Below are 57329 nucleotides of genomic sequence, written 5' to 3'. Positions count from 1 at the left end.
TTGGTTTATAAAGACAACAATGCATTTACTTTTTGATATGGAACTGGCCAACCTTCTGAGAGCATAAGACATCAAACGAGCCTGCAATCCCACCTGAGTCTCCCCAATTTTCCCGTCTATTTCCGCTTGAGGCGTAAGCGCCGCGACAGAATCTATGACGATAATATCGACCGCGCCACTTCTGACCAAGGAATCCAAGATATATAATGCCTGCTCGCCACTGTCGGGTTGAGAGATAAACAGGCTCTTGGCATCAACACCCACGGAAATAGCCAGAGATGGATCTAAGGCATGCTCTGCGTCGATGAATGCAGCTACCCCACCCATCTTTTGCGCTTCAGCCAGAGGATGAAGAGCAAGTGTAGTCTTGCCAGATCCTTCGGGTCCAAAAATTTCGATGATTCTCCCTCGAGGCAACCCTCCTATGCCTAAAGCAACATCTAGGGGCAATATGCCCGTTGGGATAACTTCAACCGGCGAAACGCCACCATCGCCTAACCGCATTATAGCTCCATCCCCAAATTTACTCTTTATATCGGAAATGGCCTGTTGGAGTATATCTTCCCTAGTTTTGGGATTTTCTTTTTTTGCCATATTCTATGCGGCACCTCCTAGATGATAACGAGCTAGAGGGGTATAAATGGCCCCCTCAGGTGTTAGGTCACTTTTCATAAAAGTGAGCACTTTTACATGCCATAAAAGCTTTGGAAACTCCACCAAAGGCAGATGCTCCACAATGGAGGGAGTAATATCAGATGGCCTTTTAATCCTCGCCAGTGTCAAATGCGGAGAAAACGGTTTATCATCCCTATGGACTTCTCTGAAAGAAGAGCATACATCTTCCACTATCGATTGTAGTCCTAATAGGGAAGTCAAATCGCCAGACACTCCTAACCACAAAACTCTTGGTCGTTTTAACGTTGGGAAACCCCCTATGCCGGAAAGCTCTAGAATAAAGGGTTCAATATTGGACTGTTTTATACTTTCCTGTAACCGCTGAATCATAATTTCAACGGTAGCTTTTGGTAGATTTCCGCAAAATTTGAGCGTTAAATGGAGTGCTTCTTCCCTTGCCCATTTTAAATTTGGAGCAAGAGCGCTAAGTTTTTTTATCAATTTCCAAATCTCATCTTTCAAAGGCTCGTCTAATTCAATACACACAAAACACCTAATTCGATCCTTCACTTCTTCTTTTGCCATCAAGCTTCTTTAATTCCCTCCAAACCGCCTCTAGGGCAATATTATTACTCCAAAGACGAATCATTTCCCTATCTCCCTGAAGATGCCTTGTCCACGTCCTGTGATTTTGCAAACATGTCACAGCAAAACAAACAGTACCAACAGGTTTATGCAAGCTTCCGCCAGAGGGTCCGGCTATGCCAGTGATGGACGCTGAACAATCAGTCTCGAAAAGATTAGCAGCACCGCGAGCCATTGCAAGAGCGCATTCCTCACTAACAGCTCCAATTTTTTCTATCACTTCCTTCGGAACCCCCAATACTGTCTCTTTGGCTTGATTGCTGTAACAAACAGCACTGCCAACGAAGACCGAAGAGGCTCCTGGAACCTTTGTAATCGATTCTCCTACCATACCTCCTGTACAAGACTCGGCAAAGGCTATGTTAATATCTAATTTCGATGCTAGATTAATTATAGCTTCTTCCAAGTTATCTACCCCTTCAGGAAGGACATCGTTTTCTAAAATTCCTCTTATTTCTATTTTCAAAGATGAAACCAACCTTTCGGGACCTCTGATTGCCACAGTAACCACATTTGGCTCCGGCAAAAAGATAATGTTGGCGGGATATCTTTGAACGATGTCAGCTATACGGTCCTTCAGCTGTACCTCAGGCCAACCAATAACCTTGCACAGGGCAAAATGCAACAAGGCTTCTTTCTCCAAAGAATCCAGTAAATGTTTTGCCATGGCCTTAAATTCTTCAGGGACACCCGGAAGAGCAAAAATCTCAGTTTCTTTTACGGTAATGGCAAAACCAAGGGCAGAACCTAAGGGGTTGTTAATCGGCCGTGCACCTTTTGGCATGGAAGCTTGTTTTTCGCGAGATCGCTCAAGATTCTCCCTGGATTCCAACGGATACCTCGCAATTATCTGGTCGTACGCTTCGTCATCCCTCACAAGCGGTAAATTCAAAAACTTGGCTAAGGATTCCCTCGTTCTATCATCATGTGTGGGTCCCAACCCACCGGAAATTACGATGAGTGCGACCTTTCCTGCCCAACGATTAAGGAGATCGACCAAAACCTCCTCATCATCCCCTATTACCTCCAAAGCCACTACATCATAACCATGAAGCACCAATTCTCTAGACAGCCAATAGGCATTGGCCTCCTTTTGAAGCCCTAAAATCAACTCATCGCCAACAGCAATTAATACCGCGCTTTTTTCGATCATCATTTTACCTCGCAAGAATAGTCACGAAACCACCCTCAAAATAAAGCCACTTTACAGCACATAAAATAAGGTTGGCTATTATGCCTCCTACAACATCATCTGCCATTATCCCCCAACCACCTGGGGCCTTTTCGGTCCAAGAAATTGGGAAAGGCTTAAATATATCAAGTATCCTGAACAAAAAAAGCCCAGCAATGATATGACCAGTCGAATGCCCATATAACGCAAACCAAGTTCCCACCACTTCATCGATGACTACCTCTTTAGGGTCTTTCTCCCCTTTCTTCTTAGAATATCGGTCTGAGACGAAGACCCCAATTAACATAATCATAATTATCATCCACAAAGCGGGCCTAAAGAAGATAAGAAGGCTAGCAGCAATACAAGACGCCAAAGTGCCCGGCATCGATGAGATTCGACCAATCCCCCATAAGACAGCTGCTTCTTCAATCAGATTGCCCTTCATCGAATATGACCTCAGCTTCCATATCATGTTCAGAAGCGGATATGACCTTTACCTCTGCAAAAGATCCCGGAGCCAAATTGTCCGCATTCCTTATTACAATCAAGCCATCGACCTCAGGAGCCTCCCTAAAAGATCTTCCTAAAGCATAACCACCGTAACTGTCAGTTTCTTCTATTAGCACCTTAAGCGATCGATTTAGAAAACGTTCTTGACGCCGCAATGAAACAAAAGCTTGCAATTCCATTAGCGTATCGTATCTATTTCGCTTGACTTTCTCCGGGACTTGCCTCTTTAAGTTGGCAGCTTCAGTGCCATCCTCGGGCGAGTACAAAAACGCGCCAACCCTATCGATCTCCATCTCATCAAGAAAGTGAAGAACTTTTTGAAATTTAATGTCGTCCTCTCCGGGAAACCCGACCATTATCGTAGTTCTCAAGGCAAAGTCCGGATCAATTTCCCTCGCATATGAAAATATCCTCTTCAAATCCGGTTCGGTAACTTTTCGATTCATGGATGAAAGAATTTCATCGTCAACATGTTGAATGGGAATATCCAGATACCTCAAAACTTTTTTACAAGAAGCTATGTGATCCATAGTCTTTTCGTCTATGTGAACTGGATGAAGATATAAAAGCCTAACCCATGTATCCGGTGGGAGTTCTTTATCGAGGGTTTTCAGTAATTCAGTTAAATGAGGTTTACCGTCGCCCTCTATGCCATAGGCTGCGATATCCTGCCCTACGAGGCAAAGCTCTTTCGCACCTTGAGAGACTAAAAGTTGAGCTTCTTCAATAATTTCCCCAATTGGCCTACTTCTTAAAGGACCGCGAATTTTGGGTATCGTACAGTAGCTGCATCGATTGTTACACCCTTCCACAATCTTAAGATAACGACTCCACTTAACGGTCTCCGGAATGAAACCACGCGCACGCGAATCAAAGCATATCTCATTTTTCCCCAGATAAGTTAAAACTTTCTCCCATTCTTCAGCTCTTGCCCATATATCAACTGTAGGAAATTCCTTTTTTAGATCATCCCCGTAGCGATTTAAAAGGCATCCCAAAATCCCGATCTTTTTGACCTTCCTGGAGTTCTTTAATTCTTCAAGTTGCAAGGCAACATCTATGCTTTCCCTGACTGCTGGTTCTATAAAAGCACAAGTATTAACTAACGCTATATCCGCTAAATCTGGCGTATCGACAATCTCAAATCCTTCTGAAACCATCATTCCGGCAAGGTTTTCACTGTCAACTTGATTTTTAGCGCATCCCAAACTGAGAATAAATACTTTCTCACCCATTAATCAACCTTCACAACCTTCCCATCAGCCTGATAAAGGAGCGTGATAACCGAAGCACGCTTGTCAGGTATCTCCGGAACTTTTCCCATCCATTTTATATCCACAGTGGAGAAATTTCCAAAGCGAACCCTCAACGGCTCGTTTTTTGTTTCAAAGATCTTGCTCTCGTTTCTCCTAAGGGTTCCTTCGTATATCTTTTCGTCACCTCTTAAAACTCGAATCCAGCAGTTTCCCCTCGCAGCCGTAATTTCTAGAGTTTTAGGCAGCTCTTCTGTGGGCTTTTGTTTTTCTTTCGCTTCTTGTAGCAAAGGCGTTGATGGCAAAGTTGCTTTTTCCTTCAATTCATCCGTAAGGGTTATTTTTCCTTGAACTCCCTCAGTTTCATTGAGGACTGTTAAAATATCTTCGGGAGTTTTAATCGTTTCTTTCGCAATTTCCTCAGAGGGCGCAATCTGACTTTGCTGTTTAATAACGTTGATTATGTGCTCCCTTCGAACATATAAAAGACCGCCACTTGTTACCAAAAGCACGATCAAGACAGCATACACCCACCATCGGGAGGTGGTTTTAAACCCTTTTGGCGGTGGCGTGTAGGTGCCCAATACTTGTGAAATCTCCACCTGCTCATCAAGAGCAACAAGAGAATCATATTGAGGCCAAAGCCTTTCTAGCTTCAAATAATTCAGATATTCCTTGATAAAACATCGAGCAAAGGCTTTCCCCGGAAGCTCGTCTATAGAGCCGCTTTCGATGGCCATAAGATGTCTTCGGGGTATTTTTGTATCTTTAACTACGTCTTCTAACGATATCCCCTTCTCCTCTCGCGTACGGCGTAAAATCTCTCCAAGTTCTGCGAGATTTTTGTCTTGAAAACCGTTTTCATTCATCAGTTATCGGAACACCTCCATTATCTTGTTCCGCATAGCTTTCAATGCTTGAGCAGGATCTTCATGGCCAAACACAGCGTTTCCAGCGACAACCACATCACAGCCATGACGTACAACGTCTTGTATATTGTCAAGCCCTAACCCTCCATCCATTTCTATCAGAAAATTAAGGTTATTTACAGTTCTCTCCCGGTAAAGCCATTCAACTTTTTCAAGAACTTGTGGGATGAATTCTTGGCCACCAAACCCGGGATTTACGGACATTACCAAAATCATGTCAACTAAAAAAAGCAGAGGTGCGACCCATTCTACAGGTGTGCCTGGATTAATGGCAAGGCCACACTTTGCCCCTCCATCTCGTATACATTGTAAAACTCTATGTGCATGAGGCGTAGATTCAATCTGTATGGTCAAATAGTCAACTTTTAACGGAAGAAATAAATCTATGAAATTTTCTGGGGGCTCGACCATTAAGTGGACATCGATGGGAGACGTAATGTCATGCCTGCTTTTAAGAGCAGAAACCAAAGATGGTCCATAAGCTAGGTTCGGAACAAAATGTCCATCCATGACATCGATATGCAGCCAATCATATTCACCCTTAATCTTTTCGATATCCCTAGCTATGTTTAGCGGATCGGCTGACAAAAGAGATGGCGCTAAGATCACCTTTCTCAAAAGTACCTCTCCTCCCAAACAAACTCTCCTCCCAAATAAATAGTGACGACTAGTTCTTCAGTGTAGGGCACATCGAGCTTTATGTATTCGCCACCCTTTACCTCTTTGTTCAAAACCGTTCTCTCACCACGCTTATCCGTGGCTTTAATTTCAAGGCTCAGCGGTCGTGATAAAGGGGGAACGGGATAACGTATCTTAGCTTGTTTGGCTTCTTTTTGCTCACTCACATCTTTTTCCTGTAAGGGCAATTCAGTTGTTTTGGCAGGCTCCGTTTTCACGGCGCCTTTTTCTTGACTAGATTGCAATGACTCAGACGAAACAGCAGGTTTAGATGGCACTATAACCTTGTCCTGAGGTACTACGGCTCCAGGCACTCGAGCCATCTCCTGAGTTTGCGGTTTTTGTGGCGCCTTGCCGCTAGATACAACTAGCGTCACCTGGCTCCCCCTGGTAACTTGTGTTCCTTCTTTCGGCCTGGTTGCCATTACAATACCTTGCTGTGTAGAAATAGTATCTACATATTCAATGTTCTTAGCGAATATACCAATATCGCTTAATGCCTTTTTAGCTTCATCTACGTTCATTCCCGTAACGTTAGGCAATGGAAAAACATTATGTTCGCCAACATTCGGACCAAGGCTAACTAAAACATTGACCCTGGTCTTCAAGGGTGCTCTCGAAGGTGCTGCTGGACTTTGCGCTATTACTACACCAGGAGGTATATTCTTGTCATAAATACGAAGGACATCTCCGGCAACAAAACCAGCTTCTTCTATTTTATGTAAAGCGCTCTCATATTGCATTCCCCTTATGTCCGGAAGAGGAAATCGCTCGCCGCTGCTACTCGCTTTTAATATAGCAACTCTGCCACGCTTAATCTTTGTCCCGGCCTCGGGCAATTGCTCCAACACAACACCCGGCTCTTTGTAAGAGCCGACTTCTTCAACTCGAGGCAATAATCCCAACTGCTGCAAGCGCTCCATGGCCACGATAACGCTCTCGCCCACCAAATCAGGCATCATCGTGGAGCCGCCACCGAAAAAGACAAAATACAATATTGTCAAACCACTACATACCAACACGAGTAAAACAACTAACAATGAGAGGCTAACCCAGCGCCTCATCTCTTTCCCCCCTCAGCGTTTCATCAAAACACATAAGAAGAATCCATCCACCCAGGGACTGCTTGGCCATGTATAATAGCCAAATGGCCTTCCTCTCTGTAATGGAAAATCTCCTCCATCGATCTCGATTTCAATGATGTCAGGCGTAGAACACAACACTTTTCCCACGGTTGCTTCGTTTTCTTCTCTAAACATGCTACATGTACTGTAAACCACAATTCCTTCTGCTGCAACAAGATCTACAGCACGTCTAAGTAAATCCCTTTGAAGGCGAGAATACGACCTCAACTTGCTTGCCGAAAGCTTCCACTTGCCCTCAGGATGTCTGCTCCATGTACCACTCCCGGAACAGGGTGCATCCAACAATACCACATCTGGCGCTTCATCTGGAACTAATTCGAGGGAATTTCCGGCTTTCCATACAGAACGCTCGAGCACGCCCAATCTTTCAAGTTCCCTCTGCCCTGTATATACTTTCTTTTTTGAAATATCCCACGCTTCTATTATCGTATTTTGTGTTTTCTCCAGGATATGGCCGGTTTTTATGCCACGACCTGCGCACATGTCCAATACTCTTCTCTTTCCCGCAGATAAGGAAACAACCTTTTCGGAAACAAAGATGGAAGACTCTGTCTGAGGGGTCCATGAGCCTTCACTATACCCGATGATTGAAGGCGGATGCCCAAAAGAAAGGCTTCTTAGCACATAAGAAAAGTACGGGGATTTCCAGTTTTTTATACCTCTTTTCGAGAGTTGAGAACTCATTTCATCGATAGATGCCTTTGGCGACAACCTAAAAGACAGGTAGGGCTTGATGATCTGGGCAATGAGAAGCTTTTTGGTTAATTCCATCCCCCAACTTTCAGCCCACCGACGTGCTATCCAATGTGGCAAACCCCATAGCAAGGCTTGATCGAACAAGTTTGGGCTATCTTTTAGCTTCTCAATTCTAAGCTTGCCTTCGGATGCGATCCTTCTAAGTACAGCGTTGACGAGCGCCGCATCTGTAGGCCTTTTTTTCTTCGCAACTTCCACGAAAGCATTGACCAGCGCCTGCGGAAAGAAGTGCTTAATCTCGAGCAAACCCGCACAACCCAATATCAAAATGTCCTTGGTTATAGGAACGAGGGACTCAAGGGGCCTGTGTAGGAAAGATTTAACTATGTCCACCCAGAGGCTGTAACGACGCATACCGCTATACACCAGAGTGGAAGCCAACTGTCGTTCTCCTTCGACTAAATCTTCGCCAAAACGTCTTAAAGCTTGCGAAAGAAAGATGCCACGCCGCGTTTCGCCCCATATGGCTATCGCAGCTTCAACGCCCCTCACGGGTTTATCACCTCAATATTAAGCCCCTCCTCGGGCTGCCTGGTTAATATGAACAGCTCTGCCGGCATCATAAATTTCATTCCCAGAAAACTAACAGGTTTCGATCTAATTTCGACCCCCTCTATAGTCATGCCCCTTACATCCTGGCTCGTCGTAACGTAATACTGCACAATCTTGCTGAAAAAGGCTCCGAAAACGTGGGCACACAGTATGGCAAGCAAAATAGAGACTAGGCTTAAATGTTTGGTAATTATCAAGAGACCCACAAATACAATTGCAGCTAAAGTATTTGTAACAACTATTGTCGTCCCGCACCTTGGGTGAACGGCCAATTTCCTTTCCCCGCGGCTCATCCTGTATAGCCCTTCACGAGCAGCCGCTAATGCTAGATAAGGATCTAATGTTCCTTTCAGTGTGAACCCATCTTCATAGGCCATTCCAGCTATATTTGACGGCCCATAACGTTCCTCAATCACGTTGACGGTGGCATGCTCTAAAGCGTGATTACGTCTTACCTTTTTGTTGAATAAAACCCGTAAAAGTTGCCCTGGGCCTAGAATTAACCACATAAATGATTGAGCAGCGAATCCAAGGGGAATAAAAACAAACAAAAATATGAGTAAAAAAACCAAAAATAGCCCTAAGGCCCAAGGTGCAAAGAGCAACAAGAGCAAAAAAAATATGATAACAGGCATCGCTAGATCCTCCACGCTGGATAATATAGGGGGTGGGCTTACCACCCCCTATATTATCACAATTTCATTTAAGAAAAGGTTAAAAATATCGTCATTTCCTATTTGCCATGTTCCTAAAGATTAACAAACGGAAAAGCTGGGCTACTGCCATCACTGTTGCGGCCACATAAGTTAATGCTGCTGCATTTAAGACAGCCTTCGCGCCTCCGATCTCATCTTGAGCCAGTAAACCTGCATTTGTTAGATTACGTAACGCTCTAGCACTTGCATCAAATTCAACAGGTAAAGTCACAAGATGAAAGATGATTACGGCAACGAAAAACAAAATTCCTACATCCATTAAAACAGGTGCTCTGAAGAGTAGACCGATGAAAAAAAGAGGGAAAGCCAGTCCCGTTCCTAAGTTAGCCACAGGAACGATGGCGTTACGCATTTTCAATGGTTTGTAAGCATGAGCATCCTGTATGGCATGGCCCACCTCATGAGCTGCTATGCCAATAGCTGCAATGCTGGGACTCGCGTATACGCTTTCAGATAGACGTAGGGCCTTGGTTCTCGGATCGTAATGATCCGTAAGCGAACCGGAAATTCTCTCTATCGGAACGTTAGACAATCCAAAGCGATCTAATAAAACACGAGCGGCTTCATAAGCCCTTACTCCTTTTCGCGAGTATACCCTTGAAAATTGATTGAACGTTCCCTGCACTTTGATTTGGGCCCATACAGCCAAAAGTAGTGCAGGAATCAAAATCACAAAAGTCGGGTCAAAAAACATCGGAAAATACACTGATTTTCACCTCCCCACCTATACGCTCTCAAGTTATATTATATGTCAAGATCACACATTAAGTTAGCCTCGTTCAATTGTATACATTCTTGTATTCAATTCCTCTAGACCATCTCTACACAAGGCAGTATGGTTCATTGTCTATAAAACCTCGCCATGGTCTCCACCACGTATTCTTGTTCTTCAGGAATCAATTCAGGGTACATCGGCAAAGCCAAGCAGTCTTGGCTTAACTTCTCAGCTTCTGGGAAATCACCCTTTTTATAACCGAGCGAATCAAATGCCGGCTGTAAGTGCAAAGGTAAGGGATAGTATATTCTCGTTCCCACTCCACGCTCATTAAGATGCTCTATCAATGCATCCCGTTTCTTGCAACGGATCACGTACTGGTTAAATACGTGATAACCTCCCTCCATTTCGCGAGGATATTTCACGAATTCTGTTATCTCGTGAGTCTCAAAGAGCAAGTGGTAACGTTCTGCGATGATCCTCCGTTTTTTGTTCCACTCATCTACGTGGCGCAACTTGCACCGCAGTATCGCAGCCTGAATGGCGTCCAACCGACTATTCATGCCTAATTCTTCGTGTATGTAATCATTCAAAGAACCATGCGACCTTAACTTTCTGATTCGCTTTGCCAGCGCATCAATATCGGTGGTCATAAGGCCTCCATCTCCATATCCACCCAGATTCTTCGTAGGATAGAAAGAAAAACACCCAAAAGTGCCTATAGTACCGCTACGTTTTATTTCACCATTCGCCTTGCGCCATGAACCGAAAGATTGTGCACAATCTTCTATTAAATGAACACCCTTATCACTCAAAAGGGGCTCAAGTTTCTCGATGGGAGCCATTTGGCCGAACAGATGGACGACGATCACGGCTTTCGTGCGCGATGTAATGCGTTCTTCGATCTTATTAATATCGATATTATAAGTTAAAGGGTCGATATCAACAAAAACAGGCCTTGCCCTTAACCTTACGATAGAACTGGCCGTGGCAAAAAAGGTGTATGGTGTGGTGATGACTTCATCTCCGTCTCTGACATCCAAAGCTAAAAGCGAAAGTAGGAGAGCATCCGTTCCAGAACCGCAACCGATAGCATATGCAACCTTTAAATAAGAAGCGATCTCATTTTCAAACTTTTCGACTTCATCACCCAGTATAAATTTCTGCGAATCTAACACCCTATCAAGAGCCTCTTTTATCTCGCTTTTTACTGATTCATAATTTCTTTTTAAGTCGAAGGCCGGAACATGCATCATAAAAACATTATCCCCTTCCTACCTAAATAAATTAAACGGTCTTTTCCCCACATGACAATAGGGAATTTAGCGTATTTATCATATGCTCTTCCATTGCCCTCTCGGCACGAGCTATATCCTTTTCTTTTATTGAGTCAAATATCTTCTTGTGTTCCACCAGGCTCATTCGCGCAACCTCATTTATGGAAGACTTGCAAAATACTGTGTAGATGCTAACGCGTGCTATGCAGTTTTTAATAAAATCCTCCAAGACGCGGTTACCGCTCAATTGCGCAATGATCCTATGAAAGTCCTCATTTACCTCGAGATACTCCTCGAAGTCTTCCCTTTGAAGTGCTCTTTCCTCTCGCTTGATAGCGTCTTCAAGTTCATCAAGATCGGTAGCATCGATATTTTCAATAGCCAACTTCACGGCTATGCTTTCCAAAGCGCCTCGCACCGCGAAGGCATCCTCGACGTCCTTTCGAGTGGGCGATACCAACCTTGCTCCAATGTTTGGAGCAATTTCAAGCAACCCTTGGCTTGCCAATCGACGCAACGCTTCCCGTACAGGCGTTCTGCTTACTCCCAGGCTAACCGCTACGTCTACCTCTGCAAGGCGTTCGCCCGGTTTAATCTGTCTCGTCAATATCCTGTGAAGCAACTCATCATAAACATAATCTGCCGAAGTCGTGTAAAGCTTTTCTTCTCTTTCCATTTGAAACTCCTCCTAAATCACATTAAGTTTAACTAAAACACGTTGCTGTAAAGTAAGTAAAAAGCACGCGCTTACCTCCAGCTCTTTAATGTATAATAAAATTTGAGCTTTTGGCCTTATGTATTGTATCAGACAATCGAAATGTACACAACCGTGTAGTCTTAATGAAGGAGGAAATAGTTCGTGCATATAGTAATACTAATTTTGTCTGTACTAGCGACGATATTCATTGCTTATGCTGTTGCCGGAATCAGTAGTTTTTTCTTTGGTTCTGGAAGATTGGATTTCGTTGTTTTTGGCTTACTTGGGGGCATTATTTCAGGCGTAAGCGCTTTGATTTTATGGCAAAAGTTCTTCCTTCCACAGCCTACGAAGAAGGAAAAGGACAGCTGAAATATCACAAGACCTTAAGGAGCTAACCGAAAGCCTGACGGCTTCCAAATCTTCCTCCTCGACAGAAAAGATACGACCCGGCACCACTGAGATTCCCCCAGCTTTTGCCCTAAGAGTCGCCTCGCTACCTTTGAGGCCAGGCAAATTAAGCCACAAATAGATACCTCCCGAAGGCATCTCAAAACTAGCCTCAGGAAAGGTTTTCCTCAGCCCTTCACACAATAACTTCATGCGCAAAGAGATCTGATTTCGCAAAAATTCAAGCGCTTCATAGAGTCCGCCTTCATTGATAAAGGCGAGCACAAAATATTGAACCAAAGAGGACACCGAACCATAGAAAACTTTTTTCACATCCAAACAAGGTCTCATCAGATTTTCTGGCAAAAGCAAATAACTAATTCTAAATCCCGGGAAAAGCGCCTGGCTAAAAGATCCCAAATAGGCAACATTTTCTGCTCCTTCCATTGCCTTGAGAGCAGGCACGCTTTCCTTTCCGTACCTAAGTTCTCCGTAAGTATCGTCTTCTATGATTATGAGAGATTTTCTTTTTGCCTGCGTTAATATGGAGTTTCTTTCTACAAGAGAAAGAGTGCGCCCCGTGGGGTTGTGAAAGCTTGGGATCAAATAAACGGCATCACCTATAGAAGCTCTTTCCAAAGAGGATGCAGGATCTTCCAGACAGATGGGACATGCCCTCAAGCCATTTCTCGATGCCAACTCAAGTATTGCCGGGTAGGTAAGTTTCTCCACAAAAATTCTTCTTACACCCTTGTCTTTAAGTACAGCAATTAAGATAGAAAGCGCCTCCAGGCCTCCTGCAGTGACGAGCACTTCACTGGAACGCGCTGGAATTCCCCGTAAAGCGGCATGCTTAACAAGGGCTTCTCTAAGTTCGGGCAATCCAGCGAGAGGTGCCGGTAATAGCAAGTATTCGCCCGCAGTTAAAAAGAACTCCCTCAAGGGTTTATATACAAATTGTATGGGCATTAAGCTCTTGTCCGGAAGACCGGAAGATAAATCCCATATTATCCTGTCAGCTTGAGAGCAATTCTGCCTAATGGATTTAGCATTTCTGCAATGGACATAACAGCCGCTTTTTCCTATCAGCTTGACATAACCATCCTTTTCCAAAATGGCCATTGCCGCATTAATGGTCGTCCTGCTTACACCCAAATCGGACGCTAGCTTCCGGGTTCCGGGCAGTTTATAGCCCTCGGGTAGGGCGCCAATTTCTATCATGCGCCGCAAATGCAACGCAATTTGTTGATAAAGCGGGACTTTCGAATCACGATCGAGCGGCATTTCTAACATGTCAAAACAAACCCCCAATTACTATCAGACTAACTAAAGGCAAGCAAATAAGTTCAAGCAGTTTGCGCTCCAAGACCTTGACAATCGCGGCATAATAGTAAGAATAGATTAATGACGATTCCAAGATTGTTTATAACACGAATGAGTGTGATATCCTATGCATAAATTAGAACAAAAATATGATGCCCTAATTTTTGATATGGATGGTGTCCTTATAGATTCTACTCGTTCCTATCCGATGGTAATAAGAATTGCCATTCAATGGAGTTGGCGCCATTTATTGGGTAATATTATCGACTGCACTGCATTTTCATACGATCACTTTTACATTAGCAAAACACATCCGGCCTTCAACGATGATTATGACATAGCATGGGCATTGATATCCATAGCCGCTTCCAAGGGCGTTAAATCTTTAAAAGAAGCCTTTCCCACGCCAGATCAATGGATGACCATTCTGCAAAACTTTCATGGTGACGATGCAGTATCGTGGATATATGCCAATTTCTCTGGTGCAATTCCAAGGCCCATTGTAAGGCAATTGTGCGAAGAGATTTATTTCGGCAAAGACGAGTATCTTTCAATAAATGGAAAAGCTCCTGCACACTACAAGTGCAGAGGCATGTGGAAGCAAGAAAAGCTCATAATCGATACACATTGGAAAAATTTTTCTTTACCAGTTTGCATTTTCACCGGAAGATCGTGGAACGAGTGTTTGCTGGGGTTGAAATTGCTCGGATGGGATGATCTCCCAAGAGATAGGATATTTACCCTTGATGATGGCGCGCCTAAACCTTCACCTGAGGGTTTAAATGTTTTATCCACTCGGGTTGGCGCACAAAACCCGATATTTTTTGGAGACACCCATAGCGACATGGAAGCTGCAAAAAGACTTGGTAAGGGAAAGTTTATCTACGTGGGCAAGCCTGCAGAAAATCTTGACACAAATTTCAGGGATACGAAAATGGCTCTGCGCGAACTAGGATTTATCGTTTAATAATCGGTATCGGCATCAAAATAAGGCTTTAACTTTACCCATTCGGGTGAAGTCTTTACCTCTTCAGGCGTCACAACAGCTGTGCCCATCTTTTGGACAACAATCCCGGCAGTTAAGGTGGCGAATTCACAGGCGACGTGCCATGGTAATCCCAAGCCGCGAGCCACTGCAATGGAGGCTACCACCGTATCTCCCGCTCCCGAAACATCATAAACTTCTCTTGTACGAGCGGGAAAATCCCTCGCCTCATCCTTGGCAACAAGTGTCATGCCCTCGGCTCCTAACGTAATAATTACCGCCTCCATAGAAAGAGATTCCCTTAGTATTCGAGCACCTTCTCGAGGAGTGAATTTTTCATCAAATGCGCGTCCTAAAAGTAGCTGGGCCTCGGCTTTGTTGGGCGTCATCACGGTGGCACCTTGATAACGCTCTTTATGTTGGGGCTTGGGATCGACGATGACGGGAATCCCTTTTTCGGTAGCCCATTTGATGCACCTTTGAGCAACCCTCTCGCTAACCATGCCTTTTGCGTAATCGGATAAAACGAGCGCATTTATATCTAGCGTAGGTAAAACGCTCAACAGTTCTCTTGAAATGTCACAAAAGCTGTCATCGATGTAGTTGTCCCAATCTACTCTAACTATTTGCTGAGATCGTGCTAATATTCGCGTCTTTCGTATCGTGGGTAAATTTAACTCCAGGGGGGGACATATGGTTACATTTAATTCATTCAAAAGAGCTTCCAGTATATGCCAATAAAGATCTTGCCCTCTCGGCGTTACCAGTACAGCGTCATATCCCAAAGCAGCAATATTAGCGGCAACGTTTGCAGCCCCCCCAGGCCGGTAGTCTTCTTTGACAACCTCTACGATCGGCACCGGGGCTTCAGGCGACAATCTGCTAGCACGGCCTATTATGTAATGATCGATCATCACATCTCCAATGATGGCTACTGTACATTGCTTTGCGTTCACGGGTTATGCCACCTCTACCCTTCTCGCAAAACAGACCTTTTAGCCTTGCCTAATGCTGTTTTAGGCAAATCAGTCACGAATTCAATAACTTTCGGTATTTTATGCGAAGATAACATCTTTCTACAATGAGACCAAATATCCCTCCTTGAAGGCAATTTATCGAAATAAGGCACTATGAAAGCCTTGACGATCTGCCCCGTCATGCTTTGTGTTATGCCCACAACGGCCACTTCTTTCACCGCTGGGTGTTTTAAAAGCACCTCCTCAACTTCCTCTGGAAATACCTTAAAGCCACCAACCATGATAACGTCGCTCTCGCGGGAATGCAGCTTTATATAACCATCTGGGTCAATTGAAACCACATCCCCGGTGTTAAACCAGCCATCTTTAAAAAATGTACTGGTCAAAGACTCATCCCCAAAATAAGCCTGAGCTACGGAAACGCCACGGATCCAAAGTACTCCTTCTTGCCCTCGTGGCAATTCTTCACCATCAAAATTGCACACCTTTATCTCTACAATCGGCAATGCTGGCCCTACGGTACCAAGTTTCCTCGTTGAGTAAGACTTGTTAACAGCAACTACTGGAGAGGCTTCGGTCAAGCCGTAACCTTCCAGAACTCCGACTCCAATATATCTTTCGAGGACTTCATCCAAAGCGACAGAAAATTTGTCTCCACCCGAAATTGCGGCTTTAATGCGCCTGGGCAAGCTCGCACCTTGAGATAATGCCGATGCAAAGAACTGATACATCATGGGAACTCCAACTAGCACGTTTGTCTCCGAACTCCTGATTGCCTCCAAAGCATTTTTAACGGGCATAAAACTCGACAACATGCACTGAGATAAATTTAGCAACAATGGCAACAAGCCACAAATGGAAAACCCCAGCACGTGGGAGTCGGGCAACGCATTGAGCAATATGTCGCCTTCTTCTATGGGCTCGACCTGTTCAATGCAAGTCAGAGTATTGGCATATAAACTTCCATGACTTAAGGGAACAGCCTTAGGCTTGCCTCCAGTCCCTGAAGTATAAAAGATGACAGCCGTATCTTCCTTTCCAGGGTATACATCTAAAACTTCAAGGGATGCCTTATATGGAGCATCGTAAGGAGCAATTGCCCAAGGAATACCTGCTAGCTCGAGATTGCTTGTCATGTCAGCGCGCCCATTGGAAAGTATTACCAAGGAAGCTTGAACATGCTTCAATGCACTCGTTATAACATTAGCAGGCTCTCGGACATTATAAGGGACAGCAGTACCTCCAAGACGCCACGCTGCTAATACGTGAGCCCAAAAGGAGGGACTATTTGGCATTACTAACCCCAAATGCATTTTTGATTCAAATCCACTATTTTTAAGCTTTTCCGTTGTGGCTTCTACTAGCTCCCAAAAAGCACCTCTAGACCACCACACGCCGTTAAACCAAATAGCGCGATCCCAAGGAAATCTGCGACATATCGATTCTATCTCCCTATCAAGTCTATTCAATCCAACCTTCCTCCATAAAATCCATGTTAGACAAACGAAGAGCAAGATAAGCTTTCCAGCTAGCAGCAGAGGGGAGTAAGTCTTCGGGTACATCATACTTAGGATGGTGTAACCAATATTTACCTCCCGTTCCAAAGAGCATAAAACAGGAGGGAATCATCTGGGTATAAAAGGCGAAATCTTCACCTGACATTAAGGGTTTTTGTAAAATTTCCACGTTTTCTTTGCCCATGTATTCATAGGCTAAGTTCAAAACCACATCCACAAGTTTTTCATCGTTGAAAACTTGTGGATAGTTTCGTTGATATTTAATTATACCTAAACCGCGAAAGGTCTGCGCCAGGAGTGGAACGATTTCCTCTAACCTGCTTTGAAGAAAGTCTCGCACATCGGGGCTAAGAGCTCGCAAGGAACCCCACATATCTATTTGCTCAGGGATGACGTTGTAAGCCTCGCCGGCTTCTAATTGGCCAAAGGATATAACGGCACTTTCCAAGGGATCTATCTCCCTTGACACCAGCATCTGAACGGCAAAAATTAGGTGAGCTACGATCGTCCACGGATCCACGGCAAGGTGAGGCGCCGCTACATGACCACCTACTCCTTGAACAGAGACGTGAAATCTATCGGAAAGGGCAGTCATGAACCCGGGTCGTAACAATAATTTTCCATAACCATATTTAGGCCAAAAATTTAACCCTAAGGCACAGCTAATATTGTAAGTCCGCAAGAGCCCGGCCTCGATTAATCGTTTGGCCCCACCAAGACCCTCCTCGGCCGGCTGAAAGACAAAGACGATAGATCTGCCGAGCATGTCCCTTCGATTCGATAACAACTTCGCCACACCAAGCATAACTGACATGTGGGCATCATGGCCACAGCCATGCATTACACCCGGGATACACGACGCGAATGGAAGATCTGTTTCTTCCTGAAGAGGTAATGCATCCATAGGAGATCGAAGCATTATCGCATTTGTGTCATTTTTCCCTTTAAGCTTTCCCACTACAGCGGTAGTATCCCCAAAACCTTGAGTAATCTCTATGCCTGGAATTCCTTGTAGAATTTGAATTATCCTCGAAGATGTAACCCTTTCTTCAAATGCTAATTCGGGAAAAACATGAAAACCCCTTCTCCATTCAACCAATTGATTGGAGATTCGGGCAGCTTCATCTTGTATGCTTTGCTTTTCCTTTACCCATTGTTTCATTTTCTCTTGCATCTTAATCCTCGCTAGGCTATTAATTCAATAGTTCGGCAATTGCTTCAGGATTGCTCCAAAACTCCAGCTTCAACGAAGAAGCAACAGCATTGCCCACTCGCCATCCATCTTCTACCGATGTTTGTGAGCCTACTTTTTTTGCGATCCACGTTGAAGTGCAGTCAAAACCCTTGTGTTCAAGCAAGACCCAAGAAGGCCAATACCCCCTAAATGCTTTTTCAGAACTCTCAGGATAAATGTTTTCAACTTGGACTTTGTGACAGGTACTCGAGCACTCCCTATAATGTCCTTCATAGGGGAAAAAGGACAAACCTTTTATTGTGCTTTCATTTGGCAAGTGAAAAACCTTACCGAATATTGGAGACGTGCCCCCTTCAACAAACAGCTTGCCTTTAAAACGAGATGCAGCAAGTACTTCCATCAATGAAACGTTATCAATCAAATCAACCATAAACATGTAGCCTATGCCATGAGGTACATATATAAAATTAAAGTCATTATAAGCTATTTTGTCCTTAAAATCGAGCGGAATTACATTAAATCTATGGGCTTCAAAGAACTTTTCGTTGTTATCGCCGCCTAATACTAACGCTGGATGATGAATTACTCCAATTCTGCGGGATTGATTATAAACGCCATGTTCCAAAACTTTAACACCAAAAGGGGGAGCGCTTCGAGCATGAGCCACAATCACCTCCCACTCCACTTGCCTTTCCATTGCAATTAACCGCGCAGCCGATGTTTTGATGGGCAATAAACATTGTGAGCTAGATGACCGATCAATGAGCGAAATTAATTTGGGTTTTTCCTTTAAAATAAAGCTAGGGATATAACCTAAAGTAGTCCAGGGAAGATCTCTTCCAATCGAAATCTCAAGCAATTGGTACTCTCTGGGGTTAGGAACAGACGTGAAAGCAATCGCGGCTACGAGTTCATGAATCGGGTTGGGCAGATCACGAGAAAATTTTATGATCCTTCTCACCGTAAAAGCAGATGAGCCCTTTGAAGTAAATATGGGAATGATGGGACATTGTAGCTGTTCTCCTACAATCAAAATGTCGGAGTTAACAACGATATCCTCGCCCTTGGCTTCGCCAAGGGAAGCAAACAAAACATTTAAACGATTCTCATAAGAAGTCGCTGTAAACAGTTCTGCTAAATGCGTAGGGTTTTTGACCAAAAACGGGTCTAATACCGTTACAGGCTCTCCAAGTAGCAAGTACAGAAGGGCTACAAGATACTCATCGATGCCCACAACAAAGGGTTTTATCCTGTAGCCCCTTCGCTGCAAAGCAGAGGCCATTATTGCGCTCGGCGGAATTAACGCTTCACTTCTTTCATCGGCAAAAATTATCCTCGGTATGGAAACGCTTTTGTTTTCGCTCATGCTTAAAGTTTACCATACCCACCGAAAGTAGCGAACCTAACCTTAGTAATTTCACTTAATTTAATTACCGCGACATTTGGATTCGGAAGAAGCAACAGATTTAACGATTAACCTTGACCCCCAAATTGAACGCATAACATCTATATCGATCCTATCGTCCAGAAAGGTCATTCCCTTAGGGACCCACAAAACAGCATCCCCATCCGCAATCTGAACGTAATCTTCTATGCTCTGTGGCTTCCCGCCCTCGACGAGGGCCGCATAATATGACGCTCAGCCTCTTCCGATCCTTTGCACTACAATGTGCCCCTCGTTTCCCAGTTCTGAGAACTTTTTACGTGCTGCTTCTGTTAAAGAAATGCTCAACTTTTTTTCTGTCATTTCCATGTAGTTCACCTCCACCCATTTCACTTCAATGTCGATCGTATTATAACATACCCTCCATGGTATGTTAAGGACTAAGTTCAAAGAATTTTACAATTTCTTTCATATCGATCGGCATGGGCGCTGTGAATTTTTTTCCAAACAAATAGCCTAGATAACGATCTTTACTCGTGAATTCAAGGACGTAAGCGTGCAACATTGGCCTTGGTGCTTCCTTTTTTCTGCCACCATATTTCACGTCTCCTATAATCGGATGCCCGATATGCGATAAATGTGCTCTCAATTGATGGAACCTTCCAGTGATCAATTCTAGCTCTACCAAAGAAGCGTCACTACTCACACGTAAAGCTCTATATCGAGTAATCGATCTCTTCCCTTTTGTGTATTTAGTCCTTGCTTTAAAAGAATGTTTATCTTTATTTAGCGAGACATCAACTATTCCTTCGCCTTCCAAAGGACCTTTCACCACGGCCAAATATCTTTTTATAATCTTTCTGTCTCTAAACAATCCCGTCAATGCTCGCAGAGACTGTATATTTAAGGCAAGCAACATAACCCCTGACACATTCCTATCCAGACGGTGCACTGGTGTAGGAATAAAATCTTTGTCCGTTTTATTTGCTAAGCTCATCGCTCTATTTACTACTGAATCGTCCCCACCTGACGCAGGTTGGCTTAGAAGGCCGGGAGGTTTGTTTACCACTAAAATGTTTTCGTCCATAAATAGTACCTCTAGGAACTTGTCGCTCGGTTTCATAGAAGGTTCTTTTGGCTTTGGGTCCTCAAAGGGAACGGAAATTTGGTCTTTCTCACATAAACGATAGGAGGGGGAAGCCTTCTTCCCGTTTACGGTAACTTCACCAGTCCTAATAGCACGCATGATGGCACTCAAAGGAACTTGTGTGTATTTTTTTCTTAAAAACCTATCAAGCCTAACGCCATCAAAATCTTTATCCACTACCCACATGTTTCCCATGGTCTTCCCCTTCCATAACGGCAACAATCACAACATTATTGGCACAACTAGCACACATCGCGATTAACTTTGGGACATCCCATCTGAAGCAGTCTAGCCTGTGCCAACTTCCTTTTGCAGCTGGTTATAGACGTGTTTTATGCCCCATATTTTGATAACCTCAATCCATGGGCCAGCATCAAGCCCATCAAGTGATAGGCGGGCATTACTCCAAGCGAACCCGTAGCACAATCTCTCTCGCCAAAGGTGGAACAACTACCCGGTCGAGTAAAGGGACTAAAAAGCAACGCAGGCACTGGGTGCCAAGAATGGCTTTTTAGCTGACAAGGCGTGCTGTGATCGCTCGTAATTACCAACACGTCAGGATTAAGCTCCAGTACCTTGGGCATTAAGGAATCGACCTTTTCAATGACTTCCTTTTTGGCGTCATAATTGCCATCCTCGCCGTAACTATCAGTATACTTTACGTGAACGTAAAAGAAATCGTACTCATCCCATTTTGAGGAAAGCGCCTCAAAAAGCCCTTCAAGACCTGGCTCTACATCGACTACGTCCATGCCCACCAATCGAGCTATTCCTTTATACATAGGATAATTTGCAATGGCGACAGGTTTAATTTTATACAGCTTCGACAATAAAGGCATGTGCGGCGCTTGGGAGAATCCCCTCAATAAACAACCGTTAGCCTGCTTTTCATTTACCAATAAATCCCTGACCCTTTTAATGAATTCATTGACAATGTTGGCCGTTAAATTTCCCCTCGAGGAAGTAGCAACCGCCCACTTCATCGGCAAGCCGTTCTTTTGAGGATCGGCATCTTCGACCTCTTCTGATAAACCGTCCCCAGAAAATACAACGACAAACCTGTGCTCTTCTCCTGGATATAATCTCACCTGAACTCCTCTTATTTCCTTAATGTTCTCTGAAAGAAAGGATATCAGTTCTTTGTTTTTTTCTGTCGAAATTCGACCTGCCCTTCTGTCTAATACCACATCATCAGGGCTTAAAGTTGCAAAATTACCCCTTACACATACATCCTGTGACTCCACTTGAGCTCCTACGCCTAAAGCCTCGAGTATTCCTCGTCCAATGCGAAAGTCTAAAGGGTCATAACCAAACAAAGCCAAATGCCCCGGGCCACTGCCTGGGGTAATGCCAGGATCAACCATTTGCAATAAGCCTGTTTCGCTCTTGGTTGCCAACTTATCGAAATTTGGCGTCAAGGCCGCCTCAAGCTCGGTTTTACCATCTTCTCCTGGCAACCCCCCCAATCCATCTATCACCAGTAAAACCATTTTCGTCTGGTTTTCCACCACCAGCTCACTTAATAGGTCCATTCGCTTCATCAACTAGTAAACACCCCCTGCAATTCTTCTAATATTATTTTATTATTTATGTTATTTTACACCATCTTGGACCCGATTGAACGCTTTGGACGATCACTAGATTGCATGCTATAATATTAGTGACTTTTTAGGCAAGAGCGATAAAAAATAGGAGGCGAAAAGGGATGAGCGCTTGGGATAAGTTGTATAGCGAAAGGGTAAGCAGTTTAAGGCCTTCTCCGATAAGAGAAATGTTGCATGTTATCAGGCAACCAGGCATGATCTCCTTTGCCGGGGGTAATCCCGATCCTGAATCATTTCCTGTGGATTTGTTCTATGAATCTGCCAGCATACTCAAAGAGCAAGGAAAAGATGTGCTTCAATATGGAACCACGGAGGGCTACACACCTCTCAAAGATTTCCTTTGCTCTTGGATTGCTCCCAGGATGGGCAGATCGATCTCGCAAGACGAGCTCCTGATAACTACAGGTTCTACGCAAGTGGTGGATTTGCTCTGCTGGACCCTAATTGACGAAGGAGATTTGGTGATAACTGAGGAACCAACCTTTGTTGGAACGACCTTGACGATGCACAATCATGGCGCTCAATTCCTGACCATACCATGCGATGCTGATGGCATGTTGGTGGATCAGCTCCCTGAAAAGATAGAAAATGCACTATCTCAGGGCAAACGCATCAAGTTTATATACACGATCCCAAACTTCCACAATCCCTTGGGATGTACCATGTCTTTAGAAAGGCGAAAGAAACTAGTCGAAATTGCATCCAAATATGGAATCGCCATTTTAGAAGATGACCCCTATGCTTACATCCGCTTTGAGGGAGAAGATTTGCCAACGCTTTTTTCCTTAGACCAGTCAGGCCTGGTCGTACACGCTTGCACTTTTTCGAAGATTTTGGCGCCTGGGACACGTGTGGCCTGGACGGTGGGCAACAAGGAACTTATTAGAAAGATGGCCATTTTTAAGCAAGGCACGGATCTGTGTTCGAGCGTCGTCGCCCAGGCTCTAGTTTATGAGTATTGTAGAAAAGGCCATTTGGACAACTACTTACCCCATATCGTGGGTCATTATCACAAAAAGAGAGACAATATGGAGGAATGCCTTAAAAAACACCTCCCGCTCGATGAAGTTTCATGGGTAAAACCAAGTGGTGGCTTTTTCTACTGGCTTGAGATGAAAACAATAAAAACATCGGATTTATATGAAAAGGCCTTGGAGAAAAAGGTTGCCTTCGTGCCCGGCGAACCATTCTACCCAAACCAAAATGGCGGAGAACGTTCCTTGCGAATGTGCTTCACCTTCGCATCCCCCGAAGATATGGACGAAGGAATCAAGCGCTTGGGAGAGGCTATGAAAGAACTTCTAAAATCTTGAGGGCGCCTCAAAATGCGGGGTATAATGATACAAAACACCAAAATGAAAAGGGCGTAGTGATTGGCGTTAGAAAGATATTTTTTGAACTATAACGATACAATTGCTTCCATATCTACTGCTTGGGGAGAGGCCGGAATAGCGATAGTACGGCTTTCCGGCCCCCAGGCGTTAGATTTTGCGGAAAAAGTATTTAAAGGAATTAAACCGCTGAAGGAAACACCCCCAAGGTACATGAGGAACGGTTTCTTGGTGAACGAAAACGGTGACCACCTAGACGAAGTGCTGGGGGTTTGGTTTCGTGCGCCCAAAAGCTACACCGGCGAAGATGTGGTAGAAATACATTGCCACGGAGGACTTCTTGTGGCGTCAAAATGCCTGGAGCTCTTGATCGACCAGGGGGCCCGCCTTGCCGAACCCGGGGAATTCACTCAAAGGGCTTTTCTAAACGGCAGGATAGATTTAACTCAAGCTGAGGCAGTGTTAGGCATAATCAGGGCCAAAAGTGACGAAGCACTTCGTGCCGCCGCGAGAACCCTTCGCGGCGAACTGTCAATTAAGATTGCTGAGATATACGATTTATTACTTAACTCTATCGGCCAATCTCGAGGCGAATTTGGACTTTCCCGAAGAGGATATACCTTTTTTACCATCCTGATGAGGTATTAAAAAGGCTAAATCAAATCTCAACAAATCTCAGAAGATTAATATCTCGCTGCAAGGTCGGTAAAGTTTTGAGGGACGGAATCAAAGTCGCCATCGTGGGACGACCAAATGTGGGGAAATCGTCCATATTTAATGCCTTACTCGAAGAAGCACGAGCTATAGTAACGCCCATACCAGGAACGACGAGAGATGTCATCGAGGGGATGATAGTTTATAAAGGGATACCGATAATTTTTATGGATACGGCAGGCTTAAGGGCCACTAATGACGTCGTGGAGACGATAGGAGTCAGCATGGCCCAAAAGGCCTTTAGAGAAGCTGACTTAAGATTATGGATCATCGATGGTAGTGAAGCGCTTACTCAAGATGATATTAACTTGGCAGAGGAATTAAAAACCCATCCCCACATAATAGCAATCAATAAAGCCGATATTCCTCAGATCGTCTCTCCTGACGATTTAAGGGCGATCGCACCGGACAGCGAGATAACGGTGCTCTCAGCATTCGATAAGCTTGCTATAGAAAAGCTGAAAGAACGCATAGTAAATAAATTAATCAAGCATTCAGCCATAAATGAAGGGTTTAATGCAACTGCAAGACAAATAGAAATGCTGAAAAACGTTCTGTCCTGCGTGGACAATGCAATTGCGTCTCTCAATATGGGCGAACCTGAGGAACTAGTGGCCTCTAATTTATACGAAGCTAGATACTATCTCGATAGATTGCTTGGGCGAAACTTTGACGAAGACCTCATCCATGCGATTTTTAGTCAATTTTGCGTTGGGAAATAAATAGACACCACCCAAACGCAGTATCTGGTGATACGAGCTCGATGGTTAAATTTACCCAACTAGCTAAACGCCGCGAAAGTGCCGATGAAAACAGCTTGAGGGAATATGGTGGTAAACAATTTATGGTAAGGCTGGACTGCTAGCAGCAATGAAGCTCACCAACGCCCGAGATACGATGAAACTGTTCCACAACGGATGGAATCAAGGAAAAACAAAAACAAGCCAGAGACAGTCAAATCAGCGGTAGTGCCGGGATTTCTTGCATGTTTTTCATCGCGAAGGTAGCAATCGAGATCTTTAATAGCCTCGCGACCTGATAGGGTAAAGATGCTACCCCTCTTTATTGCCTCAAAGGCTTTTTTGGAAACCTCAAATGCCTCACCGAAACCCAACTTGCGCGCTATCAAGGTATCTGGTATTTCTGCCAAAATTACTAAATATGTATGCAAAATAGCATCACGCAGAGTAGTCCCTCTGCCTAATGTATCTTTGAGTGAAGGCAACGAAACTTCAAATGTGATCGCAAAGTTTGTCACGTATTCCTTTGCGATTGAATCACGTTCTTGCGCCAAATACATGGCATCGAGCAATGTGATCCCCTGAGGATCTTCTCTAACATCATATCGATCTACATGACCAATCCCCCCAGCATTAGACAATCTTATGGCCCTGAAAACCGCGACGGCATCGTCTTCTGATAGTTCATCGAGGACATCTTTTAACGAATCTTTGATCGCACGGAGTCCCGGATCCGCTTTCGCATTTGACCGACGCCTTAGCTAAGGGTGCCAAAAGCAATAAGATGCCCAAGTTGACATTCGTAGAGGAAAGTTTCGATCTGCTTTCTACGCCCTTTAAAACAATATCTCCCACGGAAAGATCCTTGACACGTTGAAAGACCGGCCCTATCGACACTGCTCCCGCAAAAAAATCGAAGGGATTTGCATCCCCAAAAGATTGGTTTATATGCACGTTACCCGGTTTTTCCGAGCATACTTCAACAATACTCGCCAACTGCGCAGCCCAAGTTATTTCATCAACAGAATATTTCATGTTACATATCACCTAGCAAAAAATCCACAATAATAGAAGCTATATTAAGGCATGTAGCCTGCTGTAAACCCCTCCACCCCGGAATGCCATTTACCTCCAAAAGATAAAGCTGACCATCCTTAGCGGGTAATATATCAACACCGGCGTAGATGGCCCCCACTGCATTGGCAGCTTTAACGCTTAAATCGATTATATTCTGGTCTGGAATTAACGGCTTAACTTGGGCACCCAAAGCAACGTTACATCTCCAATCAGATGCGTGTCTTTCCATAGCTGCGACAACATGGCCCTTTATGACAAAGGCCCTGATATCCATGCCGCTGTGAGGTATAAATTTTTGCAGATAATAAACGTACCTACATTGGTTCAAAGCCATGAATACCCTATGCGCTGTTTCCGAATCGGTCACCCTTGTCATGCCTCGGCCCTCAGAACCAAAAAGCGGTTTAACCACTACATCTCCCCCCAAAACCTCGAAGGCCTTCATCGCGTCGTCATAACGCTCTGCAACATGAGTCTCGGGAACCAGCAATCCGGCTTTTGAAAACAAAGCAGTCGTGTACATTTTATTAACTGTCCTCTCCAATGCCTTGGGAGAATTTATCACTCTAATTCCCTTTATCTCCTCTAACACATGAAGCATGTCCACTCGGTATATTACTTGCTCTAAAGAGCCTCCCGGCAACGAACGAACTACAACCATGTCCGCAACGCCCAAATCTATGTCTCCTGAACATACAACCTCGTCTTCTTTTATCTGAACCTCTATATCCCTTGTACGAACGACGTCAACAACGACGCCCCGATCCTCAAATGCTCGCTTTAAAGATTCCACATGCCAAGCGTTCATGCTTCCTAAAATGGCAACCCTCATCAAAACCATTCTCGCTTCAAAAGATCGATATTTTTTTTCCCCACACTACGGTAATTTCCGTTTATCACATTATTAATAGTTACGCAGGCAGGGCTGAACAGTAGAGGGTCAACTTGATAAAAGTCAAAATTATACTTTCTAAAAAGATCTAAAAAAGGCGATCCGTAGTCACGAGATGAATCGGAGGGCAATTTTTCGATAAAGGCATCAATTTCTGATTTTTCGTCACGCAAGGTATACCAAACCCTGCTTCCATATAAAACCGCATCATTGGTCCTGCCCATTGCTATCATGGGGTCATTGGGCAAAGGGGGAATTGGACAAACGCCAAATCCATGTTGAACTTTTAAAACATCGTAACCCAGCTCGAACATTTTATGAATCCCGGTCTCAACAACCCTTGAAACGACCTGTATAGATCCTACCAATGAATGGGTAGGCGCCACCAAAACATATAATCTTTGGGGATCAACACTACATCTGCTTGCAACGTAATCTAAAAGAGATTCAGGAGGGTAAGACGAAGACTCAAGGGCTAGGACCGCCACAGAGGACGCCTCGTCATGACCGAGCTTTTTATATAACGCTTCGCCCCTATAAAGCGATCTTGCTGGGCCTGATCCTAGAGCAAAATAACCTTCACTTTTGAGAGCCCATCCCGCATACTGGGATCCTAGACAAGCGATAGCCGGGCTTGAAACTTTTACTATAACGCTGGGGATTAATAATTCAGGATCATGATCAAAAGTGATGCTGCCCAATCCACCCATACAGGCTTCCGCGAAAAGACGCCCGGCCTCGTAAGAACCGACTGAATTAACCCCGGCATCGATCAGTGTGGCCCCATTGCCCATCTTAACAACAGAGATCTCTAGCTCCCGAGCTTTGCTGATCATTTCTTCTACGCATTTAAAAGCGCCTTCATTAAGACTTTTCAAGGATCAACATCTCTCCTTTCCCAAGGGAAGACAAATCACCTATATATCTTCGAAACGATCCTTCGTAGATTTCATCGGTAACTGGGAAACCAAAGTTCCTCAGGTAATTAAAATAAAGGCGTAAGTACGTTGGTTTATAGGTGCAAGCGTATAAAAAGGTGGGGGGTATTTTTTCTACGCCTTCAAGGGCAATGATGCTGCCCCGTTTCATGCCACCCCCGGCATTACTGCCAAGATTCCCGAAAACGACAATAGTACCGGCTATCATGTTAACACCCGCAAAATCTCCTGCGTCTCCCAAAACGGCTATAACGCCCCTTCTCATCCCTTCCCCTGTTCTTGCGCCAACTGAGCCAAAAACAGCAATTGTTCCGCCTCTCATTCCTTTTGTATTGCCCGGAAGAGGAGATCCGAGCATGGCCTGCACATTCCCGTTGACGACAACCGTGCCGCCGCGCATCTCGCAACAACATCGCGCTCCTATATCACCGTCGACGTATATCGTACCCCCGCTCATGCGCTCACCCAGATGCATGCCGGCGGAACCTCTAACAACGATAATTCCTGAAGACATTAGCTCACCTATGCGCTTCACGTGATTCAAATCGCCTTCAAATATCAGAGCTTCATCTCCATCACATTTCACCTCGAAGACATCACCGAGGTCAACCTTTTCTTTGCCGACGTTTATCTTCATGGAGCTTATTTCATGGGCTTTGCGACCTAAAACAAGTTCTGGCAACACCCCATCAACTTCAATTGGAATCGCCCCGCATTTTTTTAAAGCCAAGGTTACTCCTTTTATTTTGACTACCGAAAATTTTCTCGCCAAAACGCAAAGGGCACAACTTTGCATTTGCTTCATCCTCGCCCCCATTTTCAATCCTATTTAAGGTTTTTTATCACATGTTTTTTAAGATCTCGTGCAAAAAAAACTTGTATTGCCCTAGTGTCCCGCCATAGTTGCCCGCTGTCACTGAGATAACGTCACAAGAACATATGGACAAAAGTCCAACGCCCATGGCATCTCTTACAGCTTTTTCATCAAGACCGTCTATAACTATCTCGTATACCGCATTAACCCCTTCAGGTAGGGAAGTGATGACTTGTCTTCTCAGGGTTGGGCAAAATGGGGTATTAGTTGAAGCTGTAAGAAATGGATAAGTAGATCCAACTTTACTGCCGCTTCGCACAATCCCGCCGGGGAATGGCAATATAATGCCCTCGATTTTTTTCATGGCTTTGACGGCCTTTTGTGCAGCTTCAAGGCAGGAGGTGACATCTTTCGCTAGTATCAATAAGTTGCCTCCGCCGATCCCCTTTTTAACTCCGAACTTTTCCTGCACAAGGAACTCTCCGTCCATTACAGGGATCCTCCAAAACCTTTTGCCGTCCAACATTTTGCTCGCTTGGTAGGAATCGCCAAAATATCTCAGCTTGCCTCCCACATTTATTTCTTTTTCTCCCTCTAAGCCGTTATAACAAGCTGTAGTCGGGCAAGTCATTATTGCTTGTCCTACCCTTGCAATAAGCTGAGATTCTAAGGCAGATAATGAAACGCCAAATATCAATACGCTCACGCCTGGGCGGCCGTCGGGAGTTCGAGCAGGATCTAATTCCGACTCTATGCCGGCCTCACAACCACATCCTATGACAGAAGTAGCAAACCCCGTGGCTGATGTCGCCGCAATCATAGCTAATTCAAAAGTATCTGCTGTTATGACCAAGCGACTTCCCAACATGGAAAAAGCTTCTGCATAAGTATCGTCAATTTCAACGCCGTTAAAAATCATCGAACCGATCTCCTCTTACTTCAACTCTCGCCCCCTCATGAGCACAGGAGGAAACGAAAATCATAGATTCATCCCTTAAAACTTTCTGTAGCTTCAGAGATAGTTCATGCGCCGCTTCATAACCCTCGACTACTCCGTAAACAGTTGGACCCCATGAGCTCTGTCCTACGCCAAATGCGCCTTCACTTTCCATAAATGACGCAATCTCTTCAGATAGGGGAGAAATAAAATTCCCTCCCTGTATAGAGGAGAAACATTCGCCCATGAGCCTTTGCACTTCCGAAACAGCACTTCCGAAATTTCTAACATCTTCTTCAAGTATGGATGGCAGCATCGACATTAAAACTATTCTGCATATCTTTGAAGATACCTCTTCTCGCACTTTCAACTGTTTGAATTTTTTATCCTCCTCATTGCCGCTTGTTCCCCTCAATGACATAGGAACAACTACTACAAAAAACCAATCAATCGGAAGCATTGTGTGAAACAATAATGGAGGAAAACCTCGTATTCCCTCTTTGCGATGTCCTCCATCTAAGACAAATCCGCCTCGCTCGAAACTAACCGTGCCAACACTTGACCTTTTGCTCCTTCCCATGATGTTCGCCAGATCCTCAATCGAGGTGTCTATATCGAAAAGAGTGGATAAAGCCTTGCCTACCGCCAGGGCTAAACGAGTACCCGATCCCAAACCCACATGAGGGGGTATAGATGACGATATCCTCACTGAAGCGCCTTCTTTCAAGTCGAAATGACCCATAAATCTTCTAGCAAATTCCAAAGCCCTCGCGCTGTCTGGTCCCACTGCCTCAAGGGCGTCGTTAGATGTGGCCACCAATGTTGTCCTGGGCTCCTCTATGCCGACGCCTATGCCGCCAAAAATCCTCCCCAAGCTACCATTCAGATCCAAGAAGCCAAAGTGCAACCTGGCGCCAACATCAACCTCAATTACCTTCAACTAAATACCCCCTTAAGATATTCCTCTATTATGCAAATGGCTTTTCTTTCACCTTCTCCGCCTGTTTTTTCGGTCAGCACCTTTGCCTCTGAAATAAGTTTTTCAAAAAAACCCTCTGTGTAAAACTGATATCGCGTCGCCGCTATCAGAAGTTCCATTATTAAACCCCTTGCTCTATTATACCCTCTAAAGGGCCGTCCCATTCCACGGTAAACTAGCGAACAAATAAAGTTGGATGCCTCTTCGCCGCTCTTTTCTTCTATAGCTTCTAGCTCCATCCAGGCACATATATCGACGTATACGAAACCTTTTATGTGGCGAGCTGCTATACAATCAAACGACGGATCGCCAAGCGCGCTCATGCAAAAGGGCAATATATCGTCGACGATATTAGCAACAGCATAGGGATGTTTTAGTAGAAATTTATATGTATGGCTCGTTTTAAAAGGTCGTAAAACGTAAAAACTTCCTTCTTCCCTTAAACCCATGGGAGCCCAATGTGGCGATCCATCGGGCCGTAAAGTGGAGAGGATGACCTCATAAATCATCTTCCGACATATAACCCCAACTAAGGGGGCGTTCCTGAACGTATTTTTTCCCCAATTTAGCGGCCAAAAAAGCCCTTTCCAACTCTCTGCCCAGGTAAAAGGCATGGCTTGGATCATCTACATTCAAACTCTGGTATAATGTCTCCATATCGCTGCTTTTAAGAAAAACAGAATTATTAAATAAATACACCGTGTCACCTATTACGAAGATACGAAAATTTTTATCTTGCACCTGACTGTACATATGGACGATTTCATCTTCATGATAAGGTTCAAAGGGCATATCTTTCGCCGTCACTAAACCCGCATTAAAACCCTTTGGCAAAACTCCCAGCTCCTTTGCGCTGCCCATGAGTCTCCCTGCTAGCATGGACTCTTTAACAGCGCCCTTTGCCCAACCAATTACCTCTGTGGTCAACACGTAGCGGACGTTCAATTCTACGCAGATTCCCAAAAGCAATGCATTTATGCCCGTGGAATCCGCTTCCGTCAGCTCGGTCAAATTTCCTATTCCCATGAACATGTCATCATTGGGGAAAAGATTTCTATATTCTACAAAGCGATGTACAGACTGAGAAAAACCGAAGGGAAGAGGATCCATCACAGGATCGACAATATATTTCTTATTTATTTCCTTTAATTTCTTCACATTTTTTATCAATGAATTTATGCTTTTATCCTCGAAATCAGGTATCACAACTACCGGACAGGATAATTGTGAGGCGACTTCGATATTGGCATCGTTCACGCTCAGATAAAGATCTAAGCCTACTTCATCCGCCTCCAAAGCCGTTTGCACGTCAAAGCTGTCCAAGCTAACCCTAAACCCTCTTTTCTTTAACGTCGAAACAATTTCCTTTATATTTGGAATCGGACCTTTAACCGGTCCTCCAAGATCAATTATCGATGCTCCTTGATCACTGTATTCATAGGCTTTAAGTAACACTTCATCTAGAGATAATTTGTGAACGTCAACTATTTCAGCTACTATTTGCACGGGAGACTCTATCGTTTTCTGATGTGTGAAAAACCCGAAATAATTGGGGAGATCCCTCAAATCTTTGGGCCCCTTCATAACCTGAACGCCAAGGCTTTCGGCCAATGTGTTTACATCGCCCTGACACAAGCCTGGCAACAGGACCAGATCCGCTCCTCTTGCATCACACAGCTGGGATCTAACCCACGAGACATTCATCAAGGCTGCCACAGAAATCGGCAAAACTACCACTTCATATTCAAAAGGGGGATTAATCCTTCTTAAAATATTATTCAGGGCTTCACAGGCTAGTTTTCCAGTTACAAATAAGGTTTTAGACAACTTTTCAACTCCTCGATGCTGGTTGTAACCGTCACACCTGGAAAGGCTTTTAGAATCCTAACGTTTTGCAGATCGATTGGCCTTGGATATACTTCTATTGTTCTCCCTGAGGGGATCACTGACTCAATCTTAGGTGCAATATCACTTGGTAACACTAATATGGGAATCTGGGATTTTCCGGCTTGTGCAAACAAGTTGGTAGGAAGAGAGTCTGCTATTCCCAAAGCGCACTTAGCAATAGTATTTGACGTGGCTGGTGCAATCACGAGAACCTCATATCTGCGTGCCGCAAAAGCGCCGCATGACGGTGAGCTTGCTTTCTCGTCATTTACGATATAAATATTCCCTTTTGCCAAATAATCGTTTAACCTATACATCTTTGTTACTTCCAAACCTGCTTTCGAGAAAAAAAGAACTGCCTGACCCTTGAGCTCTCCCACAATCTCAAAGCATTCCTTTAAAAAATGCCCCGCGCCCGTGATAACCCAAGCTATTTTCATAAGTTCAACCACTCCTCAAGAGTAACATTTGACTGAGGTGCTTCGCCTTTATTAAGCAGTTCTGCTCTTAAATCTCCCAACAAGCCGCTTCGCTCCGCAAAGGCATTGTGTTGATGAATGCTCTCAAAGCTTTCCTCCCTTGCAAGAACAAAAGTTTCATCCGGAAGATCCGGATATATTTCAACCAAATTAAAAAGCATATGTCGGACTACATCTTCTGCAAACCTTGCATTCTGATGTGCTTTATTGACCACAAAAAATTCGTCGGGTCTTTTTAGCAACTCGTAGGTCTCCGAACTCATGGAAGCTTCGACTATGTGGACCAAATGTTCGGCGCGTACGGGCATGTTGGACCCCACGAGCAAAGTTCCCCTTGCTCGCTGATTATGCGTGGCCATGGGGATTAAACTTACAATATTCATGGCCTCCTCTTTGCTATATCCAGCTTCTTCGAGCAACATCCTGGAATGTGCTGCCATCATATCCTGTGCACAGGGACAGGTAGTCATGCCTTCTGCTTCAACGCCAATAATCCGACGAGAGGTTGTGCCATTAGTAGATGCTATGCCTATAAAAGTAAATAATTCTTCCGTTTTTTTTGCCGATATGGGAGTCACCCTTTCCATGGGATATCGAGCCTTTATATGCACTTCTGCCTTTTTTGCCCTTTGAGATTGCACAACTTGAAGCGCTAGCCTCTCCGCCAGGCTTTCGATATCGGGAGTCGGTTCGAGGGAAATCTCCTCTAGCATCCCCTCCAATACATCGGCAAATCTTGACATATGTACGCCGGCTTTAGAAGGATCAAGATAGGCAAAAAAATCTAAGTTGGCATAAAAAAGCGCTGCTTTATCCTCAGAACCCAAGCGGATAACCCTGTTGAGGTTCGTAATACCTACCTTGGATAATCCTATATTTATCGAGGGCTGTCCCCCTTGTATATCCCTTTCAAGATTGAATTTAAGGCTCCTATTCACTTTCTTCACAGTTGAAGCATCTATCTTCTTGGCCAATGCCTCAATACTTTCATTAAGCACCGGATGCACGAAATCGTGCGCTATTTCCGCGAGAGGTATTAATGTGAAGGCCCTCTCGTGCATTCTTGGGTGAGGAATCCAAAGATCGCTCTCTCTGATGATCAAATCGTCATACAACAAAAGGTCAATATCTATTGGCCTGGGGGCATATTTTTCAGAGATGGTTCGCCCCATCCTCCTTTCCACCCACTTTAAAAACTGTAAAAGTTCTTTGGGACCATCGTTTGTCTCTATTTGACAAGCCATATTTAAATATTCAGGTTGATCTGATCCTTCCAGGGGTTCTGTCTCATAAAAGGAGGAGATCTTTACAATATTGGCCCTTACTTGAATATATTGAAGCGCTTGCAAAATATTGCTCTGTCTGTCACCTAAATTGGCCCCCAAAAGAATGAAAGCAACGTGTCCCTGCTCCTTCACCCGCAGATCACCTCTTTCGTGTTTTTCAGGTAATCTTCCTGAACGGGGTAATTGTCAAAGGAAATTGTATAATATTTTTCAAATTCTTCTCTTATTTTATCCCTGATGGACTCGCCGTGGGACGGCGCAACTCTAAAAACGATGCCTGGAGCCTCGTTTAACACAACCCCGTCCTTAACCACGACTTCTCCGCCTTTAATGACCCAGGAGGGGAAGTCCAAGGCACGACGGCAATGCTTGAAACGACATATGCATTGTCTTTTACCAAAGTTTTCAGGGGCATATACAGAAACATCCGCGTCCGCACCAATGCCCAGATGCCCCTTATTGGTCAAGCCCAAAATTTTTGCCTGCGCAGCCCTCGTTATTATCGCTATCTCATACAAACTGTATTCTCTGCCAAGATCCTTTAAAACTGATCCTCTAAAGGCCCTGGGTGGCAATAAACTAATAAAATAATTTCTATAATCCCTATCCATCAGCAACCTGATAATTTGAGGATAACAGAAAAAAGGTCCGGCATTAGGGTGATCGGTTGTCAGCGCTATACTCCAAGGGTCTTTCACGAGAAGAAATAACTCCATTCCCGTTATCCATTGTATCGCCGACGATAGGGAAGTAATCTTGTATTTAAGCGGCACTATTCCACCGCCAGTTTCACACTCCACATCCTCGTTGCACCACTTGTGTCCCGTCATCTTTTGTATCCTATACTCGAGCGGACCATCCGAAGTCATGGTAGTTGCATTGCCAAAGACGATCTGACCCACATCAAGAGTCACGTTGGGATGCTCGTTTATGAGATTCGCAATGTAACTTCCACCACTGCACATTCGTCCCTTCTTGTCTTTCCCGTAGCTTAAAAATTGCAGATGACACAGATGTAGCCTTCCACAGGCGTCTTTAATTATCTCAGCAGTCGTTATATCACTACCTGGCAACCCTAAATTAATTCCATGAAGGTGCACTGGATGGGGTAAGCCCAATTCATCGGCGATTTTTATCAAAGCCTTTATTATCTTTCTGGGGCTGAGATTAAAATACTTTACCTCGTCATCCCAAGATGCTACATTGCCACCCCATTTCCAATTTTCCACCCCTCCAGGATTAACAACTTTGACGCCGTATCCGCCGACAGATTTAAGCATCCACGCGACTAAATCCCTCGCCTCATCCATTTGTCCCATCGCAATTCGATCCATCAAAAGTTCGTTGTTGCCCAATGTGACGAGTATGGCTTTATCCAAAATGGGCATGTCATCCAGCTCTTCATAGGTGTGACGCGTCACTATAGGGGCTGAGGCCGCCTCAACCACGGTTGTGTATCCCATCTCAGCATACTTATATCCGGTCATAAACGTCGTCGGCACCGTAAACCCGACGCCTGATCTCAAATCGCCTTTTACCATTCTAAAATGTTCGTAATGATCTTCAGGACATAATTTACGTCCTGTATTTACTTTAGAGCCGGCAATGTGAGCGTGTATATCGATCCCACCAGGCATTACAATCATCCCGAGAGCATCTATCACCGTTGCACCTTGAGGGATGTGATCTAATGACTCTACTATTTTGCCTCCTTCTATCCAGATGTCCTTTGTTTCGCCATTTATGCCATTTATAGGATCGTATACTTGACCGTCCTTTATCACTAACATCTTCTCACGCCCTCAAAAATCGCTTCTAATACTTCTTCATCGCTGGGCCTGTTTCCCTTCACGGGGGCCTTTAAACGCAAAGGCACACCATCCATCCTGTAAGCTGTCCCCTCGCAGTCCACCCCATACATTGCTGTAGGAAAGTATACTGTAGCCTTTTTGGCGGAGAGACTTTCGGCAGGATCGATTACTATGGTTGGAATCTCCATGATATGATCCACAGCTTTGCTCGGAAAATGAGCAACGGGATCGGAAGCTAGGACAAGCAAGGCATCTGTTTCTTTGTTGCACAACAAATCGACAGCTGAAAATTCGCCCGGGCCGTATCTGGGATATCCCCTGGAAAAGTTCACCGCAAAAGGATAACCACAAAGCCACGACATGACTTGATCAGCACCGGTTACGTTCCCGTGGCCACGCATTGGCAATGCCGAAAATTTCGTATGATCGTTCAGTTCCTTGACTAAAGAAAAAAGTTCCCTGACGTTAAGGTCTCTTCCCTTTGTCATAGTCAAGCCCATCCCAAAAAATATCACGCCATAGCGGCAGGACTTCATATCAGAGACAAGTTCCTCTAGGACTTTTATAGAAATTCCTCCCACTTCCACCGCATCTAAAGATTTACCCTTCACTAATGCCTTTAAGGCGACTAACAATTCGAAATCGCTCCCGGGTTTGACCTGCAAAAACACATCGGCTACTCTCGCGGTTTGTGTCAATCGCACGTCTACAACTACAACCTTACGGCTTTCCCTGCCATCTTGGACGAAACGCCCACTCGGCATTACGGAATATCTCGCAAAATGCCTACTATGGGAAACTATGGGATTACACCCCCAAAATATCAAAAGATCAGCTCGATTTTTAATCTCACCTAAGGTGCAGGTTGGTTCACCGACGAACTGCATCGCCAAACCGGTAGGTCCATGGCATACAGAAGAAGTAGAATCTATAGACGCACCTAAGGCTTCCGCCAACTTCACGGAAACCCGCTGGGCCTCGCTGGAAGTGGATGAAAGACCATAAATCAAAGGATACTTCGCAGATGAAAGTATTTCGGAAGCCTCCTTGATCGCTTTTTCCCAAGAAGCTTCCTTCCCTCTGATTTTGGGAGAAAGCAGGTCGGGATTGTAATTCTTAAATAACCCCATCCCATTAGCGCAAGCCCTCTCTACTTTAACGATGCGATTTTCATCTAAAGTTAAAATTATATCATCGCACAGGCATCCGCAAAAAGTACAGACGACGTCTTTCGCCTTTGTCAACATTCCACACATACCTCCACCTGCACGCCCTTAAAAGAGGGCATTCCCGTCCCCTCGGTTTCGTAACCAACCAAAAGGTTTGCAACTGGTCCCATGGGAATAAAAACTACGAAGTGAGGCAATCCAGGATCAACATATGCTCTTGCCTCAGCCCGACCAAAGGAGCTTTTCAATACAATTTTTTCGCCTTCAGCCAAGCCAAGCTCATTTAAAAGCAAGGGTGAAACATATACCTTGCCAACTGCTTCCCTGTAACTTTTGCTATTTTTACCACTGTGCATCTCTTTGGCCTGCTCCAAAGTGCGGCCTGATATCATTGTGCAGACAATCTCCTTGCCATTTTTTTCTTTGCTCATCCTTCATCCACTTCTCTCAGTTCTTCGTACACTTCATCAGCCTCTTCGTAAAGATCAGATAAGCAGCTTTCCCGCGATTCCCCAAATCCATATACAGTACATATAGGGGAGCCCTTTAAAATTTTCTCCCTTGGAAAGGGGACGTCTCCCCTGCGTCCTAACCAACCTCTGGTATCGGGTAGAGTTACATCGGTTTTAGCATAAACTATTCCCTTGGAAGTGAAACGTGAAGGCCTTTGCACGGAAAATTCGGGAAGTCTTCCCTCGCAAGCTGATATATGAAGGGTAAACAAAAAAGGATTTATATAAGGCTCAAATAACTCCATAGATGCACTATATCGTGGATTTATTTCCACTAAAAAGGGCCTACCCTTTGCATCTAATACAAAATCCACACCAAACAAGCCCCTTAAGCCAAAGGCTTCCGTCAATTCCTGTCCCCAACCAGCCATGACTTCACCCTGGCAACTCTCCGTGGTGGTAACAAGAGGATAGATGTTGCCACACCACTGAAATCCAGAACTACCAAGCCTTCTTTCGCCTATCAGTTGCTCCGTCAACCCTAATAAGCGACACTCCTTCCCATCCGAAAGAAAGGACGCCGAAGCAGGCAAGCCTTCGACAAACTTTTGCAGGTAGAAACCTTCTTTTAAGTTACCGCCTTCGTAAAAGTCAATGCCATGCCCACTTCCACCATAAACCGGCTTTACCAACCATCTACCCTCACGAGCCACCTCTGCCATCTTGCACAACTCGATGGTTTGAGGAAAATTTATTCCCCTTTTAAGGCAGACATCATTTAATATCGAAGGATTCCTCACCACACAAAGGGTTCTCGGAATATTGCCCAACAACAACTTACCCCTCGATATCTCGCTAATGAGAGAGGGCTTAATATCAGCACCGCCGGTATACACGAGCGCGTCATAATCTACTATTGAACAAACCCTAATTATAGAATCAACATTAAAAGGAAGACCAAAATCTCTCCCTACAGCCAGATTCGGAATTAAGCATTTTTGGTCCAAGTCGCCGAAATAATCGACCGAAACTACGTCAAAGGAAGCCAGATTTTAATGCAGATTGAGCAAGTGCTCTAGTGCTAACTCCCACAAGTAAAATTTTCAATATCAGGATAACTCCTTTGCCACATCAAATATTGCTTCAGCATCAAAGACCTGATCGTTTCTTTCAAAGAGCCTCTCAACACATGCTCTATGGACCTTCATCTTAAGACCGCCAATCCCTGAGGAGCCAAAAAGAATTTTCCCCTCTATATTCTCTCCGTCAAAGGAAGATTTCATGCCCTCTATTCCTAGAGGTGGAACTGCATTGACATCCCCCAGAACTTTCAAGGTAGGATTAGTCTTCCATATTTTTTCAGGTATCAATGTAACCCCCGGTGCGCCTGTGCACAGGGCAGCAATTGCCCCTTCCAGGACACGTCTCGTGCTATCTTCATCGAAGGCAGCTGCAGGGGTTATATCGAAGCCAAACCTTCTTTTAATCTCATCGACGGCTTTTTTCGCTCTTTCCATGTTCCTGGATGTAAGAACGACCTGTGCCCCTTCCAGTGCGAAAAGTGCCGCTGCACGTTGCCCCACCGGGCCGGTCCCCGCAAGCACGACGACCTTTTCACCTTTAATGTCAACGTGCTTAGACATTTTTGCCACCGCCGATGCTGATGTCGTATTGCATCCGCTTGGATCGAACATTACTGAATTCCTAACATTTCCAAAGAAAGTGTTTTTTACGACTTCCAATATTTCCTCCGCCTTACTCACATTAGAACCGCCAATGAATATAGCGCTTGATTTCAATTTTTCGCCGCCGCGGGTAAACATCACGCCATATACCAAATCTCTAACATTATCTTTCGTGACATTACCATATTGTAAAACAACATCAACTCCTGCATCATAAGCAGTTACAACGTCAAAAACGCTCGGAAATGGATCACAATCCAGTTGAAGCAAGATTTTTTTCAAGATACTTACCTCCTCCCTTTGTTTTTCTTATCTTACATTATTTCAGAACAATACAAAAGGGGCTCGGATGCACTCCGAGCCCCTATTTTGATCTCTACTTAACTTATACAGCCCTGTACCATTCGCAATACCCGCAAGGACCAACGCCCTCGCCTTTAACATAAGGAACGTTTCGTTTTATGAGCTTTGTGACAGCGCATCCCTTGCAGGCCCTGACCGGAGCTCCAGGCGTCTCTGGGTGCTTAGCTATGATATTCGTCATTAAAGTTGCAGTAGTGCACTCGGGGGTCAAATAGCATGGGAAGTCTGCCAAGGCCATCAATGCCGCAAACCGCTGGGTAATTGCACAGGCAGGATAGGTGTAGCGCTGTGGATTGCTCACGATTTCATGTTTATCTATCGGCGACAAGTCTACCTCGATTCCCTTAATTTTGCCGCCAGCTCCAAGGGGGCTAATATCGAGAATTTCCTCGCCGCGAAGTATCACGTCCATGAAGTCTACATTATGCAGTTCGTCTGCCTCTCCCCTCTTGGGATTCATGACGCAATAGTTGTGGAAGCGCTTTGTAAGCAGATCTATTACCATGGGAACGGTGAAGCTGTCCAACCAAAGAATATACGCCACTGCACAGGCAGGCGCACCTGTAGCAACAGTAAGGACATCCCATTCACTCTTAAATGCCCCGTCTTTCAAACCTTTCCTCAAGGTGTTTTCAAAGACCTGCATTACTGCATCGTATATTCCAAAGACCATATCGCTCTTAAACATATTGTACGCCGATTGGGAGATATGGTGTCCTACATCGCCTACACAATAAGCCGGAACAGCTGTAATGTTAGCAGGATGCACACCTGCTTTGAGGGCAGCTACTACATAGGGGCGCATCCTTTCTTTATATTGTGCCATGTATTTTCTTACGTCGAATGAGCTATGAGGGCCGTGACCCCCAAGGTTATGGGTTTCCATCAATCTGGCTTGTGCCTCGACAGGTTCCTTATAAATGAACTGGAATTGCTCGACCTCAGCTTCTTCTGCTTCAGCAGCGGATTTGCCCGACTCGATGGCCGCCCTAAAGGCCGCTCCAAACCCGTATGATGTATTCATGCCCCACGATTTGCAAGCCAAAATCGTCTTTTTATGCTTTTCGGGAATATCAAGACCTATCAAGATTTTGTTGACTAAATTCGGGACCGAACCAACGGACAGGGCAAAGTCAACCACGCAAGTTGGTCCATACATGCCTCCATAACGACGTGCAGCTTCCCGGCCAATTAGCGCTTTATTATCCGCGATAGCTTCAATAAATTTCTCCATCGATTTCTTGAATTCTGGGTCCTCTTCATACAATATCTCGAGTATAGGTGGGGTTTGATAGTGTTCTACGAAAGGATCATCCTCAGGACGGATGTAATCTGTCAAACCTTTTAATATCTCATAATGAGCATTAACCGATTGAACATGGAGGTCGATGACTTCCTTGCATTGGCCCTCTATGACAGTCATCTTGTTGACCGCATCTACATAGGGCTTGCAATCTTCCAGCTTGAAATGACCGCCCCTTTTTTCCTTGATGACTAAAAACACTGACTTGGTAGCTTCAATTGCTTCATTAATCATCTTTTCCAGAAGATTAGCCATCGTTTCCTTCCCCTCCTCAAATAAAATTTTGTATCAGTTTTAAATTTTAGCCCTCCTTTCCATTAGCTCTCCTCTTTACCCCCCTCCTTCTTTAGTGAGATGTTCTGTGGACAATGGACAACTTGACTTGTTATCTATATTACAAAAAAAGCACAACCTTGTCAAGAAATGTTTACACGTTATAATGATAACATTATAACGTGTAAAATCCTAATCGCGCCATATTGTAAATTACTATGATCGCTTCTTCACTCTAATCTAGGTAAAGATACCCCTCCTTTGGGCAAGACCCCTACAGTACCACCAGTAATTCTTTTGAGGGCTTCGTAAAGAGCTTCTTGCACTGACTCAAATGGTTCGTAGCCAAGAATGCCAATATCTTCTTCAGATAATCCGGCTGTTACTATAAAAATGCGTGCCTTTTCTCTGATTTTCGCATTGCAAATTGCAACATCCGCGGCCACAAGGTCAGCATTAGCGTCATCGAGTCTTGTATTACGTGCTTTTATTAAAGCTTTGTCCAAGGGGAGACTCAGCCACTCCCTGAAGCTTGGGTGATTGTGCACAAGTCCTTCTATACAGGGAGCAGCAAAAATTATGATCCCCCCAGGCTTGACTGCAAAATACGCTGAAACGAGTCCTTTTTCTCCCTGCCAATAATCGATGTCACATGGAGAAGCACTGACGATGACAATATCAACCGGTTCCGTAATTTTGACCTTATATGACTCCTCTGCTAGAAGAGCGCCCTCCCTGTGGGCTTTAACGAAATCTCCCCCAAAGAGGCCTACAACTTCTCCATCGAGGTTTTTAACGGTGTTCAGTATGAAAGCGAGCCCTGCTTTTTCGGCAACTTTTTCTATTCCAGCCCGACAGGGATTCTCTGCGACTCCGAGAGGAATATCAGCTAGCAAAGCAGCAACAATATGAGTCGCTGCTGTGGTTGCATAGCCACAGATTCCAGGCTGCACAATTTTCGCTCCGCCTGAATAACCAGCATCGGAATGAGGAACAATGTCACCAAGTCCGATCAAAAGATCTGCTTCTAGGGCGTTCCTGTTTAATTGTACGGGTATTTCATAATCACCAGACATCACGTAGCCAAGGTGCACGAGGCTTTCCGTCTCATTAATATTATGCTGGTCTACTTTGAACCGCCCGTACATTGCGGGCCCAATTTTTTCCTTAATTTCTTCTTCTGTCATCACGCGATGTGTTCCTGGTGCAGTCAAAAAGCTGATGTTTTCATCTCGAACCCCATGGTAGTTCAAATATCCTACAAGAATCGGTAGGATATCGGATAAAGGGGTGTTTCTCGTATTGTCCTCAATCAGCATAACGATATTTTTCTTGCCTCGAGCTAGCTCTTTCAATGGAGCAGTGCCCGTGGGCGCATCAAGTTGCTCAATTATAGCCTTTTCCAGATTCTGCAGAGGTGGAAGCGACCGTCCCCTTCCGGTAAAACGAAGGGTTTTGTCGGGAACTTCAAACTTCTGCCATGATTCCCCAAAAGGAATGCTCATTTGCATGGCCATAATCCTCCTTAATTATTCCTAGGCAACCGTCACAACATCCTAAACGTTGTCGAGCGCAATTTTCTAACCATACTTGGTCCAATATAGAGAGGGTAACTCCAATTTTGTGTTAAAAACCTTATGGTATTCTTTGAGGCTAATTAACATGTCATTTAGCTACTTTTTCCTCAGGCTTAGTAGTTTTGTCAAATCATCTTTTTTGTCCATTTACCCATGACCGGTGGCCCATTGTACATGACTTATCTACCTTCATAAACACCACTGCACTGGCGGCCATCGCCTTCAAGATGTACGTTGTGTTGCCACAGATATGCAAGACGATCATACACTCCGGAAGGCTAATTTTGTGCTTGACTAAGGCGGAAGGCCCCGTGGGAGATGGCGACCTTCCGCCGGCTGTGCCCTAGTAGGGGTATTCCACCCCAAGCTCGGCCAGCTCTTCCTTCATGCGCTTAAATTGATCCAGATATTCCTGGCGAGGCACTATCTTGTCCATGTCGTAGACTTCCTGTATGGTCTTGCCGTAATTGTCGATGGGGATGTTTTCCTCATACTTTTCCAGGAGCTTGATGCAGATCTCGTTGGCTTTCTCTCGCGATATACGATTCCTGAAGGATGCCCTCGCCGTTTCGTGATAGAAGCGGCTTTCCAGCGGAGTCGCCCTATCGGTGAATTTATTTCGACATGTGGCACAACCCCATGGATGTCCGCCAGATGGCTCTATGGCCAAGGCATGTGCTGCAGATTCGTAGTATACCTGATCCGTTCCAGGTCCCGCATTGGCGAAGAGGTTGTTGAAGAAGGAAAGCCTGGAATTGCGAGCGATGGCCTGAGAGAGGACGCTCTGCAACCACAGCAGCTCGCGGGTCGTCGTGGACTGCCATCTCAAGTGGAAGGGGAAGTGCAGCGTCCAGATGCTTCCGTAGAGGCAGGCGCCCTCAATTGCGTAGGCCGTCTGCAGGATCAACGTTCCTTCGATCCCGCCGGCATATCCTCCGTAGACGGCCCCTGCGAGGTTCCCGAAGACGTTGCCGTAACTGCGATAGTGAAAGGACTTATTTAGCATCTGGCTGTTGGTCGTCATCTCCGTCAAGATCGAGACCATTCGTCCATCGAGATGTTGGGGGCGCACTCCCCACGAGGGGTTGGCGGCGGCGATCTGCGCCTGATCCGTCTCGGCAGTTCCGACCGAGACGGTATATACGTCGGGACGGCCGACCAATCGCTGGGCATCGCGCAGGTTCATGGCGTGTTCCATCGCTGCAGCCACCTCCGTGGGGGCGTTCGAGGTCACCTTGCGCCCCATGAAGTCCTCCAGCAGGGGGGCGCAAAGCCCGTCCAGGAGGGGCTCCTTCAAATAGGCCATGCAGGCCTTTTTGTGGATGTCGGTGCTGAAGTTGGCATCGGGGCTGAAGAGGTGGAAGGGGCGATGAACGCCGTCTTCGACCGAGCGGATGCCCAACCTCCTCTGGTCGTGACCTGCCCCGACCGTGTACTCCGGCTCGAGGCTCTCGAGCACCTCGTTTACCTCTTCTTCGGAGAACTCCATTACTCTGTGGGCGTTTTGGTGGTAGACGCCCACCCTGATGAAGAACTCCTTGGCGGCGTTCCAAACCGTATCGGCGAATTTGTCATCAGTGTTGACGACAGTCTCGCGATCCCACTTTATTTCGTATTTTTTGATTACATCCTTCATTATGGGAATGAAGCGCTTGATGATGTATTCGTTTTGGTCCCTATAAAAGGGCCCGTCCAAGGCCTTCCCGAAGACCTCCCACATGCGAAAATTTGACATGATTTTCTTCCTCCTTCGTGTTATGGGACTTTATGCAGTCCGTGCGGCGAGCTGTTTTGCAACTTCAACGGCCTCAAAGGCGTCGAAGGCCCAGCCGTCCGCTCCGATTTCCTCGGCCCACTCCCGCGACGTGGGAGCTCCGCCGATCATTATCTTAAATTTGTCGCGCACGCCGGCCTCCATGGCAATTTTGATGAACTCCTGCTGAGCTGGCATGGTCGTGGTCATGAGGGCCGACAGCCCCACGATGTCCGCCTTGTGCTTCTTGGCTTCATCTATGAAGGCAACGTGGTCAACGTCGGCGCCGAGATCTACGACTTCGAATCCGTTGGCCTGCAGCAGGAGCCCAACGACCGTCTTGCCAATTTCGTGGTAGTCGCCGGAAACGGTGCCAATCACTACGGTGGGCTTCTTGGCGGCGCCGGTTGCGGCGTACTCTTGATCTATTTTTGGCTTAAGTATTTCCATGGCGGAGATAAAGGCATCGGCCGCTACGACCAGCTCGGGCAAGAAGACCTCAAATCTCTCGAATTTTTCCCCCAACTCCTGCATTGCCTCCGTTAGGTTATCTACCACATCCTTCACTGAAATATCGGACTCAAGCAGCTCCTTTGCGATGTTGATAGCCTGCTCCGAATCTCCCGTCACTACAGCTTCCCTCAACTGTATAATTTTGTTCATTACGACTACCTCCTTGTTATGAATCTGGATATATGCATTTGGGTTTTGGTATTTAGGCAGCCCTTGAGGGGTGGACGCCCCCTCAAGGGCCAAGCGTTACTCCCTTCTTCAACTGCGGTAGGTGATATCCTGAATTTTGTATATTGATTTATTTTTTCATTTGTTTCCTGTTCATCCAATGCAGTGGTTCTTGCCCAGCAAGTACCCTGACGATTTCTTGTGCCGCTTTCTGCCTGAGCTCAACGATGGACTCTTCTGAGTAAAAAGCAATATGGGGAGTAATGATGACATTGGGAAGATTTGCTAAATCAGGAACACCTTTCGGCGGTTCGCATTCGAGAACGTCCATGGCTGCCCCAGCGATGACACCTTCTTTCAAGGCTTGATAAAGGTGATTTTCGTTGATCAACGCTCCCCTGGACGTATTGATTAAGTAAGCTGTAGGTTTCATCTTCTTAAGGGTTTCACAGTTGATGACGTGATACGTTTCGTCGGTCAAAGGGGCATGGAGGGAAAAGGCATCTACGAGCGGGAAAAAATCATCAAGGTTTTCGATCCTTCGGATATTGGCTTGGGCAAGCACATCATTCGGCACGTAGGGATCATACCCCACTACTTCCATGCCGAAGGCTGCGACACGTTTGGCAACTTCGCGGCCGATTGAGCCACATCCTAACAAACCATAGACTTTGCCCCGAAGTCTTGGAATCGGCTTTGCATCGTTAATTTGCCAAAAACCAGTTTTTACCCTATCTGCAAGGTATACCACTTTCCGGATGCTTGCAAGAAAAAGGGATACTGTATGGTCGGCGACCTCTTGAATGCAGTAGTCAGGAACATTGGCAACCATAATACCACGGCGTGTTGCCGCCTCGACATCAATATTATCGACACCAATTGCAGCGCTGACGATAATCTTGCACCTCGAAAGAGCATTGATGACATCTGCGCCTACAGTGGCAAAATTTACAAGCAAGGCGTCGCAATCAGCAACTTCCGCAAGAAGTGTTGCCGGATCATCAGAGCTAGAAAGTCTGAGTTCGGCGTCTATCGCTAACAGTTCCGCCTCCTCAATAGAAGTGTCTAAATATGCTGTGTCAGTCATAAAAACGGTATATTTTGCCAAGACTCATTCACCTCTTTACGAAATTTTCTATTCCTCATCGGTTTACATCGCAAGCTACCGTTTTCAGTTAATTGTCACCTAGTGTCAACGGTCCCTCTGGACTGTGAAATATTCGGCACGCGCTTCCCTTTCTTCAGGCGATTTCTCGTTGCATTAAGTTTATCCAATGAATTTAAAAATACCCATCGTTAAAATGGGGAAGTAGGTAAAAAGCATTAGACATACAATCATAACGGCGATAAAAGGCAGTAGGGCCACTGAAATTTTTTCAACACTTTCTTTTGAAATAGAACATGCCACGAAAAGGTTAATTCCGTACGGCGGCGTCACGAATCCTATCGCGAGGGCAAACGTTATGATCATGCCAAATTGAATCGGATCAATACCCACTTGAGTAACGATGGGAAGTAAAATGGGCGTGAGGATGATAACGGCGGGGATATTGTCAATAAAGCAGCCAATGACCAGCAGGAAGATGTTGACGATCAACAAGAGGACGAAGGGGCTATCAGACAAATTGATCAGCAACGACGCGAGTGTCTTGGGAATTTGCGCCAAGGAGAGATAGTTTGCGAATGCGATGGAAAGACCGATCATAAACATCAAGGAACCGTTAATCAGGGTCGTCTCTTTCATACTCTTGTAGATTTTTTCAAAATCAAGCTCCTTGTAAACGAACTTTCCTATAATGAAGGCATATACCACTGATACAACCGCTGCCTCGGTAGGGGTAAAGATGCCTCCATAAATGCCACCCAAGATAATTACTGGCATCATCAAAGCTTCCCACGATCTTTTTAGACTTGTAAGTACATTCTTCTTTGCACGTCTCTCGTTGCTGCCGTAATTCCCTTTTTTTGCTATGAAGTAGCTCACACACATGAGGCTAAAACCTATTAAGCATCCAGGGATGATGCCCGCAATAAACATGTCGCCAATGGATACTTGCGCGGCAATAGCGTAGATGACGAAGGGGATCGACGGAGGAATAATCACGCCAATCGTTCCTGCACTAGCAGTTAAGGCGGTGGCAAAATCCCCTCTGTAATTCCGTTCTTTCATTGCGGGTATCATAAACGACCCGATTGCAGAAACAGTAGCAGGGCCTGACCCAGAGATAGCAGCAAAGAACATGCAGGCTAATACTGTCACCATTGCCAATCCGCCCGTTGCAAACCCCACTATAGCATCGGCCAGATCGATAAGCCGCTTAGAGATGCCTCCGTTATTCATTAGTGATCCTGCAAGAATAAAAAATGGTACCGCAAGAAGAGGAAAAGAATCCAACCCCGTATAGGCCTTTTGAGCTACAAACATGAGCGGCATTGAACTGGTAAAAAACATAGAAATAGCCGTTGATACACCAATCGTTATACCAATTGGAACACCTATTAAGATAAGAATCAACATTAGCCCAAAAAGAATAACGATATTCATCATAGCGCCTCCCCCCTTCCTGATAAGGCATTCGATAGAAAATTTTTCAGCTCCAGCAGAAGGCGTGCAGTCATCAGCATCGAACCAACCGGAACAGATGCGTAAACCAGATACATAGGGATATAAAGAGCAGGAGAGGTCTGCTGCATAGAAGCTACGAACATAGTCATTTTCCAGCCCTGAAATGCAAGAAAAATAGAAAAGGCAATCCAAATGACAAGCGAGCTAAGTTCTAAGATACTCTTTGCCTTACCTTCGAGACGGTCCAACAACACCGTTACTTTCACGTGTGCGCCTTCTCTCACTGCAAAGCTCGTCCCTATCCAAGAAAACCAGAGAAACAGAAAGCGAGCCACTTCTTCGCTCCAGAATAGCGAATGATGGAAGACATAGCGCATTATAACTTGCACAAAAACAAGAACAACGTTAAATGCGAGAGTCCCCAATAAAAAATATTCTTCTATAAGGTTCAGTTTCTTGAGCATAAGTTTGCCTCCTTGCCTTGCCAAATCTCCAAATGAGACTTGTGCCTCCAAAGCTCCTGAACTATTCCACAACCCTAATTATCTGCGGTCCACTGAATTACGTTATCGATGAGTTCGTCATCCCCCACAATCTTTCGAATATCGTCATAAAGTTTAGCGCCAATCTTCACAAAGGCATCGATTTGCTCTGGCGTAAGCTCATTACATTTCATCCCTTTTTCTTCGAGGTTTGCTCTTGCCACTTTTTCTTCTTCGCTGATCAGCCTTCTCTCAGCCTCACAGAAGCGTCGTGATGCTTCTTTAACAATTTCCTGGAGATCTTCAGGAAGTTTATCGAACCAGGCCTTGCTGGTGACGAGCATAGTCGGCTCATAGACATGTCCCGTGAGCGAAACATATTTCTGCACCTCGTAAAACCTTGCCTCTTCAATTAAGACTAGGGGGTTCTCCTGGGCATCAACAGTACCCTGCTGGAGAGCCGTATAAAGCTCACCCCAGTTCATGGGAGTCGGATTCGCGCCAACGGCCCTGAAGAATGCTATATGAATTGGATTTTCCTGAGTACGGATCTTAAGTCCCTTCATATCCTCCGGTGTGTAAATGGGCTTACGATTGTTGGTCACATGGCGGAAGCCATTTTCAAAATACCCAAGGTTGTATAAGTTAATTTTGGGTAAAAACGAATTGAACGTGGACCCGAGTTCGCCATCAAGAAGTCGATAGGCTGTCTCCTTATCTTTGAAAAGGTAGGGTAATCCCATAACCTGGAACCGCTTATCGAATCCAGTGATGGTACTTGGCGTGGCACAATCCATGCCAAGGGCACCATACTGACACATTTCGACCATTTCCCTATCTCCCCCAAGCTCGCTGTTGAAGTAAAATTCAATCTTAATACGCCCACCCGCATGTTCTTCTACATATGGCACGAAAACATCCTTAAAAGTTAGATAGTATGGGTGGGTTTCAGGGGTGACGCTTCCAATCTTGAGGACATATTGTTCCTCCACAGCAATACCCACATTGGCCACCAAGCATAACAATATTGCAGCTACGGAAAAAATTGCCACTCTTTTAATCATTTTCTTTTACCTCCTTCTACTATTATTTACTATAAATTATGTATACACCAGACAAAGCAGGATATCCAAGAAAGCTTTTTGGTTTCTACCTACTGATAGTTTTCAATCAAGCTATGTCAATTTTTACTTTTACTAACTTATTTCCTAGCCATGAGTTCTATCGCTGCTTCTCTGATACGTTTCATCCCTTCTTCAATTTCATCGTATGAACGGCAATAGGCGATCCTGACGAATCCGGGAGTTCCAAAGGCATCCCCAGGAACCACTGAAACACCCTTTTCCTTCAACAAATACATGCAGAAATCGAGGGCTGAGATACCTAGTTTTTCGATGCTAGGAAACACATAGAACGCCCCTTGAGGGACAACGAAATCTATCCCGGGGATATCCTTGAGATAATTGATCACCATATCCCTGCGACGACGGTACTCAGCTACCATATCCGCAACGTAGTCATCGGCATGTCTTAGCGCAAAAGCAACCCCTGTTTGAGCAAAAGAGGTGGCACAGGACGTGATGTTTTGGTGACATTTCACTGCATAGGGTGTCATTTCTCGAGGCATTACAAGCCAGCCTACCCTCCATCCTGTCATGGACCATGTCTTGGAAGCGCTTGATGCAATGATGGAACGTTCGCTCATGCCTGGAAGGGAAAAGATGCTCAAATGTTCCCCCTCATATAGAAATTTTTCGTAACACTCGTCTGAAAGTACCCACAGATCCTTTTCCCTAGCGAGTTTCGCTATTGCAGAAAGGTCTTCCCTGGAGAGAACTGCCCCCGTAGGGTTGTTGGGAGAATTGAGAACAATGAGCTTAGTTTTATCCGTCACTGCTTTTTCAAGATCCTTGACTTGAAGACGGAATCCATTTTCCATGCGGCAGGGCACAGTAACCAGTTTTGCACCAACAATGGATAGCTGATCCGAGTACGCTGCAAAATAGGGTGCAGGGACGATAACTTGGTCTTCCGGCTCAAGGAGGGTCAAAAAGGCAACAAGCATTGCTTCCATAGCCCCAACTGTAACTAGGACATTTTTATCAGGATCGACGGAAAGACCATTTTCCTTTGAGTATTTTTCCGCTATGGCCAGTCGGAGATCTGGATCCCCTGCCATATCAGTGTAGTGGACATTACCAGCATCGAGAGATTCCTTGACGCATTCCTTTGCAGCAGGCGGCGAGTCGAAATCAGGTCGCCCAATCTCCATATGCACAATATCCCGTCCTTGTCTTTCCAGGTCCTCAGCATATGCCAGGATTTCCCGAATTCCTCCCTTAAGTGGAATATTAACCATACGACTATTGGGAAATTTGCATTTTGTTGCCATCACAACATCATTCCTCCTTACTAAATATGCGATTTTATATCTTGAGCTTACCAAAAAGCCGTATTCACAAGTTTATATCTTCAAATTGCCCAAGAAATATCGATATCAAAGGGGAGGTTATATTAAATGTTAGGACGTATACCATTGTGAAAGATGCTTTTTAGTGTAGACACAAAATTATATCTTCCAACCGGACTTTTAACGATTAGCAAACTCACAGATTGGGCCTCAACAAAAAAGCCAAAACATCTATACAACATGAACTAATGGACACATAATCACATTACATTTATGGATAAAATAGATAATTTTTATTGCGACTATGACTAAAACTGTAGCTTTCTTCTCTATTGGGATATGTAGAAACAATTTAAAAGACCAAATAAAATAGCTGGATAGAAAAAACATATTTGTATAATTTTGGTTTTATAATATTACAAGAAACGATAATTAGTAGATAATCAAAAAATATGATTTATTTTCATCATTATTCAGCAGTATGTTGTTTCAAAATTAACTTATTCTAAATGACAAATAAAGAGAGGAATGTGGCTTATTTACGCAAATATGAAGCAAAAACACGTACTCCATCTTAATATATTATTATCAAGGTACGAAAAATATTGCAATAACATATCATCCCTCTCTTTTTATATCATGCTAAAGCCGACTGTCCCTTATTCCGCATATATATGTACATGTTTGTCTTTATATATTTGAGACAGTATCATATGCATGTTCGTTTGTCAAACACCTATGTGCTGACCACGTAAAACGTTTATATGACAAATTTATTGAGGAAAAACAGAAAAGGACCACTCGTTTCAGTAGATTACTTGTGTTCACCCAAAAATTTTAAAGAAGGGCCTTGGATTGAACAAGGATATTTCCCCACAAACTTTCCACACTATTTGAAATAGAGCCCTTTTCCTATTGACAAGAGGATAAAGCCGTGATAGATTTTACTCAACTTACGGAGGGAGACATTGATAATCATGGCTCTAGTAGGAAGTATAGTAAAAATGAATAATAATTGGTGGTGGCAGGCTCGCTGAGTCTGCCGTCCGTGGCCTAAATAAATTTTAAGAGGGCCAGGGAGGCAGATCCTTCAGGATCAGTCTTCATGGCCCTCTGTTTATAAGCAAGTTATAAGTAGGTTTTTACAAAATGGAGGGCCCCTTACAGGGACCCTCCATTTTTAATTAGTTTTAAGGCTAGCCAAGGGGAGATGTTGAATGAATAGCAGAGACGAAAAAAAGGCAGAAGCAATTTCTTCCAGTTCAGAAGTACAAGAAAAAGAGATCTTGGAAACAAAAAACAAAGAAAATTATGCTTTAGAGCTTTATGAAAGCTTTAGGGGTAAAAACCCAACATTTTTGATGGAGAATAAAAATTTCATCATCATTGGGTCGATTCCGAAAACACTATTCCGGGTTAAAGACGAAATGACCATTGTGCAGTACCGTGAAGGCGATATAAATACTTATCCCAGGGAAGACTTTTTTAAGGTCGTCGATGAATATATGGAGGAAAATCTGGTTAAATCCAATCCTGAATTACCATTCGATGGATGTGGCCTTTTGGGCTACATTGGTTACGATGTCATATTGAAAAAAGGCTCGACTCTCTCTCAATTTCCAGAAGCGTTTCTCTTCGAACCCTCGGTTTATTTCGTTATGGATAAGGCCACCGGCCAAATTCTTCACTCCAGCTCGACTGAAATCACTCAAGAGATTCCCTCAAAGCCTATCGAGGGACATGCTTTTCAAAAAGAAAAACTATTTGATGAAGAACATAGTATTCACGATAGATTTTTATGCGAACTCGAGTCCGTTCCATCTAAAGAAGACTTCATACAAATGGTACATCAAGTTTTAGAACGAATTGAACGAGGTGAAGCAAACCAGGTAGTGCTATCTAGACAATTAAAGTCAAAGGGACGTATCTCTCCGATTTCACTATATAAAATCTTACGAGAGATTAATCCTTCACCTTATATGTTCATCATGGAGTTCGATGGCAAAAGCTTGGTAGGAGCGTCTCCCGAGCTCCTTTTAGAAATAAAGGACGGGATTGCTCTTACTCGCCCTATTGCGGGTACAAGACACCGCGGCAAAGACCTTCATGAAGACGATTTCTTTGAGATGGAGATGCTATTTGACGACAAGGAACGACAAGAACATCTACTACTTTTAGATCTCTCCTTAAGCGAGTTTAATGACATATGCCTTAAAGAAAGCATCAAGGTATCAAAGTATTTCGAAGTGGAAAAGTACAACAAGGTAATGCATTTGGTTTCTCAGGTAGAAGGCAAATTATGTTCCTGCATCACACCTGTACAAGCCTTAAAAGCCTCCTTTCCTGCCGGTACGGTAACGGGCACTCCAAAGAATGTAGCCATCAAGATTATTGATGAAGTCGAGCCAATCTCAAGGGGTCCTTACGGTGGAACCATTGGCTACATTGGATTCAACGGGAACTTGAAAATGAGCATAGCCATAAGGACCTTTATGCAGGTTCATGAGGAGTTAGCAATTCAAGTCGGGGCAGGGATAGTTGCAGGTTCTGTCCCTGAAAGGGAATTCCTAGAGACGCAGAACAAGGCTGCGGCCCTAGTTGAAACATTAAAAATAGCAATCACGAGGAGGGATAAAGATGCTTAAAAACTACATTGAAAAACTTACAGCAAAGGAGAATTTGTCTTATGAGGAAATGTATGAGGCCATGATGGAAATCTTAAATGGCTCTGCCTCCGAGATAGAGACGGCAGGCTTTTTAGTGGCGCTTCGAAGCAAGGGGGAAACCGTGGAGGAAATCACCGCTGCTGCAAAGGTCATGCGAGAAAAAGCAACTAAAGTAAAAGCTCCTCCGACAGCCATAGATACCTGCGGGACTGGAGGAGATGGCGTCGGAACGTTTAACATTTCCACAATTGCATCTCTGGTCATAGCCGGAGCAGGTATACCGGTGGCCAAGCACGGAAATCGCTCCATTTCGAGCAAAAGCGGCAGCGCCGACCTGATGGAAGCATTGGGCGCCAAGATTTTGTCCTCTCCCGAAGATGTAAGAGCATCCATCGCTCAAGTAAACTTTGGATTCTTCTTCGCACCGCACTTTCATAGGGCTATGAAAAACGTCGCGAGGACGAGAAAAGAATTGGGGATAAGGACACTATTTAATCTGTTAGGCCCTTTGAGCAACCCTGCCTTTGTAAATTACCAAATAATGGGCGTATATGACGACTCTCTGACAAGACCCCTTGCAGAAGTTTTAATGAATCTGGGGTTAAAGGGCGCAATGGTGCTACATGGCCACGGCGGATTGGATGAACTATCCCTTAGCGGACCTAACCACATTGCATTCTTAAAAAACGGAGAAATAAGAGAATTTTACCTTTCGCCTGAGGACGTAGGGTTAAAGCGAGCTCCGCTATCGAGTTTGCTGGCCTATTCGCCTCAGGAAAACGCAAAAATCGCGCTTGAAATCGTAAACGGCAAGGAACGAGGACCTAAAAGAGATGTAGTGGCCTTGAACGCAGGGGCAGCCTTTTTAGTAACTGGTACCGTAAAAAATTTTTCCGATGGGGTACAATTTGCCCTTCAAGTCATAGACAAGGGGCTTGCCGCCGATACGCTTTATCGGATAGTCAAATTCACAAACAGCATAGGTGAAGCAGCATGATCTTAGATGAAATCGTGAGCAAGAAAATTGAAGATCTAGAAGCCTTAAAAACTCCCAAAAAATCGCTTTATAACGTTTTAGGAACTGAGGGAATTTCTATCATTGCCGAGATGAAAAAGGCTTCGCCAAGTGCTGGGATTATCCCAGACGAACTAGATCTAGTCTCCAGAATTAAGCAATACGAGGCAGGTGGCGCCAAAGCGATCTCTGTGGTCACGGAAAAACATTTCTTTCACGGAAGTCTAGCCATGCTAAAAAAGGCACAAGAGGCGACCTCATTGCCACTTTTACGCAAGGATTTCATTTGTGAACCTTTGCAAATATACGAAAGCCTTTTTGCCGGAGCTGACGCAATACTCATAATAGCTGCCTTGATTCATGATGAGCACGAGCTATGCGACTTTGTATCCTTGGCGCACCACCTTGGGATGGAGGCCTTAGTCGAGGTTCATGAAGACGAAGAATTAGTAAAAGCAATCAAAAGCGATACAAAGATCATAGGGTTTAACAACAGGGATTTGACTAATATGACGGTGGACATCAAAAGATGCTTTCATCTTATGGAACTCTTCAGAAAGCTTGAACCTGACAGCCAAAGAAAAATCGTGGCTGAAAGTGGAGTAAAAACCAATGATGACGTGAAACTACTGGAAGAAATGGGTTTCGATGGCGTGCTGATAGGTGAAACTTTGATGCATTCGTCAAATCCCAAAAAAACATTAAAGGCCTTATTAGGTGACGGAGCATGTCATTAAAGGTAAAGATCTGTGGTCTCACAAGAAAAGAAGATGTAGATGTCGCTATAAAGGCAGGAGCTGATGCAATAGGTTTTATCTTGGCACCAAGCCCGAGGAAAGTGGATATCGATACAGCAAAGAAATTGGCACGCGATATTCCGCCTTTTGTATCGGTAGTAGCCGTTGTGAGGGATCCTTCTTTGGAGCTGATGAGCCAAATCATCGAGAGCAAAGTTTTTGATGCAGTCCAGTTTCACGGCTGCGAAAGCGTAGATTTTGTATCCAAGTGTCCGCTTAAAACGATAAAGGCCATAGCGGTAGCGGATGAAAAAGACGTCTTACTCGTTCACCTTTACGAAAAGGAAGTAAACTTCATGCTCTTTGACACAAAGCTTGGAAAGCTTTTTGGCGGCACAGGCAAATCCTTTAACTGGCAGTTGATAAAAAATTTTAGACCCCATAAACCATTCATTCTGGCCGGTGGCATTGGGCCGGAAAATTTAGAAGATGCCATCAAACATGTGGATCCTGACGCTGTAGATACAAACAGCGCCTTGGAAGTAGCTCCCGGCATCAAGGACAAAAAGAAAATTTATGAATTCATGAAAAAAATTAAAAGCATTAACAATGTGTAGGAGGGAGAAAAATGGTACTTAAAGGATATTTTGGACGATTTGGTGGGAGATTTGTCCCGGAGACGCTAATACCGGCACTGGAGGAGTTAGAAAGGGTTTACCTTGAGGCTAAAGATGATCCATCATTCATATCGCAATATCATTATTTGCTCAAGGAATACTCCGGCAGGCCCACTCCCCTTTATTTTGCGGACCGTTTGTCAGAATACCTGGGAGGCATAAAGCTCTACCTCAAGCGTGAGGACTTAAACCATACCGGTGCACATAAAATTAATAACGTCATCGGACAGATACTACTGGCACGTCGAATGGGAAAAAAGCGGATCATTGCCGAAACAGGCGCAGGCCAACATGGACTGGCAACTGCGACAGCTGCTGCAAAATTTGGACTTGAATGTCATATATATATGGGCGTTGAGGACATTCATCGTCAGGCACTAAACGTCTATAAAATGAGAACCTTAGGAGCTCGGGTGATTCCCGTAAATTCCGGCAGCAAAACCCTTAAAGACGCCACCAACGAAGCAATCAGAGATTGGGTAACCAACGTAGCAACTACTCACTACGTAATCGGGTCAGTGGTGGGACCTCACCCCTACCCCATGATGGTGCGAGATTTTCAACGTATCATTGGCGATGAGGCGAAAGAACAAATATTGGAAAAGGAAGGCCGTTTACCCGACCTTTTGGTCGCTTGCGTAGGAGGCGGCAGCAACTCGATTGGATTGTTTTATCCATTTGTAAATGACAGGGAAGTAAAGATGGTGGGGGTAGAAGCCGCAGGATACGGGATAGAAACGGGCCAACACGCAGCGGCCTTGACCGGCGGCACTATTGGAGTATTGCACGGATCTCGCTCCTATGTTCTGCAAGATGAATATGGCCAGATTATGCCCGCTGTCTCCATATCAGCCGGATTAGATTACCCGGGGATCGGTCCGGAACACAGTTTCTACCACGAAACCGGTAGGGTTTATTATACTTATGCCTCTGATAACGAGGCAATCGAGGCTTTCAAGCTTTTATGCGAAACGGAAGGCATCATCCCGGCTTTGGAGAGCGCCCACGCTCTGGCTTACTTGATGCGAGAATATAAAAACATCAGGCCTGGATCGCTCGTAATCCTTTGCCTCTCGGGAAGAGGAGATAAAGATATGGATGCCCTGAAGGGAAAACTTTTTAAGGAGGAGGAATAGATATGAATACGTTAAGAAAAGCTTTCGATCGCGGCAAAATATTAATACCTTATATAACAGCCGGTGATCCTGATTTGGAAACTACGGCGGAAATCATCAAGGAACTCGATAATATAGGGGTTGGAATTATAGAGGTTGGCATGCCCTTTTCGGATCCGCTTGCAGATGGTCCTGTGATCCAGGCAGCATCTCAACGAGCGCTGGCCAAGGGAGCGACGATTACAAAGATATTTGAGATGCTAAATGAAATCAAAGGACATATTAGTACTCCAATCGTACTAATGGGATATTTTAATCCCATTATAAAGTACGGCG

Annotated in this window: 57 protein-coding genes (2 of these 57 cut by a window edge); 12 read left to right on the top strand and 45 right to left on the bottom strand. The window is 44.7% G+C overall.

The annotated features are described in order from the left end of the window. From recA to AC5SXE_RS10265, 13 genes are all read right to left on the bottom strand, one after another. Positions 1-594, bottom strand: partial view of a recombinase RecA gene (recA, locus tag AC5SXE_RS10325; protein WP_303884078.1) — the 5' portion only. Its footprint begins 552 nt before the window's first position; only the first 594 of its 1146 coding nucleotides appear in the window; the start codon lies at positions 592-594; its stop codon lies beyond the left edge, outside the window. 3 nt (positions 595-597) lie between these two features. Continuing rightward, positions 598-1200 (bottom strand): RNA 2',3'-cyclic phosphodiesterase, encoded by a 603-nt coding sequence (gene thpR, locus AC5SXE_RS10320; RefSeq protein WP_303884098.1) that lies wholly within the window; start codon positions 1198-1200, stop codon positions 598-600. After that, positions 1169-2413 carry a nicotinamide-nucleotide amidohydrolase family protein gene (locus AC5SXE_RS10315; protein ID WP_323721832.1) on the bottom strand — a complete coding sequence of 415 codons (1245 nt, stop codon included), beginning with the start codon at positions 2411-2413 and terminating at the stop codon, positions 1169-1171. Before AC5SXE_RS10315 ends, thpR begins: the two co-directional genes overlap by 32 nt. A gap of 4 nt (positions 2414-2417) precedes the next feature. Further along, complete coding sequence (locus AC5SXE_RS10310) at positions 2418-2879, bottom strand: phosphatidylglycerophosphatase A family protein (RefSeq protein ID WP_303884081.1); 462 nt, start codon at positions 2877-2879, stop codon at positions 2418-2420. Then, the gene (rimO, locus tag AC5SXE_RS10305) at positions 2860-4179 is read right to left on the bottom strand and encodes a 30S ribosomal protein S12 methylthiotransferase RimO (protein WP_303884083.1); all 1320 of its coding nucleotides are present in this window, start codon (positions 4177-4179) and stop codon (positions 2860-2862) included. Before rimO ends, AC5SXE_RS10310 begins: the two co-directional genes overlap by 20 nt. Then, a complete protein-coding gene (locus tag AC5SXE_RS10300) occupies positions 4179-5066 on the bottom strand; it encodes a helix-turn-helix domain-containing protein (protein WP_303884084.1) in 888 nt (295 codons plus the stop codon). Before AC5SXE_RS10300 ends, rimO begins: the two co-directional genes overlap by 1 nt. Positions 5067-5069: 3 nt before the next feature. Beyond that, positions 5070-5744 carry a ribulose-phosphate 3-epimerase gene (gene rpe / locus AC5SXE_RS10295; protein WP_310847893.1) on the bottom strand — a complete coding sequence of 225 codons (675 nt, stop codon included), beginning with the start codon at positions 5742-5744 and terminating at the stop codon, positions 5070-5072. After that, complete coding sequence (locus AC5SXE_RS10290) at positions 5741-6868, bottom strand: PASTA domain-containing protein (RefSeq protein WP_310847894.1); 1128 nt, start codon at positions 6866-6868, stop codon at positions 5741-5743. The genes rpe and AC5SXE_RS10290 overlap by 4 nt, the downstream gene beginning before the upstream one ends. Positions 6869-6880: 12 nt before the next feature. Beyond that, a complete protein-coding gene (locus AC5SXE_RS10285) occupies positions 6881-8197 on the bottom strand; it encodes an RsmB/NOP family class I SAM-dependent RNA methyltransferase (protein ID WP_303884089.1) in 1317 nt (438 codons plus the stop codon). Continuing rightward, complete coding sequence (locus AC5SXE_RS10280; RefSeq protein WP_303884091.1) at positions 8194-8892, bottom strand: DUF6391 domain-containing protein; 699 nt, start codon at positions 8890-8892, stop codon at positions 8194-8196. The genes AC5SXE_RS10285 and AC5SXE_RS10280 overlap by 4 nt, the downstream gene beginning before the upstream one ends. A 91-nt stretch (positions 8893-8983) precedes the next feature. Then, positions 8984-9679, bottom strand: a complete 696-nt coding sequence (locus tag AC5SXE_RS10275; RefSeq protein WP_303884093.1) for a zinc metallopeptidase — start codon at positions 9677-9679, stop codon at positions 8984-8986. 134 nt (positions 9680-9813) lie between these two features. Beyond that, positions 9814-10944, bottom strand: coding sequence for a DegT/DnrJ/EryC1/StrS family aminotransferase (locus AC5SXE_RS10270; RefSeq protein ID WP_433913036.1), 1131 nt, complete (start codon positions 10942-10944; stop codon positions 9814-9816). A gap of 31 nt (positions 10945-10975) precedes the next feature. Further along, the gene (locus AC5SXE_RS10265; RefSeq protein WP_310847900.1) at positions 10976-11641 is read right to left on the bottom strand and encodes a GntR family transcriptional regulator; all 666 of its coding nucleotides are present in this window, start codon (positions 11639-11641) and stop codon (positions 10976-10978) included. A 183-nt stretch (positions 11642-11824) separates the two neighbouring features. Between AC5SXE_RS10265 and AC5SXE_RS10260 the strand changes: the two genes are divergently transcribed. Then, entirely contained in the window at positions 11825-12034 is a 210-nt protein-coding gene (locus tag AC5SXE_RS10260) for a hypothetical protein (RefSeq protein WP_310847902.1), read from the top strand. On the opposite strand, the gene AC5SXE_RS10255 is transcribed toward AC5SXE_RS10260, so the two are convergent. Beyond that, positions 11981-13345, bottom strand: coding sequence for an aminotransferase-like domain-containing protein (locus AC5SXE_RS10255; RefSeq protein WP_493917353.1), 1365 nt, complete (start codon positions 13343-13345; stop codon positions 11981-11983). The genes AC5SXE_RS10260 and AC5SXE_RS10255 overlap by 54 nt on opposite strands. Positions 13346-13502: 157 nt before the next feature. Between AC5SXE_RS10255 and AC5SXE_RS10250 the strand changes: the two genes are divergently transcribed. After that, complete coding sequence (locus tag AC5SXE_RS10250; protein ID WP_493917352.1) at positions 13503-14342, top strand: HAD family hydrolase; 840 nt, start codon at positions 13503-13505, stop codon at positions 14340-14342. On the opposite strand, the gene AC5SXE_RS10245 is transcribed toward AC5SXE_RS10250, so the two are convergent. From AC5SXE_RS10245 to AC5SXE_RS10220, 6 genes are all read right to left on the bottom strand, one after another. Continuing rightward, positions 14339-15316, bottom strand: a complete 978-nt coding sequence (locus tag AC5SXE_RS10245) for a bifunctional heptose 7-phosphate kinase/heptose 1-phosphate adenyltransferase (protein WP_493917351.1) — start codon at positions 15314-15316, stop codon at positions 14339-14341. The two genes, AC5SXE_RS10250 and AC5SXE_RS10245, sit on opposite strands and share 4 nt — an antisense overlap. 14 nt (positions 15317-15330) lie before the next feature. Continuing rightward, positions 15331-16806: an AMP-binding protein gene (locus tag AC5SXE_RS10240; protein ID WP_493917350.1), complete on the bottom strand. Its 1476-nt coding sequence runs from the start codon at positions 16804-16806 to the stop codon at positions 15331-15333. Next, positions 16799-18028, bottom strand: a complete 1230-nt coding sequence (locus tag AC5SXE_RS10235; protein WP_493917349.1) for a M20 metallopeptidase family protein — start codon at positions 18026-18028, stop codon at positions 16799-16801. Before AC5SXE_RS10235 ends, AC5SXE_RS10240 begins: the two co-directional genes overlap by 8 nt. Before the next feature lie 19 nt (positions 18029-18047). Further along, a complete protein-coding gene (locus AC5SXE_RS10230) occupies positions 18048-19415 on the bottom strand; it encodes a hydrogenobyrinic acid a,c-diamide synthase (RefSeq protein WP_493917348.1) in 1368 nt (455 codons plus the stop codon). A 451-nt stretch (positions 19416-19866) separates the two neighbouring features. Continuing rightward, entirely contained in the window at positions 19867-20775 is a 909-nt protein-coding gene (locus AC5SXE_RS10225; RefSeq protein ID WP_493917347.1) for an RluA family pseudouridine synthase, read from the bottom strand. Positions 20776-20912: 137 nt separating this feature from the next. Beyond that, the gene (locus AC5SXE_RS10220) at positions 20913-22121 is read right to left on the bottom strand and encodes a 2,3-bisphosphoglycerate-independent phosphoglycerate mutase (RefSeq protein WP_493917346.1); all 1209 of its coding nucleotides are present in this window, start codon (positions 22119-22121) and stop codon (positions 20913-20915) included. Between the two features lie 164 nt (positions 22122-22285). Here AC5SXE_RS10220 and AC5SXE_RS10215 point away from each other — a divergent pair, with 164 nt between their 5' ends. The 3 genes from AC5SXE_RS10215 to AC5SXE_RS10205 are packed head-to-tail and all read left to right on the top strand — an operon-like array spanning position 22286 to position 24951. Then, positions 22286-23497, top strand: a complete 1212-nt coding sequence (locus tag AC5SXE_RS10215; RefSeq protein ID WP_323721772.1) for an aminotransferase-like domain-containing protein — start codon at positions 22286-22288, stop codon at positions 23495-23497. A 60-nt stretch (positions 23498-23557) separates the two neighbouring features. Further along, on the top strand, positions 23558-24163 hold the full coding sequence (locus AC5SXE_RS10210; RefSeq protein ID WP_493917345.1) for a tRNA modification GTPase: 606 nt from the start codon (positions 23558-23560) through the stop codon (positions 24161-24163). Continuing rightward, positions 24097-24951, top strand: a complete 855-nt coding sequence (locus tag AC5SXE_RS10205) for a tRNA modification GTPase (protein ID WP_493917398.1) — start codon at positions 24097-24099, stop codon at positions 24949-24951. Before AC5SXE_RS10210 ends, AC5SXE_RS10205 begins: the two co-directional genes overlap by 67 nt. A 155-nt stretch (positions 24952-25106) precedes the next feature. Here AC5SXE_RS10205 and AC5SXE_RS10200 read toward each other — a convergent pair whose 3' ends face one another. The 18 genes from AC5SXE_RS10200 to AC5SXE_RS10115 all read right to left on the bottom strand — a co-directional run bounded on the left by AC5SXE_RS10200 (position 25107) and on the right by AC5SXE_RS10115 (position 42825). Then, positions 25107-25685, bottom strand: a complete 579-nt coding sequence (locus tag AC5SXE_RS10200) for a triphosphoribosyl-dephospho-CoA synthase (RefSeq protein WP_493917397.1) — start codon at positions 25683-25685, stop codon at positions 25107-25109. Then, entirely contained in the window at positions 25654-26004 is a 351-nt protein-coding gene (locus tag AC5SXE_RS10195; protein ID WP_493917344.1) for a triphosphoribosyl-dephospho-CoA synthase, read from the bottom strand. Before AC5SXE_RS10195 ends, AC5SXE_RS10200 begins: the two co-directional genes overlap by 32 nt. 1 nt (position 26005) lies before the next feature. Continuing rightward, complete coding sequence (locus tag AC5SXE_RS10190; RefSeq protein WP_493917343.1) at positions 26006-26878, bottom strand: RimK family alpha-L-glutamate ligase; 873 nt, start codon at positions 26876-26878, stop codon at positions 26006-26008. After that, a complete protein-coding gene (mch, locus tag AC5SXE_RS10185) occupies positions 26878-27816 on the bottom strand; it encodes a methenyltetrahydromethanopterin cyclohydrolase (protein WP_323721776.1) in 939 nt (312 codons plus the stop codon). Before mch ends, AC5SXE_RS10190 begins: the two co-directional genes overlap by 1 nt. Further along, positions 27803-28681, bottom strand: coding sequence for a formylmethanofuran dehydrogenase subunit C (locus AC5SXE_RS10180; protein WP_493917342.1), 879 nt, complete (start codon positions 28679-28681; stop codon positions 27803-27805). Before AC5SXE_RS10180 ends, mch begins: the two co-directional genes overlap by 14 nt. A 37-nt stretch (positions 28682-28718) precedes the next feature. Then, positions 28719-29609, bottom strand: coding sequence for a formylmethanofuran--tetrahydromethanopterin N-formyltransferase (gene fhcD, locus AC5SXE_RS10175; RefSeq protein ID WP_323721778.1), 891 nt, complete (start codon positions 29607-29609; stop codon positions 28719-28721). Beyond that, a complete protein-coding gene (locus AC5SXE_RS10170) occupies positions 29599-30567 on the bottom strand; it encodes a beta-ribofuranosylaminobenzene 5'-phosphate synthase family protein (protein ID WP_493917341.1) in 969 nt (322 codons plus the stop codon). Before AC5SXE_RS10170 ends, fhcD begins: the two co-directional genes overlap by 11 nt. After that, the gene (locus AC5SXE_RS10165) at positions 30564-31115 is read right to left on the bottom strand and encodes a DUF447 domain-containing protein (protein WP_493917340.1); all 552 of its coding nucleotides are present in this window, start codon (positions 31113-31115) and stop codon (positions 30564-30566) included. The genes AC5SXE_RS10170 and AC5SXE_RS10165 overlap by 4 nt, the downstream gene beginning before the upstream one ends. Beyond that, positions 31105-32433, bottom strand: a complete 1329-nt coding sequence (locus AC5SXE_RS10160) for a DUF6513 domain-containing protein (protein ID WP_323721781.1) — start codon at positions 32431-32433, stop codon at positions 31105-31107. The genes AC5SXE_RS10165 and AC5SXE_RS10160 overlap by 11 nt, the downstream gene beginning before the upstream one ends. After that, the gene (locus tag AC5SXE_RS10155; RefSeq protein WP_493917339.1) at positions 32412-32933 is read right to left on the bottom strand and encodes a flavoprotein; all 522 of its coding nucleotides are present in this window, start codon (positions 32931-32933) and stop codon (positions 32412-32414) included. The genes AC5SXE_RS10160 and AC5SXE_RS10155 overlap by 22 nt, the downstream gene beginning before the upstream one ends. Beyond that, a complete protein-coding gene (gene mptA, locus AC5SXE_RS10150) occupies positions 32930-34390 on the bottom strand; it encodes a GTP cyclohydrolase MptA (protein ID WP_493917338.1) in 1461 nt (486 codons plus the stop codon). The genes AC5SXE_RS10155 and mptA overlap by 4 nt, the downstream gene beginning before the upstream one ends. Further along, complete coding sequence (locus AC5SXE_RS10145) at positions 34387-36048, bottom strand: formylmethanofuran dehydrogenase subunit A (RefSeq protein WP_493917337.1); 1662 nt, start codon at positions 36046-36048, stop codon at positions 34387-34389. Before AC5SXE_RS10145 ends, mptA begins: the two co-directional genes overlap by 4 nt. Next, the gene (locus AC5SXE_RS10140) at positions 36042-37316 is read right to left on the bottom strand and encodes a formylmethanofuran dehydrogenase subunit B (protein ID WP_493917336.1); all 1275 of its coding nucleotides are present in this window, start codon (positions 37314-37316) and stop codon (positions 36042-36044) included. Before AC5SXE_RS10140 ends, AC5SXE_RS10145 begins: the two co-directional genes overlap by 7 nt. Further along, positions 37310-37669, bottom strand: a complete 360-nt coding sequence (locus AC5SXE_RS10135; protein WP_493917335.1) for a molybdopterin dinucleotide binding domain-containing protein — start codon at positions 37667-37669, stop codon at positions 37310-37312. Before AC5SXE_RS10135 ends, AC5SXE_RS10140 begins: the two co-directional genes overlap by 7 nt. Then, the gene (locus AC5SXE_RS10130; protein ID WP_493917334.1) at positions 37666-38697 is read right to left on the bottom strand and encodes an ATP-grasp domain-containing protein; all 1032 of its coding nucleotides are present in this window, start codon (positions 38695-38697) and stop codon (positions 37666-37668) included. Before AC5SXE_RS10130 ends, AC5SXE_RS10135 begins: the two co-directional genes overlap by 4 nt. Positions 38698-38799: 102 nt before the next feature. Further along, entirely contained in the window at positions 38800-39657 is an 858-nt protein-coding gene (locus tag AC5SXE_RS10125) for an NADP-dependent methylenetetrahydromethanopterin/methylenetetrahydrofolate dehydrogenase (RefSeq protein WP_493917333.1), read from the bottom strand. Between the two features lie 103 nt (positions 39658-39760). Further along, entirely contained in the window at positions 39761-41296 is a 1536-nt protein-coding gene (locus AC5SXE_RS10120; protein WP_493917332.1) for a DUF2193 domain-containing protein, read from the bottom strand. A gap of 248 nt (positions 41297-41544) precedes the next feature. Beyond that, positions 41545-42825, bottom strand: a complete 1281-nt coding sequence (locus AC5SXE_RS10115; protein ID WP_493917331.1) for a nickel-dependent lactate racemase family protein — start codon at positions 42823-42825, stop codon at positions 41545-41547. Between the two features lie 188 nt (positions 42826-43013). Here AC5SXE_RS10115 and AC5SXE_RS10110 point away from each other — a divergent pair, with 188 nt between their 5' ends. Next, positions 43014-43238 (top strand): hypothetical protein, encoded by a 225-nt coding sequence (locus tag AC5SXE_RS10110; protein WP_493917330.1) that lies wholly within the window; start codon positions 43014-43016, stop codon positions 43236-43238. Here the strand turns inward: AC5SXE_RS10110 and AC5SXE_RS10105 are convergent. The 7 genes from AC5SXE_RS10105 to AC5SXE_RS10075 form a co-directional block, all read right to left on the bottom strand. Beyond that, complete coding sequence (locus AC5SXE_RS10105; RefSeq protein ID WP_332636634.1) at positions 43235-44611, bottom strand: monomethylamine:corrinoid methyltransferase; 1377 nt, start codon at positions 44609-44611, stop codon at positions 43235-43237. The two genes, AC5SXE_RS10110 and AC5SXE_RS10105, sit on opposite strands and share 4 nt — an antisense overlap. A 45-nt stretch (positions 44612-44656) precedes the next feature. Further along, on the bottom strand, positions 44657-45307 hold the full coding sequence (locus AC5SXE_RS10100) for a cobalamin B12-binding domain-containing protein (protein WP_303883751.1): 651 nt from the start codon (positions 45305-45307) through the stop codon (positions 44657-44659). Between the two features lie 148 nt (positions 45308-45455). Next, positions 45456-46433, bottom strand: coding sequence for a C-terminal binding protein (locus tag AC5SXE_RS10095; protein ID WP_493917329.1), 978 nt, complete (start codon positions 46431-46433; stop codon positions 45456-45458). Positions 46434-46592: 159 nt separating this feature from the next. Continuing rightward, entirely contained in the window at positions 46593-47873 is a 1281-nt protein-coding gene (locus AC5SXE_RS10090) for a TRAP transporter large permease (RefSeq protein WP_493917328.1), read from the bottom strand. Further along, a complete protein-coding gene (locus AC5SXE_RS10085; protein WP_310846075.1) occupies positions 47870-48355 on the bottom strand; it encodes a TRAP transporter small permease in 486 nt (161 codons plus the stop codon). The genes AC5SXE_RS10090 and AC5SXE_RS10085 overlap by 4 nt, the downstream gene beginning before the upstream one ends. A gap of 74 nt (positions 48356-48429) precedes the next feature. After that, positions 48430-49437, bottom strand: coding sequence for a DctP family TRAP transporter solute-binding subunit (locus AC5SXE_RS10080; RefSeq protein ID WP_493917327.1), 1008 nt, complete (start codon positions 49435-49437; stop codon positions 48430-48432). 137 nt (positions 49438-49574) lie between these two features. Then, positions 49575-50765, bottom strand: a complete 1191-nt coding sequence (locus AC5SXE_RS10075; RefSeq protein ID WP_493917326.1) for a pyridoxal phosphate-dependent aminotransferase — start codon at positions 50763-50765, stop codon at positions 49575-49577. Between the two features lie 1235 nt (positions 50766-52000). Between AC5SXE_RS10075 and AC5SXE_RS10070 the strand changes: the two genes are divergently transcribed. The 6 genes in view from AC5SXE_RS10070 to trpA are tightly spaced (at most 11 nt apart) and all read left to right on the top strand, a layout consistent with a single transcriptional unit that may run on beyond the window. Beyond that, positions 52001-53428: an anthranilate synthase component I family protein gene (locus AC5SXE_RS10070; RefSeq protein WP_433913014.1), complete on the top strand. Its 1428-nt coding sequence runs from the start codon at positions 52001-52003 to the stop codon at positions 53426-53428. Further along, positions 53421-54446: an anthranilate phosphoribosyltransferase gene (gene trpD, locus AC5SXE_RS10065; RefSeq protein WP_433913013.1), complete on the top strand. Its 1026-nt coding sequence runs from the start codon at positions 53421-53423 to the stop codon at positions 54444-54446. Before AC5SXE_RS10070 ends, trpD begins: the two co-directional genes overlap by 8 nt. After that, complete coding sequence (gene trpC, locus AC5SXE_RS10060; protein WP_332635464.1) at positions 54443-55201, top strand: indole-3-glycerol phosphate synthase TrpC; 759 nt, start codon at positions 54443-54445, stop codon at positions 55199-55201. Before trpD ends, trpC begins: the two co-directional genes overlap by 4 nt. Then, positions 55192-55818, top strand: a complete 627-nt coding sequence (locus tag AC5SXE_RS10055) for a phosphoribosylanthranilate isomerase (RefSeq protein WP_332635463.1) — start codon at positions 55192-55194, stop codon at positions 55816-55818. The genes trpC and AC5SXE_RS10055 overlap by 10 nt, the downstream gene beginning before the upstream one ends. 11 nt (positions 55819-55829) lie before the next feature. Continuing rightward, a complete protein-coding gene (gene trpB, locus AC5SXE_RS10050) occupies positions 55830-57014 on the top strand; it encodes a tryptophan synthase subunit beta (protein WP_332635462.1) in 1185 nt (394 codons plus the stop codon). Positions 57015-57016: 2 nt separating this feature from the next. Continuing rightward, on the top strand, positions 57017-57329 hold the 5' portion of the coding sequence (gene trpA, locus AC5SXE_RS10045) for a tryptophan synthase subunit alpha (RefSeq protein WP_493917325.1). The gene runs 488 nt beyond the window's last position; 313 of the gene's 801 nt are visible here — the first part of the coding sequence; the start codon lies at positions 57017-57019; its stop codon lies off the right edge, out of view.

The sequence above is a fragment of the Acetomicrobium sp. genome (assembly GCF_059026225.1).
This window is presented reverse-complemented; position numbering and strand designations above follow the sequence as displayed.

Bases quoted from the DNA above. Each gene is read 5' to 3' on its own strand.
- AC5SXE_RS10180 (WP_493917342.1), bottom strand. From the start codon at position 28,681: ATGAAGCAAATGCAAAGTTGTGCCCTTTGCGTTTTGGCGAGAAAATTT.
- thpR (WP_303884098.1), bottom strand. From the start codon at position 1,200: ATGGCAAAAGAAGAAGTGAAGGATCGAATTAGGTGTTTTGTGTGTATT.
- AC5SXE_RS10310 (WP_303884081.1), bottom strand. From the start codon at position 2,879: ATGAAGGGCAATCTGATTGAAGAAGCAGCTGTCTTATGGGGGATTGGT.
- AC5SXE_RS10140 (WP_493917336.1), bottom strand. From the start codon at position 37,316: ATGTTGACAAAGGCGAAAGACGTCGTCTGTACTTTTTGCGGATGCCTG.
- AC5SXE_RS10225 (WP_493917347.1), bottom strand. From the start codon at position 20,775: ATGGGAAACATGTGGGTAGTGGATAAAGATTTTGATGGCGTTAGGCTT.
- AC5SXE_RS10120 (WP_493917332.1), bottom strand. From the start codon at position 41,296: ATGGCTAATCTTCTGGAAAAGATGATTAATGAAGCAATTGAAGCTACC.
- AC5SXE_RS10115 (WP_493917331.1), bottom strand. From the start codon at position 42,825: ATGCAAATGAGCATTCCTTTTGGGGAATCATGGCAGAAGTTTGAAGTT.
- AC5SXE_RS10220 (WP_493917346.1), bottom strand. From the start codon at position 22,121: ATGAAGCGAATGGACCTATTAAGTGAGCTGGTGGTGGAAAACCAGACG.
- AC5SXE_RS10090 (WP_493917328.1), bottom strand. From the start codon at position 47,873: ATGATGAATATCGTTATTCTTTTTGGGCTAATGTTGATTCTTATCTTA.
- AC5SXE_RS10100 (WP_303883751.1), bottom strand. From the start codon at position 45,307: ATGAACAAAATTATACAGTTGAGGGAAGCTGTAGTGACGGGAGATTCG.
- AC5SXE_RS10250 (WP_493917352.1), top strand. From the start codon at position 13,503: ATGCATAAATTAGAACAAAAATATGATGCCCTAATTTTTGATATGGAT.
- trpD (WP_433913013.1), top strand. From the start codon at position 53,421: ATGCTTAAAAACTACATTGAAAAACTTACAGCAAAGGAGAATTTGTCT.
- AC5SXE_RS10085 (WP_310846075.1), bottom strand. From the start codon at position 48,355: ATGCTCAAGAAACTGAACCTTATAGAAGAATATTTTTTATTGGGGACT.
- AC5SXE_RS10315 (WP_323721832.1), bottom strand. From the start codon at position 2,413: ATGATCGAAAAAAGCGCGGTATTAATTGCTGTTGGCGATGAGTTGATT.
- AC5SXE_RS10255 (WP_493917353.1), bottom strand. From the start codon at position 13,345: ATGTTAGAAATGCCGCTCGATCGTGATTCGAAAGTCCCGCTTTATCAA.
- AC5SXE_RS10135 (WP_493917335.1), bottom strand. From the start codon at position 37,669: ATGAGCAAAGAAAAAAATGGCAAGGAGATTGTCTGCACAATGATATCA.
- AC5SXE_RS10280 (WP_303884091.1), bottom strand. From the start codon at position 8,892: ATGCCTGTTATCATATTTTTTTTGCTCTTGTTGCTCTTTGCACCTTGG.
- AC5SXE_RS10300 (WP_303884084.1), bottom strand. From the start codon at position 5,066: ATGAATGAAAACGGTTTTCAAGACAAAAATCTCGCAGAACTTGGAGAG.
- trpB (WP_332635462.1), top strand. From the start codon at position 55,830: ATGGTACTTAAAGGATATTTTGGACGATTTGGTGGGAGATTTGTCCCG.
- trpC (WP_332635464.1), top strand. From the start codon at position 54,443: ATGATCTTAGATGAAATCGTGAGCAAGAAAATTGAAGATCTAGAAGCC.
- AC5SXE_RS10235 (WP_493917349.1), bottom strand. From the start codon at position 18,028: ATGCAAGAGAAAATGAAACAATGGGTAAAGGAAAAGCAAAGCATACAA.
- AC5SXE_RS10230 (WP_493917348.1), bottom strand. From the start codon at position 19,415: ATGAGCGAAAACAAAAGCGTTTCCATACCGAGGATAATTTTTGCCGAT.
- AC5SXE_RS10145 (WP_493917337.1), bottom strand. From the start codon at position 36,048: ATGTTAGTGATAAAGGACGGTCAAGTATACGATCCTATAAATGGCATA.
- AC5SXE_RS10190 (WP_493917343.1), bottom strand. From the start codon at position 26,878: ATGAGGGTTGCCATTTTAGGAAGCATGAACGCTTGGCATGTGGAATCT.
- AC5SXE_RS10105 (WP_332636634.1), bottom strand. From the start codon at position 44,611: ATGTGGGAGGTCTTCGGGAAGGCCTTGGACGGGCCCTTTTATAGGGAC.
- AC5SXE_RS10290 (WP_310847894.1), bottom strand. From the start codon at position 6,868: ATGAGGCGCTGGGTTAGCCTCTCATTGTTAGTTGTTTTACTCGTGTTG.
- AC5SXE_RS10215 (WP_323721772.1), top strand. From the start codon at position 22,286: ATGAGCGCTTGGGATAAGTTGTATAGCGAAAGGGTAAGCAGTTTAAGG.
- AC5SXE_RS10195 (WP_493917344.1), bottom strand. From the start codon at position 26,004: ATGAAATATTCTGTTGATGAAATAACTTGGGCTGCGCAGTTGGCGAGT.
- AC5SXE_RS10165 (WP_493917340.1), bottom strand. From the start codon at position 31,115: ATGATTTATGAGGTCATCCTCTCCACTTTACGGCCCGATGGATCGCCA.
- fhcD (WP_323721778.1), bottom strand. From the start codon at position 29,609: ATGATTTTTAACGGCGTTGAAATTGACGATACTTATGCAGAAGCTTTT.
- AC5SXE_RS10265 (WP_310847900.1), bottom strand. From the start codon at position 11,641: ATGGAAAGAGAAGAAAAGCTTTACACGACTTCGGCAGATTATGTTTAT.
- AC5SXE_RS10075 (WP_493917326.1), bottom strand. From the start codon at position 50,765: ATGGCAACAAAATGCAAATTTCCCAATAGTCGTATGGTTAATATTCCA.
- AC5SXE_RS10055 (WP_332635463.1), top strand. From the start codon at position 55,192: ATGTCATTAAAGGTAAAGATCTGTGGTCTCACAAGAAAAGAAGATGTA.
- AC5SXE_RS10070 (WP_433913014.1), top strand. From the start codon at position 52,001: ATGAATAGCAGAGACGAAAAAAAGGCAGAAGCAATTTCTTCCAGTTCA.
- rimO (WP_303884083.1), bottom strand. From the start codon at position 4,179: ATGGGTGAGAAAGTATTTATTCTCAGTTTGGGATGCGCTAAAAATCAA.
- AC5SXE_RS10080 (WP_493917327.1), bottom strand. From the start codon at position 49,437: ATGATTAAAAGAGTGGCAATTTTTTCCGTAGCTGCAATATTGTTATGC.
- AC5SXE_RS10155 (WP_493917339.1), bottom strand. From the start codon at position 32,933: ATGAAAATAGCTTGGGTTATCACGGGCGCGGGGCATTTTTTAAAGGAA.
- AC5SXE_RS10270 (WP_433913036.1), bottom strand. From the start codon at position 10,944: ATGATGCATGTTCCGGCCTTCGACTTAAAAAGAAATTATGAATCAGTA.